56 protein-coding genes and 1 riboswitch (1 of these 57 running past the window's edge) are annotated in these 57,671 nt (G+C 41.9%); of the genes, 15 read left to right on the top strand and 41 right to left on the bottom strand.

The window, feature by feature from the left end; all coding sequences use genetic code 11:
* From ACRYKC_RS15895 to ACRYKC_RS15880, 4 genes are all read right to left on the bottom strand, one after another.
* Positions 1 to 1,010 carry the 5' portion of an acyl-CoA dehydrogenase gene (locus ACRYKC_RS15895; RefSeq protein ID WP_433808073.1) on the bottom strand. Its footprint begins 136 nt before the window's first position, so 1,010 of the gene's 1,146 nt are visible here — the first part of the coding sequence; it begins with the start codon at positions 1,008 to 1,010; its stop codon lies off the left edge, out of view.
* Between the two features lie 21 nt (positions 1,011 to 1,031).
* On the bottom strand, positions 1,032 to 1,883 hold the full coding sequence (locus ACRYKC_RS15890; RefSeq protein WP_433808071.1) for a 3-hydroxybutyryl-CoA dehydrogenase: 852 nt from the start codon (positions 1,881 to 1,883) through the stop codon (positions 1,032 to 1,034).
* A 14-nt stretch (positions 1,884 to 1,897) separates the two neighbouring features.
* Positions 1,898 to 3,085: an acetyl-CoA C-acetyltransferase gene (locus tag ACRYKC_RS15885; RefSeq protein ID WP_433808069.1), complete on the bottom strand. Its 1,188-nt coding sequence runs from the start codon at positions 3,083 to 3,085 to the stop codon at positions 1,898 to 1,900.
* Positions 3,086 to 3,312: 227 nt separating this feature from the next.
* Complete coding sequence (locus ACRYKC_RS15880; protein ID WP_433808067.1) at positions 3,313 to 5,445, bottom strand: heterodisulfide reductase-related iron-sulfur binding cluster; 2,133 nt, start codon at positions 5,443 to 5,445, stop codon at positions 3,313 to 3,315.
* Positions 5,446 to 5,645: 200 nt separating this feature from the next.
* On the opposite strand from ACRYKC_RS15880, the gene cls reads away from it, so the two are divergent.
* A complete protein-coding gene (gene cls, locus ACRYKC_RS15875; protein ID WP_433808065.1) occupies positions 5,646 to 6,833 on the top strand; it encodes a cardiolipin synthase in 1,188 nt (395 codons plus the stop codon).
* A 3-nt stretch (positions 6,834 to 6,836) separates the two neighbouring features.
* Here cls and ACRYKC_RS15870 read toward each other — a convergent pair whose 3' ends face one another.
* From ACRYKC_RS15870 to speE, 7 genes are all read right to left on the bottom strand, one after another.
* Positions 6,837 to 7,016, bottom strand: a complete 180-nt coding sequence (locus ACRYKC_RS15870) for a XapX domain-containing protein (RefSeq protein ID WP_433808063.1) — start codon at positions 7,014 to 7,016, stop codon at positions 6,837 to 6,839.
* A gap of 171 nt (positions 7,017 to 7,187) precedes the next feature.
* Complete coding sequence (gene argS / locus ACRYKC_RS15865) at positions 7,188 to 8,855, bottom strand: arginine--tRNA ligase (protein ID WP_433808061.1); 1,668 nt, start codon at positions 8,853 to 8,855, stop codon at positions 7,188 to 7,190.
* Positions 8,852 to 9,292, bottom strand: coding sequence for a YwiB family protein (locus ACRYKC_RS15860; protein WP_433808059.1), 441 nt, complete (start codon positions 9,290 to 9,292; stop codon positions 8,852 to 8,854). Before ACRYKC_RS15860 ends, argS begins: the two co-directional genes overlap by 4 nt.
* 3 nt (positions 9,293 to 9,295) lie before the next feature.
* Positions 9,296 to 9,469, bottom strand: coding sequence for a hypothetical protein (locus tag ACRYKC_RS15855; protein ID WP_433808057.1), 174 nt, complete (start codon positions 9,467 to 9,469; stop codon positions 9,296 to 9,298).
* Positions 9,470 to 9,525: 56 nt separating this feature from the next.
* The gene (locus ACRYKC_RS15850) at positions 9,526 to 9,972 is read right to left on the bottom strand and encodes a hypothetical protein (RefSeq protein ID WP_433808055.1); all 447 of its coding nucleotides are present in this window, start codon (positions 9,970 to 9,972) and stop codon (positions 9,526 to 9,528) included.
* A gap of 263 nt (positions 9,973 to 10,235) precedes the next feature.
* The gene (gene speB / locus ACRYKC_RS15845) at positions 10,236 to 11,108 is read right to left on the bottom strand and encodes an agmatinase (RefSeq protein WP_433808053.1); all 873 of its coding nucleotides are present in this window, start codon (positions 11,106 to 11,108) and stop codon (positions 10,236 to 10,238) included.
* A gap of 5 nt (positions 11,109 to 11,113) precedes the next feature.
* The gene (gene speE, locus ACRYKC_RS15840) at positions 11,114 to 11,944 is read right to left on the bottom strand and encodes a polyamine aminopropyltransferase (protein WP_433808051.1); all 831 of its coding nucleotides are present in this window, start codon (positions 11,942 to 11,944) and stop codon (positions 11,114 to 11,116) included.
* 119 nt (positions 11,945 to 12,063) lie between these two features.
* Between speE and ACRYKC_RS15835 the strand changes: the two genes are divergently transcribed.
* A complete protein-coding gene (locus ACRYKC_RS15835) occupies positions 12,064 to 14,124 on the top strand; it encodes a transglycosylase domain-containing protein (protein WP_433808049.1) in 2,061 nt (686 codons plus the stop codon).
* Positions 14,125 to 14,350: 226 nt separating this feature from the next.
* Here the strand turns inward: ACRYKC_RS15835 and ACRYKC_RS15830 are convergent, their stop codons facing one another.
* From ACRYKC_RS15830 to ACRYKC_RS15810, 5 genes are all read right to left on the bottom strand, one after another.
* Entirely contained in the window at positions 14,351 to 14,692 is a 342-nt protein-coding gene (locus ACRYKC_RS15830) for a YolD-like family protein (protein WP_433808047.1), read from the bottom strand.
* Positions 14,693 to 14,837: 145 nt separating this feature from the next.
* Positions 14,838 to 15,380, bottom strand: coding sequence for a YwhD family protein (locus ACRYKC_RS15825; protein WP_433808045.1), 543 nt, complete (start codon positions 15,378 to 15,380; stop codon positions 14,838 to 14,840).
* A 346-nt stretch (positions 15,381 to 15,726) separates the two neighbouring features.
* Complete coding sequence (locus ACRYKC_RS15820) at positions 15,727 to 17,718, bottom strand: ABC transporter permease subunit (protein WP_433808043.1); 1,992 nt, start codon at positions 17,716 to 17,718, stop codon at positions 15,727 to 15,729.
* 166 nt (positions 17,719 to 17,884) lie between these two features.
* On the bottom strand, positions 17,885 to 18,385 hold the full coding sequence (locus ACRYKC_RS15815; protein ID WP_433808041.1) for a YwgA family protein: 501 nt from the start codon (positions 18,383 to 18,385) through the stop codon (positions 17,885 to 17,887).
* Between the two features lie 13 nt (positions 18,386 to 18,398).
* Positions 18,399 to 19,694: an HD domain-containing protein gene (locus ACRYKC_RS15810; protein WP_433808039.1), complete on the bottom strand. Its 1,296-nt coding sequence runs from the start codon at positions 19,692 to 19,694 to the stop codon at positions 18,399 to 18,401.
* A 255-nt stretch (positions 19,695 to 19,949) separates the two neighbouring features.
* Between ACRYKC_RS15810 and ACRYKC_RS15805 the strand changes: the two genes are divergently transcribed.
* Positions 19,950 to 20,792 (top strand): lipoate--protein ligase family protein, encoded by an 843-nt coding sequence (locus ACRYKC_RS15805; RefSeq protein ID WP_433808037.1) that lies wholly within the window; start codon positions 19,950 to 19,952, stop codon positions 20,790 to 20,792.
* Between the two features lie 594 nt (positions 20,793 to 21,386).
* Here the strand turns inward: ACRYKC_RS15805 and pta are convergent.
* Positions 21,387 to 22,358, bottom strand: a complete 972-nt coding sequence (gene pta, locus ACRYKC_RS15800) for a phosphate acetyltransferase (RefSeq protein WP_433808035.1) — start codon at positions 22,356 to 22,358, stop codon at positions 21,387 to 21,389.
* Between the two features lie 262 nt (positions 22,359 to 22,620).
* Here pta and hemQ point away from each other — a divergent pair, with 262 nt between their 5' ends.
* From hemQ to ACRYKC_RS15780, 4 genes are all read left to right on the top strand, one after another.
* On the top strand, positions 22,621 to 23,358 hold the full coding sequence (gene hemQ / locus ACRYKC_RS15795; protein WP_433808033.1) for a hydrogen peroxide-dependent heme synthase: 738 nt from the start codon (positions 22,621 to 22,623) through the stop codon (positions 23,356 to 23,358).
* A gap of 417 nt (positions 23,359 to 23,775) precedes the next feature.
* Positions 23,776 to 24,198, top strand: a complete 423-nt coding sequence (locus ACRYKC_RS15790) for a cell wall hydrolase (RefSeq protein WP_433808031.1) — start codon at positions 23,776 to 23,778, stop codon at positions 24,196 to 24,198.
* 44 nt (positions 24,199 to 24,242) lie between these two features.
* Positions 24,243 to 24,710 carry a spore coat protein GerQ gene (gene gerQ, locus ACRYKC_RS15785; RefSeq protein WP_433808357.1) on the top strand — a complete coding sequence of 156 codons (468 nt, stop codon included), beginning with the start codon at positions 24,243 to 24,245 and terminating at the stop codon, positions 24,708 to 24,710.
* A gap of 62 nt (positions 24,711 to 24,772) precedes the next feature.
* The gene (locus ACRYKC_RS15780; RefSeq protein ID WP_085028127.1) at positions 24,773 to 25,021 is read left to right on the top strand and encodes a hypothetical protein; all 249 of its coding nucleotides are present in this window, start codon (positions 24,773 to 24,775) and stop codon (positions 25,019 to 25,021) included.
* On the opposite strand, the gene ACRYKC_RS15775 is transcribed toward ACRYKC_RS15780, so the two are convergent.
* The 3 genes from ACRYKC_RS15775 to ACRYKC_RS15765 form a co-directional block, all read right to left on the bottom strand.
* Positions 25,018 to 25,386 (bottom strand): DUF423 domain-containing protein, encoded by a 369-nt coding sequence (locus tag ACRYKC_RS15775; RefSeq protein WP_433808029.1) that lies wholly within the window; start codon positions 25,384 to 25,386, stop codon positions 25,018 to 25,020. The genes ACRYKC_RS15780 and ACRYKC_RS15775 overlap by 4 nt on opposite strands.
* 11 nt (positions 25,387 to 25,397) lie before the next feature.
* Positions 25,398 to 25,688 carry a YwdI family protein gene (locus ACRYKC_RS15770; protein WP_433808027.1) on the bottom strand — a complete coding sequence of 97 codons (291 nt, stop codon included), beginning with the start codon at positions 25,686 to 25,688 and terminating at the stop codon, positions 25,398 to 25,400.
* Between the two features lie 144 nt (positions 25,689 to 25,832).
* Positions 25,833 to 27,170, bottom strand: coding sequence for a sodium-dependent transporter (locus ACRYKC_RS15765; RefSeq protein WP_433808025.1), 1,338 nt, complete (start codon positions 27,168 to 27,170; stop codon positions 25,833 to 25,835).
* 211 nt (positions 27,171 to 27,381) lie between these two features.
* Here ACRYKC_RS15765 and ACRYKC_RS15760 point away from each other — a divergent pair, with 211 nt between their 5' ends.
* Positions 27,382 to 28,104, top strand: coding sequence for a YwaF family protein (locus ACRYKC_RS15760; RefSeq protein WP_433808023.1), 723 nt, complete (start codon positions 27,382 to 27,384; stop codon positions 28,102 to 28,104).
* A gap of 12 nt (positions 28,105 to 28,116) precedes the next feature.
* Entirely contained in the window at positions 28,117 to 28,596 is a 480-nt protein-coding gene (locus ACRYKC_RS15755) for a GNAT family N-acetyltransferase (RefSeq protein ID WP_433808021.1), read from the top strand.
* Positions 28,597 to 28,613: 17 nt separating this feature from the next.
* On the opposite strand, the gene ACRYKC_RS15750 is transcribed toward ACRYKC_RS15755, so the two are convergent.
* The 6 genes from ACRYKC_RS15750 to ACRYKC_RS15725 all read right to left on the bottom strand — a co-directional run bounded on the left by ACRYKC_RS15750 (position 28,614) and on the right by ACRYKC_RS15725 (position 34,767).
* On the bottom strand, positions 28,614 to 29,282 hold the full coding sequence (locus ACRYKC_RS15750; protein ID WP_433808019.1) for a toast rack family protein: 669 nt from the start codon (positions 29,280 to 29,282) through the stop codon (positions 28,614 to 28,616).
* 122 nt (positions 29,283 to 29,404) lie between these two features.
* Positions 29,405 to 29,983, bottom strand: a complete 579-nt coding sequence (locus ACRYKC_RS15745; protein WP_433808017.1) for a cytochrome c oxidase subunit 3 — start codon at positions 29,981 to 29,983, stop codon at positions 29,405 to 29,407.
* Entirely contained in the window at positions 29,980 to 31,890 is a 1,911-nt protein-coding gene (locus tag ACRYKC_RS15740; protein WP_433808015.1) for a cytochrome c oxidase subunit I, read from the bottom strand. The genes ACRYKC_RS15745 and ACRYKC_RS15740 overlap by 4 nt, the downstream gene beginning before the upstream one ends.
* Positions 31,891 to 31,914: 24 nt before the next feature.
* Positions 31,915 to 32,610, bottom strand: a complete 696-nt coding sequence (gene coxB, locus ACRYKC_RS15735; protein ID WP_433808013.1) for a cytochrome c oxidase subunit II — start codon at positions 32,608 to 32,610, stop codon at positions 31,915 to 31,917.
* Positions 32,611 to 32,803: 193 nt separating this feature from the next.
* A complete protein-coding gene (locus ACRYKC_RS15730; RefSeq protein ID WP_433808011.1) occupies positions 32,804 to 33,106 on the bottom strand; it encodes a phasin family protein in 303 nt (100 codons plus the stop codon).
* A complete protein-coding gene (locus ACRYKC_RS15725; protein WP_433808009.1) occupies positions 33,103 to 34,767 on the bottom strand; it encodes an ABC1 kinase family protein in 1,665 nt (554 codons plus the stop codon). The genes ACRYKC_RS15730 and ACRYKC_RS15725 overlap by 4 nt, the downstream gene beginning before the upstream one ends.
* A gap of 228 nt (positions 34,768 to 34,995) precedes the next feature.
* Here ACRYKC_RS15725 and ACRYKC_RS15720 point away from each other — a divergent pair, with 228 nt between their 5' ends.
* The 4 genes from ACRYKC_RS15720 to ACRYKC_RS15705 all read left to right on the top strand — a co-directional run bounded on the left by ACRYKC_RS15720 (position 34,996) and on the right by ACRYKC_RS15705 (position 39,307).
* On the top strand, positions 34,996 to 37,104 hold the full coding sequence (locus tag ACRYKC_RS15720; RefSeq protein WP_433808007.1) for a peptidase M6: 2,109 nt from the start codon (positions 34,996 to 34,998) through the stop codon (positions 37,102 to 37,104).
* A gap of 125 nt (positions 37,105 to 37,229) precedes the next feature.
* Positions 37,230 to 38,108: a GNAT family N-acetyltransferase gene (locus tag ACRYKC_RS15715; RefSeq protein ID WP_433808005.1), complete on the top strand. Its 879-nt coding sequence runs from the start codon at positions 37,230 to 37,232 to the stop codon at positions 38,106 to 38,108.
* A 331-nt stretch (positions 38,109 to 38,439) separates the two neighbouring features.
* Positions 38,440 to 38,583, top strand: coding sequence for a hypothetical protein (locus ACRYKC_RS15710; protein ID WP_433808003.1), 144 nt, complete (start codon positions 38,440 to 38,442; stop codon positions 38,581 to 38,583).
* Entirely contained in the window at positions 38,570 to 39,307 is a 738-nt protein-coding gene (locus tag ACRYKC_RS15705; protein WP_433808001.1) for a fructosamine kinase family protein, read from the top strand. The genes ACRYKC_RS15710 and ACRYKC_RS15705 overlap by 14 nt, the downstream gene beginning before the upstream one ends.
* Before the next feature lie 2 nt (positions 39,308 to 39,309).
* Here ACRYKC_RS15705 and ACRYKC_RS15700 read toward each other — a convergent pair whose 3' ends face one another.
* Positions 39,310 to 40,278 carry a YbgA family protein gene (locus tag ACRYKC_RS15700; RefSeq protein ID WP_433807999.1) on the bottom strand — a complete coding sequence of 323 codons (969 nt, stop codon included), beginning with the start codon at positions 40,276 to 40,278 and terminating at the stop codon, positions 39,310 to 39,312.
* Positions 40,279 to 40,480: 202 nt separating this feature from the next.
* Here ACRYKC_RS15700 and ACRYKC_RS15695 point away from each other — a divergent pair, with 202 nt between their 5' ends.
* A complete protein-coding gene (locus tag ACRYKC_RS15695) occupies positions 40,481 to 41,833 on the top strand; it encodes a YjiH family protein (RefSeq protein WP_433807997.1) in 1,353 nt (450 codons plus the stop codon).
* Between the two features lie 49 nt (positions 41,834 to 41,882).
* Here ACRYKC_RS15695 and ACRYKC_RS15690 read toward each other — a convergent pair whose 3' ends face one another.
* From ACRYKC_RS15690 to ACRYKC_RS15645, 10 genes are all read right to left on the bottom strand, one after another.
* Positions 41,883 to 42,536, bottom strand: coding sequence for a type 1 glutamine amidotransferase domain-containing protein (locus tag ACRYKC_RS15690; RefSeq protein WP_433807995.1), 654 nt, complete (start codon positions 42,534 to 42,536; stop codon positions 41,883 to 41,885).
* An 86-nt stretch (positions 42,537 to 42,622) separates the two neighbouring features.
* On the bottom strand, positions 42,623 to 43,447 hold the full coding sequence (locus tag ACRYKC_RS15685; protein WP_433807993.1) for a GNAT family N-acetyltransferase: 825 nt from the start codon (positions 43,445 to 43,447) through the stop codon (positions 42,623 to 42,625).
* Positions 43,448 to 43,844: 397 nt separating this feature from the next.
* Positions 43,845 to 44,861, bottom strand: a complete 1,017-nt coding sequence (locus ACRYKC_RS15680) for an acyltransferase family protein (RefSeq protein ID WP_433807991.1) — start codon at positions 44,859 to 44,861, stop codon at positions 43,845 to 43,847.
* A 380-nt stretch (positions 44,862 to 45,241) separates the two neighbouring features.
* A complete protein-coding gene (locus ACRYKC_RS15675) occupies positions 45,242 to 46,483 on the bottom strand; it encodes an aminopeptidase (protein WP_433807989.1) in 1,242 nt (413 codons plus the stop codon).
* A gap of 244 nt (positions 46,484 to 46,727) precedes the next feature.
* Positions 46,728 to 48,224, bottom strand: coding sequence for a cryptochrome/photolyase family protein (locus ACRYKC_RS15670; RefSeq protein ID WP_433807987.1), 1,497 nt, complete (start codon positions 48,222 to 48,224; stop codon positions 46,728 to 46,730).
* Positions 48,225 to 48,340: 116 nt separating this feature from the next.
* Positions 48,341 to 48,808 carry a 6,7-dimethyl-8-ribityllumazine synthase gene (gene ribH / locus ACRYKC_RS15665; RefSeq protein WP_433807985.1) on the bottom strand — a complete coding sequence of 156 codons (468 nt, stop codon included), beginning with the start codon at positions 48,806 to 48,808 and terminating at the stop codon, positions 48,341 to 48,343.
* A 15-nt stretch (positions 48,809 to 48,823) separates the two neighbouring features.
* Positions 48,824 to 50,017, bottom strand: coding sequence for a bifunctional 3,4-dihydroxy-2-butanone-4-phosphate synthase/GTP cyclohydrolase II (locus tag ACRYKC_RS15660; protein ID WP_433807983.1), 1,194 nt, complete (start codon positions 50,015 to 50,017; stop codon positions 48,824 to 48,826).
* Between the two features lie 16 nt (positions 50,018 to 50,033).
* Entirely contained in the window at positions 50,034 to 50,684 is a 651-nt protein-coding gene (ribE, locus tag ACRYKC_RS15655) for a riboflavin synthase (RefSeq protein WP_433807981.1), read from the bottom strand.
* 2 nt (positions 50,685 to 50,686) lie between these two features.
* Entirely contained in the window at positions 50,687 to 51,760 is a 1,074-nt protein-coding gene (ribD, locus tag ACRYKC_RS15650) for a bifunctional diaminohydroxyphosphoribosylaminopyrimidine deaminase/5-amino-6-(5-phosphoribosylamino)uracil reductase RibD (protein WP_433808355.1), read from the bottom strand.
* A gap of 152 nt (positions 51,761 to 51,912) precedes the next feature.
* Positions 51,913 to 52,064: riboswitch (FMN riboswitch) on the bottom strand.
* Positions 52,065 to 52,208: 144 nt separating this feature from the next.
* Positions 52,209 to 53,678, bottom strand: a complete 1,470-nt coding sequence (locus tag ACRYKC_RS15645; protein ID WP_433807979.1) for a flavin monoamine oxidase family protein — start codon at positions 53,676 to 53,678, stop codon at positions 52,209 to 52,211.
* Positions 53,679 to 54,058: 380 nt separating this feature from the next.
* Here ACRYKC_RS15645 and ACRYKC_RS15640 point away from each other — a divergent pair, with 380 nt between their 5' ends.
* Positions 54,059 to 55,723, top strand: coding sequence for a glycoside hydrolase family 13 protein (locus ACRYKC_RS15640; RefSeq protein ID WP_433807977.1), 1,665 nt, complete (start codon positions 54,059 to 54,061; stop codon positions 55,721 to 55,723).
* A 29-nt stretch (positions 55,724 to 55,752) separates the two neighbouring features.
* Here ACRYKC_RS15640 and ACRYKC_RS15635 read toward each other — a convergent pair whose 3' ends face one another.
* The 4 genes from ACRYKC_RS15635 to ACRYKC_RS15620 form a co-directional block, all read right to left on the bottom strand.
* Positions 55,753 to 56,205 (bottom strand): OsmC family protein, encoded by a 453-nt coding sequence (locus ACRYKC_RS15635; protein ID WP_433807975.1) that lies wholly within the window; start codon positions 56,203 to 56,205, stop codon positions 55,753 to 55,755.
* A gap of 92 nt (positions 56,206 to 56,297) precedes the next feature.
* On the bottom strand, positions 56,298 to 56,750 hold the full coding sequence (locus tag ACRYKC_RS15630) for a GNAT family N-acetyltransferase (RefSeq protein WP_433807973.1): 453 nt from the start codon (positions 56,748 to 56,750) through the stop codon (positions 56,298 to 56,300).
* Complete coding sequence (locus ACRYKC_RS15625; RefSeq protein ID WP_433807971.1) at positions 56,750 to 57,367, bottom strand: hypothetical protein; 618 nt, start codon at positions 57,365 to 57,367, stop codon at positions 56,750 to 56,752. The genes ACRYKC_RS15630 and ACRYKC_RS15625 overlap by 1 nt, the downstream gene beginning before the upstream one ends.
* Entirely contained in the window at positions 57,364 to 57,555 is a 192-nt protein-coding gene (locus ACRYKC_RS15620; RefSeq protein ID WP_433807969.1) for an SE1561 family protein, read from the bottom strand. Before ACRYKC_RS15620 ends, ACRYKC_RS15625 begins: the two co-directional genes overlap by 4 nt.
* Between the last annotated feature and the right edge of the window lie 116 nt (positions 57,556 to 57,671).

Raw genomic sequence — 57,671 nt, 5'->3', positions numbered from 1 at the left:
TGGACTGCCTCGATTGCTGTGTCCACAGCTGTTTTAGATGCCATCAGTTTAGCCATGGATACTTCTTTTCCGCATTTTACGCCTTGTTGCTGCATAGACGCCGCATTGTAAACGAGCAGTTTGGAAGCTTCTACAGCTGTTGCCATGTCAGCAAGCTTAAACGAGATACCTTGAAGCTTTGCGATCGGCTGACCGAACTGGACACGTTCTTTTGCGTAAGCTGTCGCATGTTCAAGGGCTGCTTCTGCAATGCCGAGAGATTGCGCGGCGATTCCGATCCTGCCCATGTTCAGGTTGGAGAGAGCAATTTTATAGCCCTCTCCTTCCTTCCCTAAAAGCTGAGAAACCGGTACTTCGCATTGATCAAAATTTAGGGAAACCGTGCTGGATCCATGCAAGCCCATCTTTTTCTCTGCTTTTCCGATCGAGAACCCCGGCGTATCTCTCTCCACTATGAATGCACTCAATCCTTTTCCAGTTGGAACATCAGGGTTTGTTCTAGCAAATACAATGAACGTATCTGCTTCACCGCCGTTTGTGATAAACACCTTTGAACCGTTCAGAATGTAATGGTCATCGCGTTTTTCTGCTCGGGTTTTCAAGCTGCTTGCATCAGAACCAGCGCTTGGTTCTGTCAGGGCAAAAGCACCTAAGTATTCGCCTGAAGCCAGCTTCGGAATATATTTTTGTTTCTGCTCCTCTGCTCCGAAATACAAAATCGGATTCGTGCCGACAGACGTGTGCACAGACAGGATCACGCCAAGGGTCGCACTCACTTTAGAAAGTTCATGAATGGCGATGATGTAAGAGGTATAATCCATCTCTGCTCCGCCGTATTTTTCAGGAATGGGAATTCCCATAAGACCAAGCTCTCCCATCTTTGGAAGCAGTTCTTTAGGGAAGCGGTCTTCTTTCTCCATTCGCTCTACAGCAGGAGCCACCTCTTTTTCAGCAAAGTCCCGCACCATTTTCCGCATCATTTGTTGTTCATCCGTAAACTGTAAGTGCATCGTCATTCTCCCCTTCACATGTTATTCGTAGATGTAGAATCCTCGGCCTGACTTCTTACCAAGCCAGCCGGCTTTGACGTATTTGCGCAGCAGCGGACAAGGGCGGTATTTGCTGTCCCCGAAACCTTCATGAAGCACTTCCATGATGTATAAGCATGTATCAAGTCCGATGAAATCAGCTAGAGTGAGCGGTCCCATTGGATGATTCATCCCAAGCTTCATAACCGTATCAACGTCCTCTGGGGAAGCAACTCCTTCATGCACAGTGTAGATCGCTTCATTAATCATCGGCATCAGTATTCTATTGGAAACAAATCCCGGGAAATCTTCAACTTCTACCGGTGACTTATTCAACTTTTTCGCCATATCTTCGATTGCCTGATACGTCTCATCACTTGTCTGGATGGCACGAATGATTTCAACTAGCTTCATGACAGGCACAGGGTTCATAAAATGCATGCCTATCACTTGCGAAGGGCGGTCTGTTGCAGCCGCAATCTCAGTAATTGGAAGGGACGATGTGTTTGTCGCTAGAATGGCATGGTCTGGTGTAATTTCATCCAGGTTTTTAAACACTTTTGTTTTAACGTCCATATTTTCAACGACAGCTTCAATAACAAGATCACAGTCAGACGCATCTTCCAGCTTCGTTGTTCCAGATAAATGGCCAAGCGCCGTCTGTTTCTCTTCCTCGGACATTTTTCCTTTTTCAACCGCACGATTGAGTCGTTTTTCGATTCCGTTCAATCCTTTATCCAGTGCTTCCTGTTGTAGATCGTTCAATTTAACATTAAGGCCAGATTGAGCAAAGACCTGAGCAATTCCTGCTCCCATTTGTCCTGCTCCAATAACCATCACTTGGTTGATTGTCATATATCGTCCCTCCCCTATTGTTTCGGTACTTCGATTAGAACAGCATCGCCTTGACCGCCACCTGAACAGATCGCAGCAATTCCAAGACCACCGCCACGGCGTTTCAGTTCATAAGCCAGTGTAAGTAAAATTCTCGCACCGCTTGCTCCAATCGGGTGACCAAGCGCAACTGCTCCACCATTGACGTTTACTTTTTCAGGATCAAGACCGGCAATTTTACCGCTTGCCAGTGATACGGCTGCAAATGCTTCGTTAACTTCGAACAAGTCGATTTCATCTATGGACTTTCCTGCTTTTTCTAAAAGTTTATTGATTACAAGGCCTGGTGTCTGCGGGAAGTCTTGCGCTTCTACCGCTACTTCATCGTGTGCCAGTATCGTTGCCAGTGTATCTGCTCCCAGTTCTTTCGCTTTTTCATCTGACATCAGCAGCATCGCGCAAGCACCGTCATTGACCCCTGGAGCGTTCCCCGCTGTAATCGTTCCATTCTTGTCAAAAACAGGACGTAACTTAGATAACGCTTCGATTGTAGTATTTTTTCTTGGCGCTTCGTCATGGTCTACAGACACCGGATCCCCTTTTCGCTGAGGTACTTCTACACGAACGATTTCCTCAGCCATCGTACCTTCTTCAATTGCTTTCACGGCACGCTGATGACTACGATAAGACCATTCATCCTGAGCTTCTCTTGTTAACTCGAATTCTTCTGCTGTACGGTTGCCGTAATTCCCCATGTGTACATTTTCAAAGGAACACGTCAGTCCATCGTGAACCATCATATCTTTCACAGGTGAATCTCCCATGCGTAAACCCCAGCGTGCCTTTGGCATAAAGTAAGGTGCGTTGCTCATGCTTTCCATTCCGCCGGCCACAATGACTTCTTCGTCACCAAGTCGAATAAACTGATCCGCCATTGTCACACTTCTCATTCCAGATGCACACACTTTATTGACCGTTTCTGTCTTCACATCCCACGGGATACCTGCTTCACGCGAGGCCTGACGAGACGGAAGCTGCCCTTGCCCACCTTGCAAAACTGTGCCCATGATGACTTCATTTACCTCTTCAGCATTGAAATTCGCACGCTTCAATGCTTCTTTAATTACAATGCCTCCAAGCTGAGTAGCAGTCAGCGGTGCCAAAGCTCCTCCGAATTTCCCAAAAGGTGTACGTGCTCCTGAAACGATTACTGTTTTACGCATGTTTGATTTCCTCCCTTTATTGATAACGCTTTCAAAATTGACGATTGAACGCTCGCTCAATTTCGCCCCATAAGGAAAGTGTACCTAAAATAGTGTACACTTTCCACAAAATTCATAATGTTTCACCTAATTTTTACTACCTCATCTTAAAAATCGGCAAATGAGGTTATATTTCAGCATAAATTCACTTTTATCATCAAATGACGAAAGATATCGGCAAATTAGAATTAAGCCGTTTTCTCTTCGGTTTTTTCAAAAATGGATTTAGCCAGGATTTCCGCTATATCCATAGTGCTTACCTCTTCTTCTACTTCTTTTGCCTTTGTACCGTCAGACAGCATCGTCAGACAGAACGGGCATCCGCTTGAGATCATCGTTGGTTCGACTTCAAGCGCTTGCTCTGTTCTTGCGACGTTGACGCGGTTTCCTGATTTTTCTTCCATCCACATCATTCCGCCGCCTGCTCCACAGCACATGCCGTTCGAACGATTACGTTTCATTTCAACGACTTCAACTCCCGGAATCATCTCCAGCACTTCACGAGGCGGTTGATAAACTTCGTTATAACGCCCTAAATAGCAGCTGTCGTGGTAGGTGATTTTTTCTTTGACGACACCTTCTGGTTTAAGCAGTCCTTCTTTTAACCACTTGGAGAGCATTTCCGTATGGTGATAAACTTCAGCTTCCAATCCGAAATCCGGATATTCATTTTTAAAAATGTTATAGGCATGAGGATCAATCGTAATGATCTTCTTCACGTCATGCTTATTAAATTCTTTCATATTTTTCTCAGCAAGCTCCTGGAACAAGAATTCATTTCCCATTCGACGAGCAGTGTCGCCTGAGTTCTGCTCTTTGTTACCAAGGATAGCGAACTTGATCCCTGCTTTGTTCATAAGCTTCGCAAAAGCCATTGCGATTTTCTGACTGCGGTTATCGTAGGAGCCCATTGAGCTTACCCAGAATAAGTATTCAAAGTCTTCTCCTGATTTTTTCAACTCTTTTACAGTCGGGATGTGCACATCTTCATCAAGGTTACGCCAATCCTCACGTTCTTTCTTCGATAGTCCCCAAGGGTTTCCTTGACGTTCGATATTCATCATGGCACGTTGTCCATCCGCATCCATTTTTCCTTCAGTAAGGACAAGATAACGGCGAAGGTCGATAATTTTATCCACGTGCTCATTCATAACAGGGCAGGCATCTTCACAGTTACGACATGTTGTACAAGCCCACAATTCTTCTTCTGTAATAACATCACCAATCAGACTCTTGTTCTGAACAGCATCTAAAGTGGCAGCTGCTTCATCTGAGCCTTGGGAACGAGCCATTTGAGCCAGCGTATTCCCTTCTGTACCAGAGAAAGCATATTGTGGAACCCACGGAGATTGGCCTGTAACGGCTGCTCCTTTCTCAGTCAAATGATCACGAAGCTTAATAATCAAATCCATTGGTGATAGCATTTTTCCTGAACCAGAAGCTGGACAAACATTTGTACATCGTCCGCATTCTACGCAGGCATAAAAGTCGATCATCTGCAGCTGGTTGAAATCCTCAACCTTCCCAACCCCAAAGGATACATCTTCCTCATCCGCCTCTTCATCGATTTCAAAGTCGATCGGCTTCAGTTTTCCAGGAGGATCTTCACGGCTAAGAAAAACGTTAACGGGTGCTGCAATCAAGTGAGCGTGCTTGGATTGCGGCACATACACAAGGAATGTTAACAGAATCAATAAGTGAATCCACCACATGATGAAAAATACAGTAGCAGCTGCTGCTGGAGGCAACCATGAGAAAGCGCTTGCAATTAAGGTCGCAATAGGTTCTGTCCAGGCGCCTTCATGCCCGTGCCAAATTAAGCCCATACCGTTTCCGACTAATACACTAATCATTAATCCACCAATAAATAGAAGGACAAGTCCTGCTTTAAACCCACGTTTCAATCGAACAAGCTTTTCAATATAACGGCGATAAAAGGCCCAGACAACAGCGACTAGAATGGTTAAAGTGACGAGCTCTTGGAAAAAGGTGAACCCTGGATAAAGCGGTCCCAGTGGTAAATGAGAATCTGGAGCTAGTCCTTTCCAAATGAAATCAATCGCGCCAAATTGAACAAGTAGAAAGCCATAAAACATCATGACGTGTATAGCGCCTGATTTTTTATCCTTTAGAAGTTTTTTCTGACCAAAAACATAAATCCAGATCTTCTCCATTCGACGTTTGATTTCCCCGTCAAACTCGAATTTCTTACCCATTTTGATGTAAGCGATACGTGTACGGACAACTCGTACAAACAAGTAAAGCCCGTAGATCGTTACACCAAGGAACAATATCCAGTTTGCCAGTAACAACGGATTCATTTGTTCTCCCCCTCTTTATTTTCATCGCAGCAAGCGACTCTCCCTTTTACGGCTCAGAAACATAAAAATTTTCTGAATCTTATAGCTTTACTATAAATTATGAATGAGCATTCAGTCAACATATTTTCATCTTTTTTCATGTAGTAAATTGGCGGATTCGGGAAAACTATGGTGTATAGATTCTATGGAGGTGTGCTGAAATGGTGTTTGCTGTAGTCATAATTTTACTTATTATCTTTATTTTACTTGTCCTGCTAGATTTTAAAATGGGACGAATGAACCATCAAAGGCATCCGAGGGTTCTTCCTAGCAAGAAAACAACCGGAAATTATGAACTGTTTCAAAACGGTCCTCCCTTTTATGAACGGCTGTTCCAGGATATTTCTAACGCCCAAAAACAAGTCGATATTTGCTTTTATATTATTGATAACGATTATATTAGTGAAAACTTCCTGCAAATTTTAAAAGAAAAAGCCCGGGAAGGGATCCTTGTACGACTTCTTCTGGATCGTGTTGGCGGCTATCGAGTCAATAAAAGAATGAGAAAAGAACTACAGGCCGCTGGTGTGGAATTCCAATTTGCAGAGGTGCCTGAGTTCCCATATTTCTTTTACAAATTGAACCGCAGGAACCATAGAAAAATTACCGTTATAGATGGAAATATCGGGTATGCAGGCGGATTCAACATCGGAAAAAATTACATCGGTGAAACACCGAAATTCGGAAATTGGCGAGATTATCATCTCCGTTTGACTGGCCCTGCGGTCAAAGCCTTTCACGAAATATTCCTCGATGACTGGTATCTGGCTACAGGGAATCGGTTCCCTGCCCTTGCCAACGAAGAGGAAGGACAATCGAAGCTGAAAATCGTTGCTACTGATGGTGTGGAATTAGAAAAAGAATTTGACCAGATGATCCAGTTTGCTAAAGAGGAAATATTAATCGGCACTCCTTACTTCATTCCCACACCTAAGCTAATGGCTTCACTCCATAGAGCATTGGAAAAAGAAGTCACTCTTAAGATTTTAGTTCCGATGAAAGCTGATCATCCCTTTGTTAAAGAGGCTGCTATCCCTTATCTTCACGAACTCTATAAACATGGAGCTAACATTCGCTTTTTTGATGCAGGCTTCTATCACTCTAAGCTGTTCATGATTGATAAACAGTTCGCGGATATCGGAACAGCGAACTTTGACCGGAGAAGCTTTTTTCTAAATAAAGAAGTGAATACTTTTGTGTACGAAGAAAAGTTTCTAAAAGAACTGCGGAAGGCATACCTAAAAGACTTCGATGACGCCATGCCTTTTAATGAAACATGGTTAAACAATCGTTCCTTAAGTACAAAAATAAATGAAAAGATCGCAGCACTCCTGCGACCTTTACTGTAAGTATTATTTAATTAAATCAGCAATCATCGGGCCGACCCAACCGACGACTTTGTAACCTAAATAAATGCCTACGATCCCTGCGACGCCTGCAAGGGCTGGCGGAGCGGGGATCGGCAGCTTAAATGATGCGAATAAGATTCCTACAATCAATCCTACTGAGAGTGCTAGTAAAACTTCCTTCATTACAATCGATTCTCCTTTGTCTGGATTATATGATGAAAGACGTCCTTTTTATGTGCTATCTCACTATATTCTCTACCCTCTCAGAGAAGTCATCCACACTTTTCTTTTATTTCATAGAAAAAGAACGCCCCTGCCCCGTTAGCAAAGACGCCCTTTTCATAATATATGCAATTACATTTGATCTGGTGCAGACACGCCAACCAGTCGTAGAGCATTATTTAATGTTGTACGCACAGCTTTCATCAGTGCAATACGCGCGGACGTACGAGCTTTGTTGTCTTCGTCCAGTACTTTTTCTGCATTGTAGAAGCTATGCAAGTTGGAAGCAAGGTCGAATGCGTATTGAGTGACTCGGTGCGGTGTACGTTTCTCCGCTGCATCGGCAACGACTTGTGGGAATTCACCTAGTCGCTTCAATAGGTCCTCTTCCTTCTCAGAAGTAAGTTGACTGCCGTCAAATTTCTCAGAAGACAGCCCTTTTTCCTCCGCCTGCTTCAACATGGTGCAAATACGCGCATGGGCGTATTGCACGTAATATACAGGGTTTTCGTTCGATTCTGAACGAGCTAAGTCCATGTCAAAATCCAAATGAGAATCACTGGAACGCATAGAGAAGAAGTAACGCATGGCATCGATTCCGACTTCCTCCATTAATTCTCTTAGAGTAACCGCTTTTCCGGTTCGTTTACTCATTTTTACTTTTTCGCCGTCCTGAAAGAGGTTGACCATCTGAATAATTTCGACTTCAAGGGTATCTTCTTCATATCCAAGCGCTTGAATCGCTGCTTTCATACGAGGGATATAACCATGGTGGTCTGCTCCCCAAATATTGATGAGTGTATTAAATCCACGGTCCAGCTTGTTCTTGTGATACGCGATATCTGGAGTCAAGTACGTATAAGTGCCGTCGTTCTTTATTAACACACGGTCCTTATCATCGCCGAATTTCGTCGTCTCAAACCATGTCGCGTCATCTTTTTCATAGACATACCCTTTATCTTTAAGAACATTGAGAGCACTATCGATTTTTCCACCCTCATAAAGAGATGTTTCAGAAAACCACTCATCAAATGGAACGCGGAACTCCTCAAGATCTGTTTGAATTTTATTCAATTCATATTTGAGGCCATACTCACGGAAAAATTGCAGACGCTCTGTTTCTTCAACGTCTACCCACTTCTCACCGTCTTCCTCAGCAAGCTTCTTGCCAAGTTCAATAATATCCTTGCCGTGGTAACCGTCTTCAGGCATGTCCCACTCTTTTCCTAACGCTTGCATGTAGCGAGCCTGAACGGAAAGTGCCAGGTTAGCCATCTGGTTTCCTGCATCATTAATGTAATACTCACGAGAAACATCGTAGCCCGCCGCATCTAAAACGTTGCAAAGCGAGTCACCAACGGCAGCTCCTCGGGCATGACCTAAGTGAAGCGTCCCTGTCGGGTTAGCTGAAACGAACTCGACTTGGATTTTATGACCTTGGCCGCTGTCTGTACGTCCGTAACCATCCCCATCCTTAAGAATTGTTGGAACAATTTCAGTTAAGTACTGGTTGTTCATATAGAAATTGATGAAGCCAGGTCCAGCAATTTCTATTTTCTCAATAGAGGCTTTGGAAGGATCGAACTGCTCCACAAGGTCTGTCGCAATAGCTCGAGGATTTTTCTTTGCAACACGAGCAAGTTGCATAGCCATATTTGTGGCATAATCTCCGTGCGCTTTATCCTTCGGCTGCTCCAAAACGACCTCTGGCATCTCCTCTTCGCTGGCAAGCTCAGCTGCAAGGACGGCACGAACGATTTCATCTTTCAACTTCTGCTCCATTTGTTCAACGATATTCATGATTCGCTCTCCTCCTCAAACGTCAGCGTCAAGCGATGGGCTTGAGTCACTTCGTGGTTTAGTGTCATTTGATAGCTAAGAAACAAACGACCCTCTGAAGCCTCCTCCAACGAACGAAACTCCAGCTTATCTGTATAAGTTTTCATATGAAAATCACCATACGTATGGTGATACAAATTCTCTGTTTCTACCTCTTCTTGAAACACTTGGCGCATCTCTACTCCACCGCTCCGCTTAATGCTTACATGATTCGGCTTGACCGTAATCATCGTCTTAATCGGCTCTCCTTCATCGGGATGTTCCGTAAATGTAAGCACCTGGGTTTCACCGCGAGTAAAGAACTGGCCAGGTTCACTTACTTCCATCGTCTCTCTGCGGTCATCATCTCTAATTTCCGTCATGAGCTGAACCTGGACATCTATTGCGTTACTAGGCATCTTTTATTCCGCCCCTTTTTCAAACCGAATTTCGTACACTATAACTTGTATATTATAAGAATTCATAAAGAAAAACGCAAGTGCTTCGCCGCCAATGATGTTTGAACGATTTATTGACATGTCTGATTGATTCTTAGACCAGATTAAGCGATTACCAGGTATAGGTGATTGATTCAACCAATAACTTGAGCAATTCTACCGTTTATTTGGTTGATTTCTACGCTACATCGTACTTATTCCAGAAGTTGACTTACATACTCTTCAATTTGTCCTAGATGTTCAAGGTGCCCAGTAACACTATACGCCGCATAAAGCAAAGTAATCGCAGCCACCATGATGATATACCACTGCTTGGGGATAAACTTTTGGAAAGGTCGCCGCTCTGGTATGAATCCTAGTAATAAAAACGGAAGAACTAATCCTATGACGGTGACGTCCGTGTACCATAGGGATCGTTCTTTTGACACCTCTAAATAAAAGAGTACAGCTTCCATCTGTTTATCTGAAACATCAACCGTTTCCGTCTCCTTGGAGAAGAGTCCTTCTTCAATTGTCAACGATTGTCCATCGATTGAATAGTCATACCCTGATGGATTCCAGTCTGCCCCAAAGGTAGCCACTAATAAACTAGTCATAATAAGTGTATAGGCTACTATTATTCCAATAACTTTCTTATCCAAATCTCTCACTCCTCTCTGTCTTTAATAAAATTAAAATTTTCTTGATGGTAGGTTTTTTCCTACTAAAGAAGTTATTTATTATTGTTAGGTAAAGGTCATATTTAGATCCGTTACTCCCCCTTGGGAAGCAAGCCGGTTTCCCCCTACCTTTTGTTTAATAACGGGCCACTTCCATTCATCGTTTTTGAGGAAACCCATCATATAGAAAAGCCACCATGATCACCAGTCATAGTGGCTTAAAAAGTCTTCTTTTATCCTATCACTTATTTCACGAACCCTAAAAGCATTTCGCGTACAAACTTACTTGCTGCAATCGGAGTTTTCTCAGTGGGATCATAAACAGGGGCGACTTCAACGAGATCTGCTCCAATGACGTTCACTTCACTTTGAGCCAGTTCATGTATGGCTGCAAGCAGTTCTTTTGAAGTGATCCCTCCTGCTTCCGCTGTGCCTGTCCCCGGAGCGAAAGCCGGATCGAGAACATCGATGTCAATCGTAACATATACCGGACGTCCAGCAAGCTGTGGAAGAACTTTTTTCAGGGGTTCTAACACCTCATACTTTGCCATAAACATACCGCTATCTTTGGCATACTGAAACTCTTCACGCATCCCTGAGCGAATACCGAACGAGTACACATTTCCAGGCCCGATCAATTCGCACGTCTTTCGGATCGGCGTGGAATGCGATAGCGGTTCGCCTTCGTATTCTTCACGCAGGTCTGCATGAGCATCAATATGGATAACCGCCATGTCAGGATATTTCCGGTACATCGCCTTCAAAACCGGCCATGTAACAAGATGCTCTCCACCTAAACCAAGAGGAAACTTTCCTTTTTCCAAAAGCTCATCGAGATAGCCTTCAATTATATCAATGCTGCGCTCCGGGTTGCCGAATGGCAGCATCATATCTCCTGCATCGTGGTAACGCACTTCTTCAAGATGGCGATCCAGGTAAGGGCTATATTCCTCAAGCCCGATGGACGCTTCACGGATTCGGTTTGGACCAAAGCGCGACCCGGGACGGAAGCTCACGGTCCAGTCCATGGGCATCCCGTAGATCACACAGTCAGCCTCTTCCTCTGTGGCACGACTCATGATAAAAACTTTTCCGGAGTAGGATTCATCAAAAATCATCTGACTCACTCCTCCGTCAAATCTTTCACGAACTTCGGCAAAGCAAAGCATGCTTTATGAAGCTCTTTTGTATAATATTTCGTTTCAATATCAAAGAAGCGCTCATCTGATACTTGAAGCGGATCATAGATTTTACTTCCCATCGTAAAAGTCCAAAGACCGCTTGGATACGTCGGTATGTTCGCTGTGTACACTTTTGTGATCGGAAACGTTTCTTTTACATCACCGTACACTTGTTTGATCAAATCGGCTTTAAACCATGGGTTATCGGTTTGAGCAACAAAGATGCCATCTTCCTTCAATGCTTTGGCAATTCCTTCATAAAACCCTTTAGAGAAGAGATTTACAGCAGGGCCAACCGGTTCCGTAGAATCTACCATGATGACATCATATTCACGTTCACTTTTTGCAATGTGCATGAAGCCGTCATCAACTTTTACTTCTACTCGCTTATCTTCAAGCGCACCAGCGATACTCGGCAAATAGTGCTTGGAATATTCAATGACCTTACCATCGATTTCTACAAGCGTCGCTTTTTCTACACTTGGGTGCTTCAATACTTCGCGAATGACGCCCCCATCCCCGCCTCCAACGACAAGAACTTGTTTAGGGCTTGGGTGTGTAAACAAAGGTACGTGAGCAACCATTTCATGATAGACAAATTCATCCTTCTCTGTCGTCATGACCATGTCATCAAGGACGAGCATGTTGCCCCATTCTTCTGTTTCCAGCATCTCCAAGTCTTGAAAATCTGTTTTCTCTTTATGCAAAGAGCGATTTATTTTCGCTGTAATCCCGAAATTTTCCGTTTGTTTTTCTGTAAACCATGTACCCATATTTTGTATCTCCTTTTTACATTGCGTTTGGAAAAAGTAACAAGACGTTTATTTTACTACGTATTCTCACATAATAATAGCAGTCTTTATTCTTTCTTAACAGTTGGGAGTATAAGAGAATGATATTATTTATTCGATTCACATACAAATGGCTGAAGCGTTCTATTAAGATTGCGTTTATTGGAACAGTCATCGCACTTATTGGCGCCTTAGGATTGTTGATTTTTGCGATTACTCAAGGTCCGCCATCGCTTATGACGGAGCAAAATACGCTCTATTATAGTTCAAAAGGTGAAGTCATTGGTGAAGATCACGGTGCTCAAGAGAGGTACTGGATTAACATTGAGGATATGCCGGAAACCATCAAAGAAGCAACGATCGCGATTGAGGATCGTCGTTTTTATAACCATTTCGGCTTCGACTTAAAGCGAATCGCTGGTGCAGCGCTTACCGACCTTAAACAAATGCGGATGGCCGAAGGGGCTAGTACAATTACGCAGCAATATGCCCGGAATCTGTATTTGTCCCATGATAAGACATGGAAACGAAAAATCCAGGAAGCTTTATACGCGCTTCGATTAGAAATCTTTTACAACAAAGAAGAAATTCTCGAAGGCTATTTGAACACAATCTATTATGGTCACGGGGCTTATGGAATTGAGTCAGCAAGCCGCTATTATTTTAATAAGCATGCAGAAGAACTGACACTGACAGAAGCTGCGATGTTGGCTGGCATTCCTAAGGGTCCTAGTTACTATTCACCTTTGGCGAATGAAGAAAACGCCGAATCCAGACAAAAGCAGATATTAGCGGAAATGGAGCGGAACGGATTTATCACTTCGGCAGAAAAAACAGAAGCGGTAGAAGCGAGTCTCGTTTATTCCGATCATAAGGAAACGTCTGAAAAAGAAGTTGCCCCATATTTTCAAGATCAAGTCGTCGCAGAAGCAGCGAATTTATTGGATATCGAATCGGAGCAAGTGATGACAGGCGGCTACCATATTCACACAACCCTGAATGAAGACCACCAGGAGATTTTAGAAGAACAAGTGGCGTCGCAAATGCCAAAAGAAGAAGATGTCCAGTTGGCAGCAGCTGTGATGAACAGCCACAACGGGTCGATCACAGCTCTTGTGGGTGGGCGTGATTATAAGGAGAGTCCTTATAACAGAGCCACCCAAGCAAAAAGACAAGTAGGTTCCACCATTAAACCTTTTCTTTACTACGCTGCATTAAAAGAAGGATACTCTCCGGTCACTATGATTGAGAGTAAACCCACTGACTTTGAAGTAGGAGAAAACGGAAAAGTGTACTCCCCTACGAACTTTAACGATCAATATGCAGACAAGCCAATTACCATGGCTCAAGCACTAGCCGTTTCAGATAATATTTATGCCGTATCTACACACGTCGATATAGGTACTGAAAAATTGGTCCGCACATTGAAGACATTTGGCATTCACAATAACGCGAAACCCGTCCCTTCCCTGGCTCTGGGTGCTACATCCATTTCCCTTTATGATATGGTAAGCGCATACGGGAAGATGTTGAAAGGCTCGGAATCTTTAGAAAGCCATACGATTGAGAAAATTACCGACAGACATGGAAATGTCCTTTATGAATACCAGCCCACTTATAATGAGGAAGACAAGATCGACCCGGACAGGGCTTTCACGATCACCCACATGATGACGGGGATGTTTGATTCTTCACTTGATGGGGACTATGCCTCCGTGACAGGGTCGCCAATCAAAGGCAAGCTCACTCGGATGTATGGCGGAAAATCGGGGACGACCGATTATGATAGCTGGATGATCGGCTTCAGCCCTCAATTCGTATCCGCCGTATGGATCGGTCACGATGAAGGCGGAAGGAAGCTTGAAACTTTCAATGAGAAAAGGTACGCAAAATCCATTTGGGCTGGGACGATGGAATCTATACACGAAACGTTGCCGACAGCGGCCTTCATCCCGACGCCGAACGTTAAAGGCGTATATATCGATCCGGAAACAGGCAATCGTTCTGGTCCGAATTGTCCTAAAGAGCGGCTCGTCTATATGGATAAAAAAGATATTCCTAAAGAAGTTTGCGGAGGCAATGAAGATAAAGATAAAGAAGAAATTGAAAATGAATTCCGAAATGACCCATGGTTTAAAGACGTCGTCGACTGGTTCTTTTAGAATAGTGGCTAGGGAACAGAGCTCTCTACTTAACAAGACAGCTCCACTTTATAACTAAAAAAAGACAAAGAAAACGACCGGTTCCTGCCGGTCGCTTTCTTTGTCCTAGTAATACATGTAAACCCATGTGTTACTTAATATATTATTCCCGTCGCTCGTTCGTCAAGATTACATCCATGTTTTAGCAACATTTTTCTTGAACATTTTGTGAACAAATTTCAAAAGGCTATACAATCGAGAGATCTGCAATGTCGTCTAAGGCTATGTGGACTGTCTCTTTCGTCTTCCAATTCACGCCGGTTACTTTGCGATCGAGCTTATTGATGAATTTCATCTTCAGCAGAATGTTGTCGTAATCAAACCCATTATAAACTCGCACCTTCACCGTCAAATCATCATTTAACGCCCGCTGCATCAGAAAGTCGATTTCGACTGCTTTTTGCTCATCGATGATTCCTTTTTCTACCCGTTCATCCTCCTTCCATAGCTTTTTGACCATTTCTACATGTTCAGGCAACATCAACGAGGTCCATTTGATCGTTCCCCGATCCCTATTGCGACTATCCATAGTAGCTCCACCTTCCAACGCGAACATTTGTTCTTATTTTACCATAAAAGGGCTCAGAGTAAACTGGAATTTTCCGGTGAATATCTTCCAATTCCATGAATCACCCATAAAAAAGCACTCCCTGTAAGGAAGTGCCTGTAGAAAACTATTCAACACCTAGCGCATCTTTTAATTCTTGGTTTGTATTCTTCCAAAGATCTGGTTTGAAATCACGCAAGTACTCTCCCAGGATCTTTTTCGATTTTTCATCCATATGATCGACAACGAAGCGGCCCTTCAAAGATTTATCCATATGATTGACATGTTCAGGCATCAGTTTGTATCCGCGTTTAATTGAACGGTCTACACGGATTTCGCTGCCGGCAACACCGTAGTAGGAAGGCTTTCCTTCTTGATAATCGACCGTTACCCATGCAATCCAATAAAGCAAACCATTAGCTACTTCTTCTCGATTAGGGATGAATTTAATCCTTTTCTCCACTTTACTGCGTGCATGAAGAGCTCCCATATCTACAAACGCTTCACCTTCATTCGGATCGACGATAACAGGCGTCATATTCTCGAGGCTGATCGAACCTACACCATAGCCTCCATGTCCATCGGTCGAATCATCCTTGATGATCGTAAATTGATTTTTCTTTTTATCATTTTGGTCCTGTTTATTTTTAAACTGGTCAAATTCCTTCATTGTCAGAGAATCCTCCTCTTGCCTGGCGGTTTTGTCTCATTTTAACATATTCTATCCAAGCTTTTTTAGCGATACGGCTGGTTTCCACCAATTCTTTATAAAAAGAAGGAAATCCCTCATTTATCTCGAAATATAGATAATGAAAGATCTATCTACGTACTTAAGGGGAAGTGCGGTTGCCTATTTAAATAGGATCTACAAAAAACAAAAGAATTATGACTCTACAAAATAGGCGTAAAATGCCCGGAGCTGATGTTCAGCGCCGGGCATTTTATTGATTGGGTTACTCCTCGATTTACAAAAATGTTTACCCTCCTTGCCTTCTTTCTGAATAGATGGAACACCGCTAACTCTTTTGTTTAATATGATCACTATTCATAAAGACGAAAGCTTCTTTAGATGGATTGCTTGGAGTGTACCTCTCTTTCTCTTTTTTCGTAAACAATCGCTTCCACCAATTAAACCCTTCAATAGGTACCCCTACACGCTTATGCTGAACTTCTTTGATCCCCTGAATAACTAGCTGCATAGCCAGAATCAAGATCATAAAACAGACAAGCGCAGGGATGATAAACCACCAGCGCCCTGTCATGAGTGAATCTTTCGACGAGCCGATAAGACCTGACCATTCATAAGTCGTCGATTGTGGAGGATCAGGCATCATCGGGTCGTAACTCACTTTAGTCCCTCCGAAGAATATATTAAACACACCAAGATGAATGAAAATAAGTAAGGTCTGAATAAATTGCTGTCCGAAAACAACACCCATTCTCGAACTTAAATGAGGCAGCAAATGCTTCCACAGTAAATGTAAAGAACTGCCGCCCAATACTTTAGTGCTGACTACATACTCTTCCTGCATAATCAGCTTCATCTCATTTCCAAATAGAGTAATAATCAGTGGGACCGCAAGCAGTGTTAAAATCACTCCTTGAAAAAGAACTCTTTCTGTTTCAGTTGTTGTGAAACCGCCAGGAGGCATCGTTAACACCGGAGATAAAAGTAACAAAGCGATGATCGTCATCGGCAAATAGTGCATCCCGTCCACGAATTTCTCGACACCTCTTTGTATTTTTTCAGGTAAGAAGAAAGCAAACGGAATGGCAAGCACAAATCCAATAATCATTCTTAAAAAAGCAATAGCCAAGGCAAAGAGGATGGTGTATTTAGCACCTACTATCAATTGATCAAATATACTGTATCCTAACTCATCTGTACCAAGAAAGACGTATTCAGGAGAGTGTGGCGCAGCGCTGACGAGCCGCCCTTCTTCGTTCTTGATATGAAAAAACTTATCGACAAGTGGATCTGCCGTAAGCGTGTAAATCACGCTGACAGCTAACATACCAAAAATCACTAAAAACCCAGCTGAAAATTTCACATTTTTAAAGTGGGCACCTAATTCAGAAAGAATATGCTTGCCCCACTTCCCACCGGGCTTTGCCGCAGATGATCCAATAAAACTATTCATCTTCATCTGCGTCTCTTCTGCTACTTTATTATCTTTGAAAATGAAAGACTCTGTCCCCTGATATAGGAGAAAGAATGGAGTAAACAGCATAAAGAGAATGACGGAAGTGACGATTGGCCTTGGATCTTGCTGGAAAGCTGTCGTAATTCCATTCATATTAAATATGTATTCAATAATCAATAGGCTTGACAACGATCCCCAAAGAATCACCTTAGAATGATAGAAAACACTTTTCACAATATTTCTGAGGACATGGACATTCAGAATAAAGAATTTTTCCATTCCTTTACTCTTAGCCATTTGCACATAAGACGTTGTCATTTCTTCATCTATCAGCATAAGAATAATCTTGTACATCGTGACCATAGGGAGAACGGCGATTGCAATAATAGGCAGGACATAGACTTTTTCCTGTCCAATTGAAGCAAATTGAAAAAAGAGGACATTCGTCTGTTTATATAACCAGACAATGAATAACTGTAAACAAAAAGCCAGCAGCAAGTCAGGGACAGCTTCCAGAACATTTAAAACCCGTCCTACAATCACTCTTGCCCACTTCGGTAAGAATGCTGTGCCTATTGCCAGTACAAAAGCAAGCACAAATCCTAGAATAATTCCTACAAAAAATATGGTCATGGAGTATTGATATGGCTCCCATAAATAAGGGAGTAACGGTTCAGGACTTCCCTTGAATAGATAGACCCACTCCGATGGTTGTATGATTTGATTCAGAAGCGTCTGAAACTCACTTACAAAAGCCGAAACATTGAAATACGATCGTTCACGAAACAAAGCCGGAGCAGTACTAATTACTAGAATCCCAATCAAACCGAGCAGATAATAACCTGCAAATTTTAATAGTTTCATTTTGACCCCCGTCCTACCTTCCCTCACTCAACTTCCACTCTGCTCTGCTCCTAGCTGCCCTTATTCTTTATTTTGGTACAGCTCTCTAATTTTTTTAATTATCAGACAAGGCGATGCATAAAAAAGGTATACTGATGTTCAGTATACCTTCTTACTACCTTTGAGTTTAATGAATCCCACGCAACTTTTCAATAAATTTCCATCCTTGTTGGATGTCGTCATCCGAATAATTCTGGGTACTTTTTACCGTTAGGACTTTTTCGGCGATTTCGTCTTTTGGTAAATCCTCAAAAAATAGCATTGTTGAAACCAATTCTAAGAAACGTGAGCTTTTCGCGTTCATTTCAGTGATGTGGTCATTTAAAGGAGGCAAATCCATTGTGTAATGCTCTAAGAAAGCCCGGCCGCTGTCTGTCAGCTGATACCGGTATTGATAATAATTCTTCTTCTCTTCCCTTGTCTCACTTATAAAACCTAAATTGCACATTTCCTCTACTCTGAGGGTCAGCTCTTCTGAATACGGTCCATAAAAATGAAATTGATAACGTTCTTCAAATGGAATATCACACTTCTTCAGTATGTATATCATTTTTTGCAGCTTTTTACGGCCGACAATTTCATCCGTGCTTGAGAAAAATTGCATCAGCTTCGCATGATTCTCTAACATGGAGGCTCACTCCTTATCCATACAATATTTCCATAATCCGCTTCTTCGTTTTACTTCGTTTCGACATTTCCTCAAGACGATCAAGAGGAATGTATAACTTATGGTCTGTTCGCTTTTTTCCAGAAATAGATTCAACGATCTCAGACAAACGGGAAAGTTCTTTCAATTCCTGATTCGGCTGAAGCAAGTGGATCGGTAAGCGTTCCCCTTCTTCACCTGGTCGATAAAAGTCATAAGGCAAATCAGAACTCGAATCGACCACCAGGTAATAATCCGGATCAAGTCCTGCTTTCCCAAATAATTTGTATAATTCCATCCACTCATTCATTTGAGAGTTAGGGTTGAATTCAATGTATTTGAACAGACGCCTGTTAACGAAGCGATCACATAAATCACTTAAAATGGCATCTTCTTCTTCCATCCACATTTGAAAATAATAAAGCGCTACTGCTTCATCCAATGCCAAGTACTCTTTCAAGGTCGGCTTCCCTTCAAAAAAAGAAAGAAAATGAATAGGCTTCAGCTTGAACGTGTACCCTTCTTCATACAGCACCTTCGCTCTGTGAAGGATTTTAGACAGGATGACTTCTGCACTCCGCGTCACTGGATGGAAATACACTTGCCAGTACATTTGGTAACGGCTCATAATATAATCTTCAACTGCATGCATACCGCTCTCTTTGACCACGACCTGATCTTCCATAGGACGCATCACGCGAAGAATTCGCTCCATGTCAAAATGTCCGTAACTGACTCCAGTAAAATAAGCATCCCTCTGCAAATAATCCATGCGGTCTGCATCAATTTGGCTGGAAATCAGGCTTACGACAAGCTTGTTTTTATACGTTTTATTTATGACATCCGCTACATCCTTTGCAAAGTCTGGCGCCACTTTCTTCAAGACAGCATTGACCTCAGTATCTCCGAGCAATATTGCCTGGGTAAAATCTTCATGATCCAGCTTGAAGACTTTTTCAAAAGAATGGGAAAAAGGTCCATGTCCTAAATCATGCAGCAAAGCCGCACATAAACATAACAGCCGCTCCTCAGGATCCCAGTTGTCGCGGTCCTTGAAATTCTCAATTATCCGTCGTACGATCTCGTAAACTCCGAGGGAATGGTTAAATCGACTGTGTTCCGCCCCATGAAAGGTCAAATAAGAAGTTCCCAGCTGTTTGACCCGTCTCAGCCGCTGAAATTCAGCCGTACCAATTAAGTCCCATATCACGCGGTCCCTTACGTGGACATAGCGATGAACGGGATCTTTGAATACCTTCTCTTCACTTAGTTTTTCATCACGATAGGCCATCTGCTTGTCCTTTCTTCACGACATTTTTATCTATTATATACCTTTCATAACGACAAAAAAACATCTTGACAGACAAAAAATGACAAAAACAGAATTTTACTTCTGTCCTGACGCTCCCAAGATGCTTTGTTTTTTTAAAAAGTAAAACTGTCCGTATCGAACCCTTTGAAGATTTTACATACGAGAAACGATTCATGCAAGACTTTTCTTTTGATATAATGGAGGTTGGTGATTGTACGAAAAGGAGAACTATTTATGGAAACTATACATGCCTTATTACATCCTCAAGCTTATCGTTTCATAGATCAAAGCAGTCTAGGACCTGACTTTTCCGCTCTTCAATCGTTCGCGATGGACGATGCCCTATCCATGTCTGTAGGTGAAGGGATGAGTCCGACAACCGCCAGATTGTGGGTGCATCATGACACCGTCGTCCTCGGCATCCCCGATGCGCGACTTCCTTATATATCAGAAGCCATTGACTTCCTCGACTCGGAAGGATACCAAGTCATTGTAAGAAATTCAGGAGGGCTTGGCGTCGTACTTGATGATGGTGTACTGAACTTGTCCCTTATTTTCCCAGATTCTAAGGAAGTAAACATCCATGAAGGATACGAAGCGATGGTCTCATTTGTACGCATGCTTTTCTCTGATTTAACAACCGAAATTGAAGCGTATGAAATTACACGCTCCTATTGTCCGGGTACTTATGACTTAAGTATCAGAGGTCAGAAATTCGCTGGTATTTCACAGCGTCGCGTGAAGAATGGCTCTGCTGTTCAAATTTATCTAGACGTAAGTGGTAGTGGTGCACAGCGAGCCTATCTTTTAAAACATTTTTATGAAATTGGAAGAAGAAACGAAGAGACACGCTTCCAGTATCCTGATATTGACCCAACTGTGATGGCTTCAATGAACGAGCTTCTCGGTACAGATTTAACCGTGAGTGATGTACGTGACCGTATATTGAAAAAGATTTATGACTTGTCTGGAAAGGTAGTGACAAACCCGCTTGAAGGTCAGGAGATTGAATGGTTCAACAAGCGATTTGAACAAATGATTCAGCGGAATGAAAAAGCGCTCGACCGTTTGAAATAATGGTCTCGAGCGCTTTTTCCCTTTCATATCCCGTAAAAGCTTCCTTATCCTGAAGACTTAGTTTCGAGACTTAGTGGGGCCGTTACCATATTAGGAGTAGGGATGGGCTGGCAAATGGCTCGCTTTCCTGCGGGGGAACTGGCAAGTCTCCTCGTTCGCTACGCTCTCTGTGGGGTCTCGCCTAGCTCCTTCTCCCGCGGGAGTCTCGCCATTTTCCATCCAACCCATCTATAGTGTAATAAACGGCCCCATTTAACAGGAGTAAGCACTGATTTCCTAAATTACAGAAAGATTTTCGGTACCAATAACGTTTCCGTTTCTCCCAACACCCGTAAGGAGGTCCGAGAAATCGCGAGACTCCTGTGGGATGAACATGATAGGAGACCCCGGAGAGCTTTAGCTCGAGGAGGTTCAGCACATGCCCACGGAAAGCGAGTGATTTCTCGGACCTCCAAATTCCACTTAGGGCAATGGAAACCTCACAGTACCTCGAAATCGAGTCTTTCACTATCCTGCTAGTATGTTGAATAAGCTATTCGTTCATGTGGTAAAAAAGCAAAAAATGGCCACCTCATCAGGTGGCCATATTCTATATTAAACAGATTGAGCTGCTGTAATAAGTGCAAGCTTGTACACGTCATCAGCGTTACAGCCGCGGGAAAGATCGTTTACCGGCTGATTTAGACCTTGAAGAATCGGACCGACCGCATCAAAATTACCCAGGCGCTGCGCGATCTTGTAACCAATGTTACCAGCTTCAAGACTTGGGAATATAAACGTATTCGCCTCGCCTTTTAATGGAGAATCTGGAGCCTTCTTTTCAGCAACTGAAGGAACGAATGCTGCATCAAATTGGAACTCTCCATCAATGAGAAGTTCAGAATTCTGCTCTTTTGCAAGCTTAAGAGCTTCATTAACTTTTTCTGTCTCTGGAGACTTCGCAGATCCTCGTGTTGAGAAGCTTAACATAGCCACTTTCGGATCAATATCGAATAGCTGCGCAGTTTCAGCACTTGCAAGAGCGATTTCGGCCAGATCTTGACTGTCAGGATTGATGTTAATCGCACAATCCGCAAAAACATACTTCTCTTCATCACGAACCATGATAAATACACCAGATGTTTTCTTGATGCCTGGTTTCGTTTTGATAATTTGAAGTGCGGGACGGACAGTGTCTGCCGTTGAATGAGCTGCACCGCTGACAAGACCATCAGCTTTATCCATGTATACGAGCATTGTACCAAAGTAGTTTTCATCTTGAAGAATTTCTCGAGCTTTCTCTTCTGTCGCTTTTCCTTTACGGCGTTCAACGAAAGTTGCGACCATTTCGTCATACTCTTCGTAATTTGCAGGGTCAAGAATTTCAGAAGCAGAAATATCTACTCCGATTTCAGATGCTTTCTGTTCTACTTTTTCTTTATTTCCGACTAGTACAGGTGTGATCATACCTTCTGCACCTAGTTGACTGACAGCGGTCAAGATACGTTCATCTAAACCTTCAGGGAATACGACTTTCTTGCCTTTCCCATCAATTTTAGCTTTAAGAGTTTCAAATAGGTTACTCATGATTAACCCTCCATTTTTCATTTCTGTTCTACATGATAAGACCTTTTGTGTATAAATGAAAGTAGTTCGTTCAGAATTTTTATGATGAAGCGATTTCATTTTTCACTTTACCCTATTTATATGAAAATCATGTAAAATTCCATGTAAATAAGGACAGTTTATTGAACTTCATTGCCAATTCATGAAGGACGCAGGGTAACTGTGTTATATTGAAAAAGGAAGTTTTCTAATACAACACTTACTATACAAAGGAGCGATCACCATGCCAGAATCAGTAGTTACAATGGATGGTTGGTATTGCCTGCATGACTTCCGTTCTATGGATTGGACAGCTTGGAAATATGCAAGCCCTGAAGAGCGTGAAGAAGCCATTCATGAATTCCACCAGCTAATCGAAAAATGGGAAAGCACGGAGAAAGCTAAAGAAGGCAGCCATGCTTTATATACGATTGTTGGCCAAAAAGCAGATTTCATGATGATGATCCTGCGCCCAACGATGGAAGAGCTAAACGAAATCGAAACGGCATTCAATAAGACGAAACTCGCTGAATTCACAACGCCGTCCTACTCTTATGTGTCGGTCGTTGAATTGTCCAACTACATGGGCAATACGAACGAAGACGATCCAGAAATCCAAGCTCGATTAAAACCGACGCTTCCAAAGTGGAACCACATTTGCTTCTACCCGATGGACAAGCGTCGCCAGGGAAATGACAACTGGTATGTACTTGAAAAAGATGAACGCGCGAAGCTGATGTATGCACACGGAATGACTGGACGCCAATACGCCGGGAAAATCCGTCAAATCATCACTGGATCCATCGGCTTTGATGACTGGGAATGGGGCGTAACACTATTCGCTCATGACGTACTTCAGTTTAAGAAGCTTGTTTATGAAATGCGTTTTGATGAAGTCACTTCCCGTTATGGTGACTTTGGTTCTTTCTATATCGGAAACATTCTTAAACCTGACGCTATTGAACAATTTTTACACGTATAAAAAACAATCTTTTCCTGAGAAGGGCTCTACAGATGTAGAGTCTTTTTTTTGCTTCTTCCTTCCTGATTCATTAATTGAACCGTTCATTGGATAGTTTAATTATAAAGGCTTAAGGATTGATGAAATCTACAAAACCATTTCCCCTTTATAAAAATTTCTTCATTTGTATTTTATCCGTAATGATTATCTGAGTTTGAATTTCCAGATGGTTATACAAATGGCCTTCTTATTAACCAATTTCCTAAAATGCGTCCAAATACGAACGTTGACGCCCACCTCCCTCCTGTTATCTTCTTCACGACGTCCGTGGTTCGGAACGAAGGGACTACCTGATATTTTTATTCATATCCCTGTGGTCGCCTTACATATAGTGTTAAAGAACAACCTTTCATGCCGGTAGTAAAGTGAGGTGACAGCGTGGCTGTTATTCCCTACAAAGAAGCAGATGTAAGCTTGCTGGCAAGACTAATGAGAGCAGAAGCTGAAGGGGATGGGAAGCTCGGGATGTTGATGGTTGGTAATACCGGGGTGAACCGGGTACGCGGTGATTGTATTGATTTCACAGACATTAATTCAATCAGAGATATGGTGTTTCAAAGCCCTGGCGGTTTCGAAGCTACACAAAAGGGTTATTTTTACCAACGCGCTCGCGAGAAGGATAAAAGGCTTGCAAGGAATGTAATTAATGGAAAACGTTACCACCCTGCAACGAACTCTCTATGGTTTTTCATGCCTTCAGGAGAATGTCCCGCTCAGTGGTTTGGCCAGTGGAATACCGGAAGATTCAAATCGCACTGCTTCTATTCTCCGACGCGATCTGATTGTCCTAATGTGTATTAAATTATTAAGGAGTGATTCAGTTGGCACAACAGAAGAAACCATCCATGGGAGGGCAGGGGCAGCCGATGGCCGGACAAAGCCCACCTTATTATCCGAGTAATCCTTATATGCAATTCTACCCTGGCGGTCCCCAGATGCAGGGCATGACTCCCCAAGTAGGAGGTATGCAAGTTCCGCAGATGCCTTCGGGCCAGCCCAGCGGAGGCATCAATCCACCGGGCATGCTCCCTACTGAAGAGTCATACATTGAAAATATTTTAAGACTGAATGCTGGAAAAGAAGCGACCGTTTATATGACTTTTGAGAACAATGACCAGTGGAATGCCAAAGTCTTTAAGGGGATTATTGAAGCTGCTGGTCGCGATCACATCATACTTAGCGACCCGCAGACAGGCAAGAGATACTTGCTGTTAATGATTTATCTTGATTACATTACTTTCGATGAAGAAATCAACTATAGTTATCCATTCAATGGTGTTAGCCCTGGAATGGCTCAATATCCACCAAGATAATGAATAAAAACTCGCTATTTAAATTAGCGAGTTTTTCACTATGATAAGAAAAGGGTGAACCGATGAAACATCCTAATGAGAACTACGTCAAAGCCCAGTTGGGGACCCTTCTTTTAGCTGTTTTACTTGCCATATTCGGCTTATTTCAACTGGAACACCAATGGATCATCCTCCTAATGTTTTATGTACTTGCCATCAGCTTCTTATTTGAAGCCTTGATAGAATTAAATAAGCAGCAGATGGTAAATAGTATTATCCAACTGCTGCGCGCCTTGATTATTGTATTATTTACGACCATTCTCTATTTTTAAATAAACTTGATGATGGCATAACCAAGCAAGACCCAGCCAATTAAAAAAGCTAATCCACCAACAGGCGTAATCATCGCAAAAGTCTTGATTCCTGTAGGAGCATAAATATATAGGCTCCCAGAAAATAAAAGGATACCAATAATAAAAAACCAGCCTGCGCCTGTCATTAATCCGGTCTGTACTTTACTCATTAAAAGACCTGTAACAAACAGCGCAACCGTATGGAACATTTGGTAATCAACCGCTTTCCCCCATTGCTCAAGACCTTTTTCCGATACTTTCCCTTCCAGACCATGAGCACCAAAGGCTCCTAAAGCTACGGAAAGAAACCCATTCAAAGCGGCTAAAATAAAAAATAGTTTCATGATTCATCCCCCTAAAAATCAAAAATAGATGATCCATTCGCATCATCATGATCAATTGGTTTTGATTCGGTCGTTTTTGACGGTTTATCTGCTCCCATCATTTTACGAACCTCTTCTACCGTCGGCTCTTCTACGGAACGTGTTGGCTCAGGAGCCGTATTTTCTTCTTCAAGCAATAAATCGGCTAACAGCTTCACTGAACGTACATGTTCACGTACTTTGTGTTCATCACTGTGCTGAAGCATTGCTTCTTGTATTTCACTCGCCATCTTTTTTAAGACGGTTTGATTTGTTATTGCCATTTTCGCCAAACTCCTTTATTACTAAATGGTCTCTGTCGTAGTTTAACACGTCCAGCTTGCTTCTGTCTTATGTTCATCCCATCGTTCATATTTTGCTCATAAAAAAACTCCTGGCTCTTTTGAGAGAACCAGGAGCTTCTTTATTTAAATGATCCCAATTTTGTTTAAGAAAATCATGATAATCAATATCGGTGCGACCCATTTTACAATGGAAAACCAGGCACTGCCAATTGGTGAGGACGTTAAATCGGTTGCTTCGAGTGCTTCTGATTTCTTGAAATACCACCCTACTAATAATGCCATAGATAATCCACCAAGCGGTAGGAGGATATTAGAGGCAATGTAATCCATAGAATCAAGGATATTTCTCTCTCCAATCGGAGTGACTCCTGACCAAATGCCAAAACCGAGGGATACGGCAATTCCCATTACAAACATAATCGATCCCATAACGGTACTTGTTGCAAAACGCGACCATCCGAAAACACGCATGAAGTAGGCCGTTGGAACTTCCAAGATCGATACAGACGATGAAAGAGACGCAAGTATTAAGGCAAAGAAGAAAATCAGCCCTACTATTCCGCCTAAAGGCATCTGTTCAAAAATGCTTGGAAGGGTAATAAATACTAGCGGAGGTCCAGAGCTTGGATCAATTCCGAAAGCAAATACCGCAGGGAATATGACAATCCCTGAAATTACTGCAAAAAATGTATCCATAAGTCCGATTCCGAGGGTTGCACTAGGCAGCTTGTTTTCTTTTTTCAAATAGCTTCCATAAGTAAGCATCGCTCCCATCCCTAAACTCAAGGAAAAGAAGGCCTGCCCTAACGCTGCAATGTAAATAGATGGATTGCTTAATGCCGTCCAATCAGGCGTAAACAGGAATTTCACCCCTTCTGAGGCACCGTCTAAAGATAAACTGAAGAAAGCTAATACAATTAAAATCAACGCTAACATCGGCATAAAGATTTTGTTTGCAAGCTCAATTCCTTTTTTGACACCGCTAAGCACGATGACAATCGTTAAAATCATGAAGAATGCCGTCCATGCAATAGGATGCCAAGTATGACTGATAAATTGGCCAAAAGCCCCTTCATACCCGGCTGCAGGCTGTGCAAAAAATGATCCATTTAAATAATTCCAAAAGTAAAACATCGCCCAGCCAGCTACAACTGCATAGAAGCTTAAAATTAAGAAGGCACTTGCTATTCCGAAGAACCCTGTTAAAAACCACGGAGTACCTGGTGCCAGTTTCTTAAAAGATCCGACAACATCACTTTCTGCTTTTCTTCCGATACTTACTTCTGTAAGTAGTAAGGGTACCCCGATGATCAAGACGAACAATAGGTACAGGATTAAAAAAGCTCCCCCTCCGTTATTTCCCGCAACGAAAGAGAATCTCCATATGTTTCCCAGACCAACTGCCGAACCCATAGCTGCAAGCATAAAGCCCAGCTTCGTCCCCCATTTCTCTCTAGCCATTCCTACTCAACTCCTCTCAATCTATTTATATCCCATTTACAAATATCCATCATCTTACCATAGAATGTGTACGTGTAAATACATATTCTGAAATTTCATTATATTTACAGTATAGCGAAACCAATTGATTTTTCCCACACTCCTCATTCACCTCACAAAAGTATGGTAGAATCATAGCACAGCTCATCTATATTCACTAGGAGGTGTGCACATGAAAGCATGGTTCACCCCTGGAAGTGATTATCCCTTTCAGTCTTTTGGCACAAGTCACATCTATGTGCTTATGATATTTTTTCTTGTATTTGCCTCTATTCTCCTTTTTGGCAGACAATTAAGTAAACACCATCGCGCTTTTCAAATCGTTCGTTTCAGCCTTCTTATTCTGCTAATTTGGTCAGAAGTTAGTTATCAGACTTGGACAGCAGCTAATGGATTATGGAGCTTTGCTGACCATATGCCCCTCCATTTATGCGGCATCGCCTCGCTGTTAGGTATGGTTTCTCTTCTCACTTACCATCCAAAACTGATCAAAATCAACTTTTTCATTGGGATTGTTCCCGCGTTAATCGCCTTGATTACTCCTGATTTACCTTATGATTACCAGCATTATCGCTTTTGGAAATTTTTCTTACACCATATGGCAATTCCCTGGACAAGTCTGTTTCTAGTCGTGACTACTCGTACTAAAATCTCCTGGAAGGATGCAATGGAAACCTTCGTGTATTTAGTTGGCTATGCGATTCTTATCGCCTTAATCAACCGATGGACAGGATCGAATTATTTGTACCTGGACCATCCTCCTTCTGCAGGTACGCCCCTTAGTTATATAGGAGATGGTTTTATTTATATCCTTAATTTAAGCGGAATGGCTTTATTCACTTTCTTAGCTATGTTCGGGCTTTATCATATAGGAAAAAAAATATCCAATCAATAAAGGAGAACAGCTATGCATTATGTCACATTAGAGGAAATTAGAAAAGAATATAATATCTCCCGTTTGTTTCAACAGCACTGGGGAAGTTTGGAGATGGACACTTCAAAGGGTATTTACCATATTGATCATCTGAAAGGTTTCTCCGCTATAGAAGAAGGAGAAATCAAAGGGCTTCTGACCTATGCTGTGGAGTCAGGGCACATAGAGATTATTTCTCTAGACAGTTTTGAAGAAAATAAAGGCATTGGCACGGAACTTTTGAGAGTGTTGGAAAATCATACAAAAACGCTACAGTTATCTATCCTTCAATTAATTACGACAAATGATAACTTATATGCACTTTGTTTCTATCAAAAAAGAGGCTATAGAATTAAAGGTATTGTTAGAGATGGCGTTATCGAGGCAAGAAAACGGAAGCCAAGTATACCTATGATTGCAAAGAACGGCATTCCTATTTATGATGAATTACTTTTAGAAAAGAAACTAGATTGAGTGAGAGAAGGTGCGGTTTACACGTTCTCACTCTTCACCAGCTCTTCCTCTATTACTGCAACGTCTCCCACTCCGACATTCAGCTTTATGAGAAAATGCGGCTGACCTTCTTGGTAGGACTTGGTGCAATATCGACTTGCGCCTAGAGAGACCATGCCTTTTCCCGTAAAGCTTCCAGCACCTTTATTTACTTTGAAGAGAGCAGGGAGGTCTTCGGATATTGTGATAGTCTGACTTCCTACCCCTCCATCGATTTTCACAGGCACATCTTGAGTCAATTTCATATTTGTTAAATGTAAATGTAAGTCTCCTACTCCACAGCTTACTTTCAATTTTCTTAGGCTAACCCCTGTAAGATCAATGTTGGAGCTGCCTACTCCTAAGTTGAGTTTCAGTACAAGCGGATTTATTTTCGGCAGTTGGACTCTCCAGTTGTGTTTGTCCTTTTTCCATGGATTAGAAACTTTTGTTAGTTGAGAAACCTTTAAATGGTTATGGCTGAATAATATCTTTGGCGAATTTTTATTGTACACTGCGCGAACAGAAGCCTGAGAGCTACCTTTACAACTTAGATCCACCTCTCCAATTCCAAGATCACCACTGAAAGTAAGTTGACCAGGCTCCACTTCAAATGTTTCTTCTACACAATTGCTTTCTTCATTATTGTCCATAAACCACCGATTCATTATTGAGCGAAAACTCATATTCATAGCTCCCTTTTACGTTTCTTACTTATATTATAGATAGGGAGGTTATCCATTTCGATCTACTTGAGGAGGAATCATTCTCCGTCTCTAGCAGGAAATTTCTAAAATAGATAAGGAGCATAAACAATCAAAATGATCATAACCCAAACAACGTCTACGAAGTGCCAATAATAGTTAAAAATCTTATGCTTTTCTATGAATAAGGCTTTAGGCAGCTTTTGTTGTTTAAGCTGAATCATCAGAAGAATCATCCACCCTAGCCCAAAAGCTACGTGAGAGGCATGCAGGCCGACTAGTACATAAAAGGAAGATAGAAAGTTATTCATTGTAATCGTGAACCCTTCATGGGTGTACTTATAAAACTCGTGAATTTCCAGCCCCATGAAAACCGCTCCCAACAGGAACGTGGTTATGATTCCAAGCCACACCTTTTTCAAATTCCAATGCTCTAATCCGCTTTCAGCGATAAGTAGAGTTCCGCTGCTTGAAAGTAAAAACACAGAGGTCAAAATAACTGTGCGCAATTCATAGACCTCTGAGGGATTTGCTCCAACAGAAGGTGGAGTGAAGATGACATAGGTAGCAAATAAAGTCGCAAACATGAAAGCTTCTACCACTAAATATAAGAAGAAACCTAACCGTTTATCTTGAAACAAAACGTCAGATGTCTGCTGCTTCATAACTCATCTTCCTCCTTTTGGTATATCCCTTTTCTTTCGTCTGTCACAGACCTTACGATGAAGAAGCCAAGTGCTCCCACTCCTCCAAGAATCTGCATCCAAAGCCAGCCATAAATGAAGCCGATACTCATGACCATCAGTATTCCTGCCAGCAAGACAGGTTGAATGGTTTTAACAGCAATAGGTGACGGACGCGGGTTTTCAGCTTTTGGTAATTGCTCTTTTTTAACTTTCGCATACCAGTAGGCATCCAAACGACTTACTATCGGCATCGGCTCAAATGGATGCTCAGGTGCCGGTGAATCTACAGTCCACTCTAGTGTACGCCCATCCCAAGGATCTGGTCCGACTTTATCTGTTAATTGGTGGGTTTTATAAAGGTTCCACACAACAAAAAGCATACTCGCCCCCATCAGAAAAGCTCCTATTGTACTGATGAAATTAAGAACAAATACGTTGTCCGCCCATGTATAGGAATACACACGCCGCGGCATCCCGTTCAACCCTGCAAAGTGTTGCGGCAAGAAGGTTAAATGAAAACCGATGATAAACAACCAGAAGTGCCAGCGGCCGAGCTTTTCATCCAGTACTTTTCCTGTCATTTTCGGATACCAGTAATAAATTCCCGCGAAAGCCCCTAATATTGTTCCTCCGATCATCGTGTAGTGGAAGTGAGCAACGACAAAATAGGTATCGTGATATTGATAGTCAGCCGCTGCAACAGCGAGCATGACTCCGGTTACTCCGCCGATTACAAATGTTGGGATGAATCCTAACGAAAACAACATCGGGGTGCGGATTTGTACGACCCCGTTTCTCATTGTAAAGAGCCAATTGAATACCTTAATCCCTGTCGGCACAGCAATAAGCATGGTTGTAATGGCGAAAACCGAGTTAGCCAATGGTCCAAGTCCTACCGTAAACATATGGTGAGCCCAGACCATGAACCCAAGCAGCCCAATTAATGCGATCGCGATAACCATGGACGTATAGCCATAGATCCGCTTTCTTGAAAAGGTAGAAATGACGTCCGAGAAAATACCGAAGGCTGGAAGAATAAGAATATAAACTTCCGGGTGACCGAAAATCCAAAATAAGTGCTGATAATAGATAGGAGACCCTAGTTCACCAATAAAGAAGGAAGTTCCGTAGATACGGTCAAATGTTAAAAGAAGCAAAGCGACAGTCAGGACCGGAAAAGCGATTAGAATTAAGAATGACGTAAGCAGTGTGGCCCAGGGGAAAAGCGGCATACGAGTCATTTTCATACCAGGTGCCCTTAATCGAATGATCGTCACAATCATATTGACAGCGGTAAATATGGTACCTAGCCCTGATAACTGAAGACCGAATATGTAATAGTTGTTGTTTGGCCCCGTAGTAAAAGTGTCTGTCGACAAAGGAGCATACGCCGTCCAGCCCGCGTTTGGTGCCGCGTTAAAAAAGAAGGCCATATTGAAAATAAAAGCACCTGAAACGAACAACCAAAAGCTGATCGAGTTCAAATAAGGAAAAGCTAAGTCATTCGCTCCTAATTGCAACGGTACAGCTACGTTCATTAGTCCTATAAGCAGTGGCATGGCCACAAAGAATATCATCACTGTTCCATGCGTAGTGAAAATTTCATTGTACTTTTGCGATTGGAAAACCCAAAAATCATTCTCAGGAACCGCAAGCTGTGTCCGGATAAATAGGGCATCAACTCCCCCTCGAATAAAGAATAAAACGGCAAACAAGATATACATCGTTCCGATTTTCCTATGATGAGTCGTTGTCATGTACTCCCAAATCATCGGCCATTTTTTGTTAGCGGTAAGCCACCATAATAGGAAAATCCCTACGATGACCATAACAATCCAAGAAACCACAATATCGGATGGAACTTGTCCTACGAATGGTATTTGCATGATTTCCCCTCTATTCCTTTTGTATTACTGCTCTCTAAGCCATTGTTCAAACTCAGCTTCACTAACCACCCTTGTCTCAAATCTCATCAAGGTATGTTCTGCTCCACAAAATTCTGCGCACTTTCCTTGAAATGTCCCTGTATCAGAAGGCTGGAAAGATAACCTCGTTTCTTTCCCTGGGAAAACATCGATTTTACCTGCCAAATTAGGAATCCAAAACGAATGGATGACATCCTTCGAATTCAAATGAAACTCTACTTCTCGCCCCACAGGGAGGACAAGTTCATCCACTGACGTGGTCCCGTTCTCATAGGTGAATCTCCAATTATATTGTTGACCGACGACTTCTACCACCATGCCCTCTCCTTGAGCCTCTTCCCCACTCCCTGAAACTTGTGAGGTCAAATCATATGTAGCTTTTACCGTTGGTACCGCAAGGACGGCTAACAGGACAAAAGGAAGAACCGTCCATGTTAGTTCCAGCCACTTATTTTCATTTTCGTCATCAGGGATGACATTCGAGGTTTCTTTGGTTTCACGAAACTTTCTTAAAAAATGAACAAATAAAATCATGACGATCACAAATACAAGCATCATTAAACCAAAGCTTAAATATATCAAGTCCGTTAACTTTTCGGCTGTATCACTAGCAGGGTTCAACACACGTATATTGCAACCGCTTAACAATAACAGCAAAAAAAATAAGCCAGCTTTTTTCATTGCCTCCCACTCCTACGTTGAAATTTTAACTGGTCTTCTTCCGTGTTCACCACATATATACATGCTCTATTACCTAAATCTTTACAATTAAAACACCTTATACGCGGTCTAGCAAAGAAATCGTCTATGATTGACGAATAGATACGAAAGGTGGCCATAAAAAAACCCCGCCTTCACTGAGGCAGGGATTTCATCACCTTTGCTGGTCGAGCATCTTTTCCAATCGCTGTACGCGAGCTTCCAGAATTTCGTATTCTTTTTTCGACACAAATCCAAGCCCTTTCATTCTGTCCTGCACTTTCGCTTTCGCTTGATCTGCCCAATCTATATCTACATTTTCGCCTTTGTTAATCCATGATTGCATGAGGGACTTTGCTTGCGAAGGAGAGATTTCTTTCCGGTTCACCATATCTTCTACCATCTTTTCAAATTTTTCCTTTCCACTGACGGCTGCACCAAGACCTAAATAAAAACCTTTCTTTAATAAGTCATTCATCCTTCATTCCTCCTATTGTGATGGACTCGTCTGATCATCCGGAGATGACTGACTATACAAAGCAAAAATCCAACAAAGCCAACAGCTGAAACGGTAGTTCCGATCCACGGATACGGAATGACAGGTGATAAATAGGTGAAATAGAGCATCGCAAAACCTGTCATCATCAGTATGAAAGATAAGAAAGCGTAGAAAAGGTAAAATTGATGAAACAGCTGGTTTTTTTGATGATAACTTTTCCATTCTCTTTCCTTATCGCCATCTTCTAAATACTCAACAAGAGCGCGGGGCAATGATAGCAAAGGACGAGCTGTCTCTTTTGCCACTTCCTTATAAATGGAAAAATTCGAATCCTCCCCTGACATCCATTCCTTGATCACAGGACGCCCCCATTGGATCAAGTCGATCTGTGGGTACACGGTACTGAGCACACCAACAATTATGGATGTAGCACGACCTAAGAACGCATAATCTGCCGGAAGCTGAATCGGCTGTTCTTTGACAAATTGCTGCAAATCACTAAGCATATCATTCATCATATGCGCATCCAGCTTGTCAAAGTTACCTTCCAAATACATGTCGGTCGTCTGCTTCATTAATTTCTTAACTTTTTCAGTATCTGCTTGAGGCAGAAGGAAGTCCATTTCCTGCAGAGCTTCTATAACACGATCATAGTCATCAAGAATGAACCCTTGAATCATCGTCCGAATCGAATTGGCGTCTTCATTCTTAATCTCACCAACCATACCAAAGTCGATGACGACAATGGTGCCATCTGCTTTCAACATTAAGTTTCCTGGATGAGGATCAGAATGAAACATGCCTGAATAAAGAAATTGTTCCACACACAAGTCAAACAACGTCTTCGCTATCTGTTCACGATCAATCTTATTTCTTTTAATGAAAGATAAATCCGTAATTTTCGTCCCTTCAATCCACTCCATTACCAATACTCTCTTTGTAGAGAGGTCAGAATAATAGTCCGGGATATAGACAGAAGGAAATTCTTGAAATCTCTTTTTGAAATGAAGGCCATTATCCAGCTCCATTGTAAAATCCAGCTCGTTGCTGATCACTCTCACAACTTCCCGATATAACGCTGGAAGGTCCGCTTTTTTTCCAAACTTGGTAAAACGATCGACCATCCAAAATACGATCCGTAATGCTTTAAAGTCCATACGAAAAATATCTCTCACTCTGTATCTTTGTACCTTTACGGCAACTGGTGTCCCATCTTTCAACATAGCTTTATATACTTCCCCGATAGATGCAGAAGCCACGGAATCTTCTTCGATATGGGACAAATATTCCTCTATTGGCGCATTCCAGTCCTCTTCTATCGTTTCTCTCGATTTGTAAAAAGGAACAGGCTCTACGCGATCGACTAGTCCTTCTAACTCTTTAATGAAGGAGTGAGGAAGCAAGTCTCCCCGCGAGCTTAAAAATTGTCCAAATTTGATGAGCAAGCCACCGAGAGAGACCGCTTTTTTCCGGTACTCCTCTGCCTGGCGTTCGAGCATATCTTCCCATTTATCTTTTGTGGTCTGATCCCAAATTCTGTGTCTTTTCTGGAACCAGAATATTTGCAACAAGAATTTTAGAGACATCCAAACAATGACGGTAATGCGATAAATTGATATGTATTTCCAGCGTTTACCCATGACTCACTCCCCCCTTCAATTTCATTTATTTCTTTTACCCTTCCCTGTATAAATCAATCATATAAATTTCCTTGCATGACTTTTTATTCAGGCCTAAAGACACCGCAATGTTCTTTCGAGGCACGAAAGTTTATGTAAAACAATTCTAAAATACCATTCAAAATTTTCACAATTTTCTACATAATAGGAGATGTAGGTTTTACATATTTTTTCAAGGAGGTTGTTTATTTGAAAGGTAACAAATTGACCGCTCTATTATCTGCAGGCGCACTCTCTTTATCACTTCTAGCCCCAGCCGCTGCTCAGGACGTCCACGCGAGTTCTACGTATGAGAATTGGAATGTCGAACGATACGGTGACCGAATCGACATTGATGGCAAGTTAGAAAAGCAATCCGAAAGCGAGGAGTTCCAGAAAGAGGCCAAACAAACGATCAAACAGAATGCTGATGGTGTAACCTTTGACGGTGAAGAAGACTCCCAAGCTTCCTCTACCAGTGATTCATCCTTTACTTTCGATGGAGGAACGAAGCAATTCCTAACCCGGAACCTAGCCTTTAAATCTTTCACTCAAAGGAGTATAGGTGAACATGTAGAAGTGTGGGTCGCAAATGACCTGTCCTTCCCTGAGGGTGACTCTCGTGACGCTCACCAGATCAATCAGGAGCAAGTAGACAAGCTGGCTGCTGAATTTGATTCGAATATTTACCCTGAAGCTACCGATTTCTTCGGCACTCCAGATTCTCTAGATGGAACTGACGCGCAACTTGAGGATTTAGGTATTGTTCCCGAAGGATATTATCAGGGTGAAGGAGATAATGTCATCCTTCTTATTGATAACATTGAGGACGAAAACTATAATGACCCAGAATATCCTTTCTTCGTTGCAGGGTTCTTCTGGCAGACCCTTGAGAATTATATGGATCGAAACATCGTAACCATCGACTCCCGTGACTGGGATACCCGTTTGGAAAACACTTTCTTTGGTACAACCATTCATGAATTGCAGCATTTGATTCACGCTGACAATGATGGAGATGAATCCTCCTGGGTAAACGAAGGAATGTCTACGTTCTCCGAATATTTAGGAGGCTATGGGCTTGATTCTGGATCAATCAACTTCCTGTTGGACCACCCGGAAAACTCCTTAATAAACTGGGATGAGCATGTGGATGCTCCAACGGGACCAGAAACCATTGCCGATTATGGACTCGTACAATTGTTCACACTTTATAACTACGAGCGTTTTGGAAAAGAGTTCATCCGCTATGTAGCTAAAAATGAGCTCAATAGTATCGAAAGTTATGAAAATGCTTATAAAGAGTTTGGATTTAATGTTACATTCAACGAAGTTTATCAGGACTTCTCAACCGCTATGGTAGTGGATGATGATCAATTCAAAGACGGTAAATACGGATTCCAAAACATCGATTTGCGTGATCTGCCAACGGAAGATGGAGAGCGTGGGTTTACCGTCAACTTTGAAAAAGCAAAAACGTACGAAAAAGAAGGCGTGCCTGCCTGGGGAACAGATTTTAAAGAATTCAACTTTACTCCAGACGATAAAGTTGAAACCTTAAGTTTCAATGGACAAGACTTTGCACAGAATATCTGGGAATCTGTCCAGGATCCACTAGGTTCAGCCAATGAAGTTCTATGGGGCGGAGAAGGAGATGAGTTGGATAACAACCTTATCTTCAAGGCTGACTTGACGAATGTTGAGGAAGCAACGATTAACTTCGACCATTTTGTTGATATTGAGGAAAGCTGGGATTATGGCGTCGTACAAGTTTCTACGGACGACGGTCAAACATGGACATCGCTTTCCAACGAAAATACGCGTACAGATGTCGTAGAGCAGGGTTATCCGAAGATTAAAGAAAATGTTCCTGGATTTACTGGGCACTTTGAGGACTACCAATCTGAAACCTTCGATCTTTCTGAGTACGCAGGACAAGAGGTTCACATCTCCTTCCGCTACCTGACAGACTGGGGTTACAACGATGCAGGCTGGTTCATTGATAACATTGAGGTTCCTGAAATCGGACTAAGCTTTGACGGTACGTCTAAAGAGCCATTCATGTCTAAAGCGGAACTGCTTAAAGAATACGTAAATTATGGAGTAACGTTCATTAAAGAGAAAGACAACGGTGGATATCAAGTGATTGAAGTCGATCCGTTCAATATTACTCATGAGGACGCCTTGGACTTAGAGCAAACCTTCCGTCAAGGGAAAACCTATATGACAACTTATTATGCTGCTCCTCAAGACAACTTAAATCCTATGTCTTTTGAATATGAAGTCAAATACAAACATGATGATAAGAAGAATAACTAATTGACAGAGAAGGCAGCCAATATTGTTGGCTGTCTTCTATTCAATTGACTAGCGCTTGCACCCTACTTCTCTCTTATGTCATGATTTGTTTAAAAAGAAAAGGTGATGCTATGTTTATAAATGAGTTGGAAGTCAAAGATTTACATACCGTTGCGAATTGGCTTTATCATATGAATGAACAGGATGACCATTATGTAGCGTGGCTTGCCTCTGACCCGAATGAAATCTTCGAACAGATATGGACGCTGACACAATTTAAGGAGCCCCTTGCCTATGTCGCCTGGGAAGGAGAATCCATCATCGGATTTCTCGGCATTTTGCCATTCTTTGATCAGAAGCTTTGCCGGTTATTAGGACCCTTTGCACAAAAAGACCCTGAATCGGTAATTGAACAATTGTGGGATAAGGCTTCTTTAACTGTTCAGCTTCATTTCGATGCGGTAAAAGTGGCTTGCTTTGAGAGTAATAAAGAGCTCGTAGCTTTTGCCGATCGACATGATTTCGAGCTTTATAATATCGAGAAGACACTTGCTGCTCACCGCTCTCTTTTTCAGCCATCCACTAATAAAAGTCAGTCCATCGTAGACTTACATATGGATGACATGGATCGTTTATCCTTGCTCCACCCTTCTGGAGCCTACTATACAACTGAGGAGATGGTCAGACTCTCTAAGGAAGAAGGCAATTATTTATGGGGCTTCCAAAAAAACGGTGATCTTGCCGGTTATATTTATATGGAAACCATCCTTCCAGGTCATGAAGCGGAAATATGCTTTGTTAACGTAGCAGATGGAGAGCGAGGAGCAGGAATTGGATCTACGTTGATTGAACATGCCCTTCAATATGCGTTCCATGCCCTCGATTTAGACGTAGTTACTATTTCCGTACGCACACAAAATAAAGAAGCTGAAAGGTTATATAAACAATTCGGCTTTAGAAAAATTAATACGATTTACGCCTATCAAAAGCAATTCCAAAAAGCATCTAATAGATCTTTTCATTAGACTTTGTTAAAGGAATATTGAATTTTTTAGGTTTCTAGTCCTTATCAGGAAAGGTTGATTTTTGGGTGGGATGTTTCCATTGCCATAGATGGATCCTGGAGGTCCGGGAAATGACTCGCTTTCCATGGGAGTTCGGTGAGCTTCCTCAGGCTTCCGCCCTGCGGGATCTCACCATGAACTTTATTCCCACAGGAGTCTCGCCATTTCTCTGACCTCCTGACGTTTGTTAGGAATAACGGAAACGCCCTAGAATTAAGAAATAATCGATTTCTTGACCTTCATTTTATATTGAAGATTTAGAAATAGATTTAGCAAGGAGGTTTTTCCTTTTATGGAAGAGATAATCCAACGCACGCTTCGCAAAATCCAAGACGACTCCTCCATCAAAGAGGTCAGGCAAGTCAGCGGTGGAGACATTAACCGCTCTTATTATGTAGAGACAAAGAATCATCAGTATTTTTATGAAAGGAAATGAACAAGTTCCTCCCCACTTCTTCCGGGCAGAAGCGCAAGGATTGCAATTGATAAAAGATACCAACACAGTAAAAGTACCCTCTGTCTATCATTATGACGAACCGGAAAATAGCGAAGCAGCTATGATTGCTATGGATTGGGTTAATCCAAGTCGCAGTGATGCCTCTAGAAAATTAGGGCATAACCTTGCTCATATGCATCAGCAAACCGCGCAAAAATACGGTTTTGGCTCCCCAACATTTGTTGGTAAGTTAGATCAACCTAACTCTTGGACCTCTTCTTGGGTCGACTATTACCGTACCTATCGGTTAAAAAAGCAGATGGATTATGCTAAATCCTTAAATCGCCTGCCAAAAATACGGCAGGAAAGACTCGAAAAGCTCTTAGATCGTTTGGAAGAATGGGTGCCCGCACACCCAGAGGCCTCTCTCTTGCATGGAGATTTATGGGGAGGAAACTGGATGACAGGGGAAGATCATGAACCTTATTTAATTGATCCGTCTGTTCTATATGGTGATCACGCTTTCGAAATAGCTTTCACTGAACTTTTTGGTGGATTTCCTAAGACATTCTACGAAGAGTATGAAGAACAGTTTCCCCTAGCCGACCATTACGAAGATATAAAACCTCTTTACCAGCTGTTTTACTTGCTTGTCCATTTAAATATGTTCGGCGAGAGTTACGGTTCAAGTGTAGATAGTATTTTAAAAAGATACGTAGGATAGACTCAGGAATAAGCTCTTCCCTTTCCTGAGTCTGAGATTTCCACGAGCTCAAGTGGATAAGGTTCAAAATAGGTCTGCCTCTGCAAGTAAGAATTATCAAATCTGTCTACCCATGAATGGAGCACACTCAACACAGCACTTAAAGGAACCTTTTCATCGGAATATTGTTTAAGAAGGGATTGGAACCCTTCTTTTTCTTTTGGGCTCAGCTCTTTCTTAAAATAACCGGCCATATGCTGGCAGACATTCACATGGGCACTTGGCTTTGCCGGCTTACCTAGCAGTTTGTAAAGACGTTCTTTATAATATTCGATCACTTCACTGAAGAGGTGGTTGTCATGGTTAGCAATGATCCTTCCCATTTGTTTAAGGATGCCTGGATGATAAGCCATGAATAGATATTTGTTTCTAGAATGAAAAGCTTGCAGGTTTTGCAATCTCCCCTGCTTTTTCACTTGTCTGAAAGAAGCTAATGTAAACAACTTTGTGAGAAAATGATGACGCAGCGTGAAATTCTTTAACCTTCCTTCTTCTTCAATAGCCAGCCCCCCAAATTGTTGGAGGATTTCATTAGCAAATAGGCCTGAAGTCTTACCCACAACTTGAGAGTTCTTTTCACTCTGATATACCTTCACATCATGCATTCCGCAAGTAGGCGATCGGTTCTTTAATAAAAATCCGTCCACATCCGACAATTGGCTTAAGAATCCTTTTGAAAAATTCTTCATTTCCTCAGTAAGGTCTTCTCCTGTTTTCGGTTGAATTAACTGCTTCTCTTCTCCCTCTACAATCCGTATGACATCCCTGGGCACACCTAGGCCGATCTCCACTTCAGGACAAATAGGAATGAACTCCACATAAGGACGCATTCGCTGAACGGCTTTGTCGGGAATGACAGCCCCGTTATACCTTACTTCTCCAAACTCTAAACATCGACTGACTACGACTCTTGGAACAGGAAAATCATTCACCAACAGCACTCCTTTTTCCTATCAAACAAATCTCATAGTATAGGCAGGAATTCCTTTTAATAAAGTCGAATAAACATGAGAAAGCGCAAACATTCAAATTTCCTATTGGATTTTGTTGAAAAACATACTAAAATATATAACGTTGCATATTTATTCTTAAATTTTTATAAATAAAAATAGAGAGTCAGGAGAGATGTTCTGGATGAAAGCTAGAGATTTTAAACTATCATCGCATTTAAGATTTATCATCCCATCCTTAATTGGTGTCTTTTTATTCATGTACCCGATTATAGGGGATGACGGTTCCGTTACCATCCCGATCGCCATTCTAGCTGGATGGGTAGAAACATGGCTGGCAGGTCAGCTTTCTCTGATCATGACCATCATAATTACCATCACTGCTATCGGGACAGTTTGGGTTAAATTGGCTGGCCCAGAGAGGCTGAACAACACCCCATTTTTCAAATCCTTATTTAATGTTCCTCCTGTATGGGTGGTTACACGTGTCTTAGGAATGATTTTTGCTATTATGGTCTATTTTCAAATTGGACCTGAGGCAATCACCTCGGAGAATACGGGTGGATTATTGTTAGATTCGCTTCTGCATGTACTTTTTGCCGTTTTTCTTTTTGCCGGATTATTCTTGCCTCTATTATTAAATTTCGGTTTACTGGAACTATTTGGGGTTGTCTTGACAAAAATCATGCGTCCTCTCTTCAAGCTTCCAGGGCGGTCCTCCATTGACTCCCTTGCCTCCTGGTTAGGAGACGGAACAATCGGGGTTCTATTAACGAGTAAGCAATATGAAGAAGGCTATTATACAAAACGTGAAGCAGCGGTTATTGGGACAACCTTTTCTGTTGTTTCTATCACCTTCAGTTTAGTTGTTATCACAGAAGTCGGGCTAGCAGACATGTTTATTCCCTTTTATCTAACTGTAGCACTGGCTGGCTTTGTTGCTGCTTTAATTATGCCGCGAATTCCACCTCTTTCTCGAAAAGCGAACACATACGTTACAGAAGAAGCGGATGATGATAATGAAGAAGTTCCCGGTCACCACAACGTATTCACTTATGGATACGCAAAAGCTGTAGAACAAGGCAGCAAATCGACTGGAGTAAAAGAATTTTTCAAGCAAGGTGGACAAAATATCCTCGATATGTGGATGGGTGTAGCCCCAATCGTTATGGCGCTAGGTACAATTGCGCTAGTCATTGCTGAGTTCACACCATTTTTCTCATGGTTAGGCACACCGTTCATTCCACTACTTGAGCTCATGCAAGTTCCATACGCTCAGGAAGCATCTGAAACCATTCTTGTCGGTTTTGCGGATATGTTCCTTCCAGCTCTTATCGGGGCGTCCATTGAAAGTGAAATGACGCGATTTATTATTGCTTGTCTATCTGTTACTCAATTAATTTATATGTCTGAAGTCGGCGGCCTGCTTCTAGGGTCAAAAGTTCCTGTTGACTTAAAGGATTTATTTATTATCTTCCTTGAGCGTACGATCATTACGCTGCCGATTATCACGCTTGTCGCTCACCTTATTTTTTAAGACCCGCCTATGAAAAATGCGTTAAAAACGCGAAAACCGCTAAGCCGGATTACTCGGGCTTAGCGGTTTTAAATTGCTCAATGACCGCCTGGGCTGTGCTCAAACTCGATTGAGGGTTCTGCCCTGTAACGAGATTCCGCTCAACAACGACATGATCCTTGAATGCTTCACCTGTTTCAAATACTGCCCCTTCTTCTCTAAGTCGATCTTCCAAAGAAAAAGGCACTACGGATTCAAGTCCAGTCTGCTTTTCTTCTTCGTTCGTGAAACCAGTCATTTTTCTTCCCTTCACAAAAGGCTGATCATTGTGATCTGTCACTCCTATAAATCCTGATGGACCGTGACAGACGGAACTGATCATTTTATCCTCTGTTATAAAATGTCTGAGGATCTCCTCTATCGTATCGTTATTAGGGAAGTCCACCATCGTCCCGTGTCCTCCGCAAAAGAATATCCCATCAAAATCTTCTGGGTTGATTTCTGATAAACGCGGCGTATCATGAATCGGTTCCATTACTCCATCCCAAACCCTAGGCAGTTCATTGCTGTAGCTGTTAGGATCAATTGGAATTCTTCCTCCGCTCATACTGGCGGCCGTCACCTCAAAGCCAGCTTCTTTGAACTCAGTAGCCGGCTCGACAAACTCTGAAAGCCATAGACCTGTATCGTGCTGTTCAAGCTTATCTGCATTTGTTACTATCATAAGTATTTTTTTGGTCATGCCCAATCACACTCCTATCCAATCTCCCTCCTATTATTGGCTATGACTCGAATTTTACCCATTTTTTATTAGGATCTTTCCATCCATACTTGTTCGACCAGTTTCTGCGAAGCATGCTTATGATACACTTCGTTCACCTCATAAGACTGAGGTGTATTAAAGGCCACGACTCTGTACTCTTTAAATTGATGGTTCAATGCTCTTAACATTCGTTCATAGTCACTTTTATCTTTTCTAACGGCTTGTAAATGAAATAAAGTCAGACGATCCTTGTTTCTTGATAAAAGTACATACCCTATAGGCTGTCTTCCCAGCGAAAATTGATATATTTCTCTTTCATCTATAAAATCAACCTTGTTCTGCCATGGCATTACTTGAAAGTGTTGAGATATGTTTTCCTTGCAATCCTCATACGTGACCAGTTTCAACGTTAGATCACGCTCCTGCTTAAACGTACCTTTATCTAGTTCAATGGTGTCTAGATGATCTTTTATTATGTACCCATTGTTTTTGTAAAGCTGAATCGCTGGTTTGTTAGTACAAATGGCTTCCAAACTAGCATTGGAAACCTTCTCTTTTTCATAAACACTCAGCGAAGCTTCCATTAACCTTTGCCCTACGCCAAGGTTCCGGTAATCAGGATGGACAGCGGTTCCACCGTTATAAGCGGTTTGGATTCCTTGTAGTGGCTGGATACTGTTGAGTATAATTCCAACGGGTTTTCCTTCGTCATAAGCTAAAACAGAATACTCTGGTGAAAGTCGTTTTGTGCTCATCATTTTTATAAATCCTTCTACATTCATAGTGAGGTCAACCGTGTAATCTTGGAATCCCTCATTCCAGGCTTTTATGGCATCTTTAAAGGAACAGTTCATCATTGATTTGACGTTCATTAAAGCTCCTCCTTTTTGAATCATTATATTAAATTATTTAGTTGATATTCAGTTTAAGGAGTATTTAATTCACAATACCCCAACTGGGTCAATACCTATCCTGTTACTCAAGTTAGAGGAAGATGTGTTGAGAAATCACTCGCTTTCCTTGGGCGAGACGGGAAGCTTCCTCAGGCAATAGCCTTCCGGAATCTCCCCTGGCCCGTTCTCCGCAGGAGTCTCATGATTTCTCTACACACCTTACCACTGTTTAGTTAATAGAATAGTTGTAATCCCTTTAACTAATCTTAAGTGTTGTCAGGGCAGTCATGGACTCCATACATTCTAAATTTAGATATATTTTTATAGGCAATTGTATAGAAAAAAGCGTGAGCCTTTGTGGGCTCACGCTTAATTTTTATGATTGTAAGGTTGAGTTTTTACCGGAGATTCTTTGCCACCATTTTTTCATTAACTGTGTGCGGCCTTCTATCACTGGTTGAGTCAGTGTCTGAATTGCACTGCTTGATAGCAAGTAAACGATCGCAGCCGAGACAATTGCTAAACCGACCACATCAAGGATTGTATTGACTTTGAACCAGCCAGCTTCTCTGAAAAACTGGATAAAGAAACCATGTAACAGGTAAACGTATAACGTTTTTCCACCTAAATAAGTGAATTTATATTCCTTGCTTGGTACCCATGCCAGTACACTAATGGTCATGAGGACGGCCAGGACATAGACGCCCAGACGGAATAGTCCACCCATTTCAGGGCTCCCTAGTACTTCATACGATTTTGATCCAAGCAGCCATCCTGAGCTGAATTCAGGAAAAGCAGCAATTAATCCTGCAATCACAGCCATAAATACTAGGCTTACTTCTTTCAAACGTCTTGTTCTCCATTTTTGTACCTGTTCCTTTGTCAGCCAATATCCCGCTAAGAAGAACGGAAAGAATACGAATGTCCGTGAAAGACTAAAGCTGTGTCCGATATCACTTACGTATCCAATCACAATTCCAACCTCAATGGCAATCGCAAGCCCGATAATCGGAGGAATTTTCTTGAACCAGTACAACAGGATATGCCAACAGAACAAGCTAAACAAGAACCATAAGGACCAATGAGGATAAAATGGCCCGCTTAGCCATCCATCTTTTCCGATAAAGAAAAAGTATCCCGTATAAACAAGTTGAAAGATCAGATATGGTAGAATCAATTTTTTAGCCAAGTTCAGAATGTAATCTTTATGTCCCGAACCTTTAGCAAAGAAGCCTGCTAGAAAAATAAACGCAGGCATATGAAAAGTATAAATCCATGTATAGAGGGTGTACATCGGTCTAGAGCCATCCGTGAACGGCTGAATCATATGGCCGAAGACCACTAAAAATATGAGCATTATTTTGGCGTTATCAAAAAAAGCGTCCCGCTTCATTTCTTTTCACCCTTTATCTTTTTCAATAATATAAATTGCACTTCAGTTAAATAACTTCCTCTCTCTTATTTAACATAAATATACCCTTGTTATGTACGTTTTATTGCTTTTTAAATAAACTGTAACCATTTTGTCACGTAGTGTTTCCACGTTGTAATTAGAGAATAAAAGCGCAAGTGGTTTGTGAGACCCGAGAAGATAAGCAAAACAGCTGGATGAAGGTGGTTTTTCCTTACTCAGGTCGGGTTGCTCATGTCGAGAGACGCTGGGCGCAGGAGCCATTTGTCACTGTCCAGGCAAAAATATCCCAAGTAGAGTTTTTATATTTATAGCCAAGAAGAAAAACTCCCTTATGCTTACGCATAAAGGAGTTATCTGTTTTATTCAAACTCGATCGCCCAAGACCCTTTACGGAAAATTGGTTCAAATTCTCCATCTTTTGTTTCGCCGTCAATATCAAGCTCTGCAGATCCCATCATGAAATCTTCGTGAATAAGACTATCATTCACCCCGTGCTCGTCCATTTGCTCTTTACTGAAGGAAGAGCCATCTTTAATGTTTGTTGGATAAGCTTTTCCTAATGCTAAGTGGCAGGAAGCATTTTCGTCATAAAGGGTATTGAAGAAAATGTGTCCTGATTGGGAGATCGGAGATTCATTTGGTACGAGCGCAACTTCTCCTAAACGCTTCGCCCCTTCATCTGTCTCCAGTAAATGCTTCAGTGTATCTTCACCAGCTTCTGCAGAATAGTCAACGACTTTTCCGTCTTCAAATGTGAGTGTAAAGTTCTCAATTAAATTCCCACCGTAGTTCAACGGTTTTGTACTTGAAACTTTTCCTTGGATACCGTATTTATGAGGCATAGTAAATACTTCTTCTGTCGGCATGTTCGGATTGAATTCTACGCCATCCACTGATTCCGTAGAGCCGCCGTGCCAAATGTGGTCTTCTACAAGTTCAATAGACAACTCTGTGCCAGGCGCTTTGTAATGCAGCTTTTTGTACTGTTTTTCATTCAGATATTCTCTTGCCTGTCTCAGCTTTTCATTGTGCTCCTCCCAAGCTTTGGTCGGGTCTTCCTGATCAATTCGCGTGATATGGAAGATCTGTTTCCATAATTCTTTTTGGGCCTGTTCTGTTGAAGCTTCTGGAAAAACTTTTTCCGCCCAAGCCTGTTGAGGATAAGCAATGATGCTCCAAGTCGTTTTGTCGTTCATGATGTAGTCACGATAATTCGTCAATGCTTCCGCACTCGCTTTGTTTGCTTTCGCCACTCGTTCAGAGTCGACATCTTTTAATAGATCGGGGTTCGGTCCATACACAGAAAGAAGACCATAACCATCAGCTACCATTTCTTCAAGCCCCTCCGCTTTCCACTTCGGAAAACTCTCGAGTACTTTCATAGGTGCATTTTTCATTTTCAAATAGGTGAGCACTTCGTCTCCCCATTCCACATGAACATTTTTTGCCCCTTTTCCATAGGCTTTTGCTGAAATAATACGAACAAGGTCCGCCGCATCAATCGGAGCATTGATGATCAAACCTTGCCCTCTTTGTAAATTCACGCCTTTTTGAAGTGCTAAATCTGCATACTTTTCTAATTGTTTTTGATGCGTAGTCAATTGCAACCCTCCAAAACTAGTTAGTCCAACATTATTATTTCACAAATTTCACAGCATTCCTAGTTATAACCAACGAGCATTCATTCTCATCGATATTAGGCATTATTTTTTGCTAATCTTTCCTTTTAAGTCTGAGGATGAAAATGATCGGGGAGGAAAGAAAAAATTCACAAGAGAGACTTGAGATTTGAATGAGTATCCTAAACTTCATACTAAAAAGTAAGCAGGGGCTAACTACCGCAGCTTACTTTTCTTCTTTAAACATCTCGATGGCGCGCTCGCGCATTGTTTTATGATTCACTATAGGTTCAGGATAATCTTTGCCAATGGTACAGCCTACATTCTCCTGTTCTTCCTCAGGCATTTTACTCGGATCATGAATGTATTTTTTCTGTACATCTTCAAGCTCCGGAACCCACTCTTTTATAAAACGTCCATGAGGGTCGAATCGTTCTGACTGTCTTGTAGGGTTAAATACGCGGAAGTAAGGAACCGGGTCTGTTCCTGTTGAAGCTGCCCATTGCCATCCGCCAATATTAGAAGCAGGATCATAGTCCACTAACCTTTCAGCGAAGTAGCGCTCCCCTTTTCTCCAATCCATTAGCAAATCTTTTGTTAGAAAAGAGGCAACGGCCATTCTAAGACGATTGTGCATCCAGCCGCTTTCGTTTAACTGCCTCATCGCCGCATCAATAAGCGGAAACCCTGTCTGCCCTTGTTTCCATCGGTCAAATATATCTTCGTCGTTGTTCCACTGCAAGCCTTTATATTTCTCGACCATTTCTTCGTCTGAAGCGTTCGGGTAGAAATGATAGATCATATTGTAAAAATCACGCCAGGCAAGTTCAGAAATATAAGTTTCTACGCCTTCTGTATTTTTTCTGAAGTCAACTTGCTCATGGATTTGATGATAAACAGTTCGAATGGAAATCGCGCCCGTTCGTAAAAATCTCGACATTTGGCTCGTTCCATCGATTGCAGGAAAGTCTCTTTCCTTATGATAATCGTAAATCGCGGCATCTAAAAACTGGTTCAGCCGGTCATCGGCATCCTGCTCCCCTACACCTTCAAACGTCTGATTCGTCTTTGAAATTAAGGACTCATAGGCTTTGGTACCAAAAGCAGACGTCTCCTTGATCGCGGTCTTTCTTAGTAAATCATGATCAACTTTTTGAACGGCCGGCTTCTGAAGTGACTTCCAACTCTTATAATAGGGAGTAAAAACCTTATAATAGCCCCCGTCTTTCTTTGTGACTTCATCCGCTCCATGAAGGTGGTGATCTATAAAGGTGTAAGTCTTGATGTCTTGTTTTTTGAGAAATTCAAGAACTTCTTGGTCGCGTTGCCAACCGAATCCTGTCTCGTCTATATTGAAGTATATAGAATCGATTTTAATGGTTTCTATCAATTGTTGAAAAGCTTCCTTCAATTCACCTTCAAGAAAATGTATCGGAGCTCCAAGTTTCTTCGCATCATTCACGAGGGACTCCAAGGTCTGAAAGAAGTAATCATGACGGACGGTGAATGCTTTGTTTAGCGCAGGGTGAATGTGGAACATTAAAAGGATTTGATCGTCTTCTTCTGTATGTTCTAACGCTTGCGCAAGCGCTGTGTGATCGTTCAGTCGTAAATCACGGCGGAACCATACTGCTCGTGTCGCCATACCATCACCTTCCTCTATCTCCATCATTCCTTTTTGCCACAGGACATAAACCATTGCAGCCCATCTGAATAAGTACATGGATAAAACTGTCACCTCAGGTCATCCAGAATCTGGATGACCTGAGGTGACAGTTTTTTGAAATGGACATAAAAAACCTGCCGAAGGGGAGGATCCCCTTCGGCAGGTGCTTTGTTTTATTCGAAGTTCTTCATTAATGTGGCCATTTCAATGGCTCCCGTTGCAGCTTCCCAGCCTTTGTTCCCTGCTTTTGTTCCCGCGCGTTCAATTGCTTGTTCAATAGTATCTGTGGTAATAACTCCAAAGATCACAGGAATACCGCTTTGCATGGAAGCTTGTGATACGCCTTTAGCTGCTTCATTGCAGACATAATCGAAGTGTGGAGTTGATCCACGGATAACTGCTCCCAACGTAATGACCGCATCATACTTCCCACTGTTCGCCATTTTTGCAGCTACAAGCGGAATTTCGAAAGCGCCTGGTACATAAGCGACCTCAATGTCTTTTTGGTCGACACCGTGGCGTTTGAGCGCATCCAAAGCTCCTCCGTGAAGCTTGCTTGTAATAAAATCGTTGAACCTGCCGACGACAATTCCTACTTTTAATCCTGTTCCGACCAGATTACCTTCATATGTTTTTACCATTTTTCTGTCCCCTTTCTAGTAGTGGAATAAATGTCCCATTTTAGATTGCTTCGTTCTTAGATATTGTTCATTTTCTTTACGTGATTTCATCTGGATAGGTACTCGCTCAACAACTTCTAAGTCGTAACCGCCAAGTCCGGAAATTTTCTTTGGGTTGTTAGTGAGCAATTTCAGCTTAGAAATCCCTAAATCTCTTAATATTTGAGCCCCAACGCCGTAATCACGGAGATCTGGTCCAAATCCGAGTTTTGCATTCGCTTCGACTGTGTCCAGCCCTTCTTCTTGAAGTTTATAGGCACGGAGTTTGTTTACTAATCCAATTCCACGGCCTTCCTGGCGCATATAAAGCAATACTCCGCTTCCATGTTCAGAAATCTGTCTCAAAGCATTATGAAGCTGTGGGCCACAGTCACAGCGGTAGGAACCGAACACATCACCTGTCAGACACTCCGAATGTACACGGACTAACGTTGGTTCATCAGGGTTAATCTCCCCTTTAACAAGAGCCACATGATCTTTAAAGTCGATGTCATTTGTAAATGCGATTGCGCGGAAGTCTCCATACTCCGTCGGCATTTTCACCTCTACATCCCGCTTTACGTGATTCTCATTTTTATGGCGATATTGAATAAGATCGGCAATGGTAATCATCGGAATGTCAAATTCATCTGCCATTTTCCTTAGGTCTGGTACTCTTGCCATCGTTCCATCGTCTTTAATGATTTCACAAATGACTCCAGCTGGTCGTGCCCCTGATAATCTAGCTAAATCAACAGATGCCTCTGTATGACCAGCCCGGCGCAACACTCCGCCTTCTTTAGCAACCAGTGGGAAAATATGACCTGGTTTATTAAAATCACTAGCCGTTGACTCAGGGTTCAACATTTCCCGAATTGTAAGCGCACGTTCATCCGCTGATATCCCCGTTGTTGTATCCTTATGATCAACGCTAACAGTAAAAGCAGTTTTATTTGGATCTGTGTTATCATCGACCATCGGCAACAACTCTAAATCATGAGCGACCTGATCTGTAATTGGGGCACAGACAAGTCCTCTTCCGTACTTAATCATAAAGTTGATCATCTCAGTGCTTGCATATTCCGCAATACCGACAAGATCTCCTTCATTTTCACGATCTTCATCATCACATACAATAACTAATTTACCTTGTTTCAAACGTTCAATCGCTTTTTCAATTGAATCAAACATCTCGTCTCACCTTCTTTTATGCAAAACCGTTATCAGCTAGCATTTGCTTTGTAATCGCTGATTGAGGTTTGTCAGATTGTTTTCCACTTAAGAAATGGGCGACATATTTTCCAATCATATCGCACTCGATATTAACTGAGTCACCTGGTTCTTTTTCACCAAGCACCGTATGTTCCATCGTGTGTGGAATCAAGGATATAGTTACACGCTGGTCCTCTACTCCAAATACGGTTAAGGATGTTCCATCAACGGCAATGGAACCTTTATAAACAAAATAATGAATAAGTTCTTCTGGCAGTTCAATCTCATAATAAACGGCATTCGATTCGGGTCTTTTTGACACAATCTTTCCAGTTCCATCGATGTGACCGGATACTAGGTGACCTCCAAATCGACCGCCAGCAGCCATTGCCCGTTCTAAATTCACAGGGCTCCCTTGCTTTAAGCTCTGGAGATTCGTTGCACGATACGTTTCAGGCATAACATCAAAAGCAACTGTGCTTTCTGTGAAAGCTGTCACAGTCAAACATACACCGTTAATGGAAATACTGTCCCCAAGATGCACATCTGTCAAAATATCTTTTGCAGTAATTTGTATTTCTAATGATTCCGTTTTGCTTTTAACGGACTTCAGCTTGCCTATCTCTTCAATAATACCTGTAAACAAGGTTACTCCTCCCTTTTTACAGAGATGATCTTTATATCATCCCCGACTTGTTCAGTGGATAGAATTTCAAAGGCTTCCACCTGTTTAAGCTGTTTGACACCCTCTCCTCCCACAGGAGTTAAAGCGTCTTTTCCTCCAATGAGTTTTGGTGCAATATATGTCACGATTTCATTAACTTTGCCTGCACGTACAAAAGCATCCGCAATGGTACCCCCGCCCTCTACGAGAACAGAAGTCACTTTTTGTTCACCAAGATATGAAACAAGCTCTTCTACGCGAATCTTCTCTTCATTTAATGCGAAAATTTTCACATGCGGATACGGCTTGAAAATATCGATCTCCGCTTGAGAGACATCTTTTCCAGTAAAAATCCAAGTCGGGGCTTCTTGATTTTGTATCAATTGAGCTGAAGGTGGGATTCGTAATTTTGTATCAAGCACAATCCTGATTGGGTGAGACCCCCGGCCCTCTATCCTTGTAGTCAACTTAGGATTATCAACGAGAACTGTGTTAATCCCGACCAAAATGGCATCTGATTGATGACGATAGCAATGCCCGTCTCTCCTGGCTTCTTCACCGGTGATCCATTGGCTTTCTCCTGTAGAAGTAGCGATTTTCCCATCAAGGCTCATGGCAGACTTCAAACGAATATAAGGTTCTTTTGTCTGAATGAAATGAAAAAAAGATCGGTTCAGGTCATCTGCTTCTTCTTTCATGACGTTTGTTCGCACTTCAATTCCCGCTTGCTCCATCATTTCAATGCCGCGTCCTGAAACTTTTGGGTTTGGGTCATTGGAAGCAATAACTACTCGGCGAATTCCTGCATCAATGATTGCTTTTGCACACGGAGGTGTACTTCCGTAATGACTGCAAGGTTCTAGTGTGACAAAAATTTCTGCGTCTTCCGCTTTTGCTCCAGCCATTTGCAGTGCGTGGACTTCTGCATGATACTCTCCTGCTTTCACATGAACCCCCAGTCCGACCACTTGGTTGTCTTTAACCACAACTGCAGCTACGGACGGATTAGGACTCGTTTGTCCCACAGTTTCTTTCGCCATTTGAATTGCCATCGACATGTATCGCTTATCACGGTCCAACCACTTCACCTCCTTATATAAAAAATAACCCTGAAGAAGGCATACTTCTCCAGGGTCCTATATAAACGCAAAAATTTGTATAACGAATAAAGGGTACACGTGTAACAAAATGTACCTTATTTTACGTTCTCCACATCCTTCTCCCATCCAGACTTTCACTGTCGGCTTTGGACTATGCACCAAATCAGGGGGAATGGTGCTTCACACTCACTCCCCGTCGCGGGCTCGGAACAAACTGTTCATTACCGCCGGCTGGGATTTTCACCCGACCCCGAAGGATTCTATATTCAGTTGTATTACTATAAATATATATGAAATGCGCTAAACACGCAATTCATTTGGTTTCGATAAAACAATTTCCGAAAACAGAAAAGGTATAAAGACCCTGACACTTAAATAAAGGAAAATGAATGAAACAACCTAACATTCAGTTTCTTTCATTAATTTCCCATGCAGTTCGTATTCCTGACTCTATTGCTCCTTCTATCCATCCATGAAAGGAAGATGTGTGTTCACCTGAAAAGTGAAGTCTTCCTTCAGGCTGGCGTATGGTCTCGGTAAACTTTTCACCCTGTCCCGGGAGGAAAAGTGTAAAGGCCCCAGCCGAATACTGATTTAGACTCCAATTAAATGAATAGGCCTGCATAAATTCTTTATATACGATATTCCCGTATATTTTAGCCAAGTCTTCGAGTAATTGACGGACCATTTCTTCGTGTGGAACACTAGCCCAAAGAATGGCATCTTGCCCCCAGCTATAACTTGCTAATAGAACCGCAGGTCCACTAGAACCTATTCCATGACTTGGGATATAGGAGAATCTTGAAGGTAAATCGGTAATGGCATTTCCTACTCCTGCCTTCTCCCAAAATCGACACCTAAATTCCACTCCAATTTTGACAGCTGGAAGGTTGATAATTTCTCTAATGACTTGCCATTTTTCAAAGGAAATTGAATGGTAAGGATACACATCTATAAATTGAAAGACAGGGAAAGGGATACTCACAATGGCATAATCCCCTTCATAATGGTGACATCCGCCAGCGACAGGGTCTCTTGCTTGTATTCTTACCCCACCTTTATCCTGATAAATTCTATCCACTTTCCGATTTAATTGTATATCTTGATTTAATTCTTTCGTGAATGACAAAGGTAACTGATCGTTACCACCATCAATCTCGAAAAAACTCACTGATTTACTAAAAATAGGAAAAATAATATCGGTCAAGATGTCCATAAATGAAAACTCCGGAAAACCTTCAAGTCCAAGCATAACCCCTATACTCCTTATTGCAGCTTGCGACAGGGGTCTACCAATGGGATTAAATTCAAGGAACTCCCCCATTGAATAATTGGAGTATTCTTTTATTAGCCTCTCTTGCTCTTCAGGAGAACTAGTTGAATAAAGCTCCAGAAATGGCTGAGTAGCTTCAAGAAAGAGCTCTGTGGCTGTCTTACCTTTTTCATCTTCATTAACAGGGAAGTTTAGAATATCTGGGCTTTCCTCATATGATTTTCTCGTTGTTAGAACATGATTGACAAAGATTAAATCAACAGGTGAAGAATTGATAAAAGGGTTTAGAGGCAATTGAAAACGTCGTATATATTCTAAGACCAGTTTATGATTATCAGGGATTCTCATTGCCCCTACATCTAGATAATTACCTAGCGTAAAAGGGTGCCGAACTGTATAAACTCTACCACCTATACGATCATTGCCTTCTAAGACAGTCACTTGATGACCTGCTTCCTTTAATAAAGATGCTGAAACAAGGCCGGCCATCCCCGCCCCAATGATCAATACTTTCTTAGGAAGTAGCTTTTTTGGCAGACCATTTCTTATAATAGTAAGCATTTGATCTGGGTAACTTAAATTTTTATTTCCATGCCCTCTCATCTTACCGCCCCCTTCTAAAACATTTATATGTTAAAGAAGTAATCGAAAGCATTCAGGTGAGCATCATTCTCCTTCACTCTTTAGATATTTGTATCTGCCAATCCTCTTTCCTATGTGAATAGTATTGTCAAAAGGGTAAAAATCAGCTACTATGTAAATATTCAAGGAAACCGCTTGCACACTTATCCATCTAATCTAGCATCATATATTAGATGGATATTATTAGAAGTATAATTAAATAACTGTTATTAAATGCGCAATCGATTGCATTATTTGTTTGTTAATTCTGATTATTCATTCTTATCATGTACAATGGGAGTAACGTTAACACCGTGGCAGGGATAAAAGCTCACATCATAACTAGGAAAAGAGGGGTTCATGTGAAACGAGTATGGTGGAAAGAAGCAGTAGGATATCAAGTCTATCCACGAAGTTTCCAAGATTCAAACGGGGATGGCATCGGAGATCTTCAAGGGATGATCGACCGGTTGGATTATATTAAGGAATTAGGTGCGGACTTCATCTGGATTTGTCCTATGTACAAGTCACCGAAAGACGACAACGGCTATGACATTTCAGATTACAAAGACATTCTCGAAGAATTTGGCACGATGCAAGATTTCGACCGTCTATTAAAAGAAGTTCACAAGCGTGACATGAAATTAATTATCGATTTAGTCCTTAACCATACAAGTGATGAACACCCATGGTTCATCGAGTCAAGAAAATCAAAGGACAATCCAAAACGGGATTGGTATATTTGGCGCGACGCAAAAGATGGTAAAGAGCCAAACAACTGGGAGAGTATCTTCGAAGGTTCCGCATGGGAGTATGATGAAAAAACAGATCAATATTACCTCCATGTTTTCTCAACTAAGCAGCCTGACTTGAACTGGGAGAATGAGGAAGTCCGTAATGAACTTTATGAAACCGTCAATTGGTGGCTGAAAAAAGGAATTGATGGTTTTCGAATCGACGCGATCAGCCACATTAAAAAGCGCCCAGGATTCCCTGATATGCCGAACCCCGACAAAGAAGACTATGTATCTTCCTTTGATATGCATATGAACCAGGAAGGCATCCACACATTCTTACAAGAATTCAAAGAAAAGACGTATGCCAACTACAAAGTCATGACAGTTGGTGAGGCTAATGGTGTCAGTGCAGACGAAGCAGACTTATGGGTTGGAGAAAATGGTAAGATGGATATGATTTTTCAGTTCGAGCATTTAGATCTTTGGGATAAGGATGCTGAACAACAGCTCGATATTGTAGCATTGAAAGAAACACTGACCCGCTGGCAGAAAGCACTGGAAACAGATGGATGGAATGCTCTGTTCGTAGAGAATCATGATAAAGCACGTGTCGTATCCACCTGGGGTAATGATGAGGAGTACTGGCGGGAAAGCGCGACTTCTCTAGGAACAATGTACTTCTTTATGCAAGGAACGCCATACATCTATCAAGGACAGGAGATTGGAATGACGAACGTTGCCTTTCCATCAATAGAAGACTATGATGATGTAGCAGCTAAGAACTTATATAAGAAGAAGAAGGCCCAAGGAGTTGAGCACAACGAAATCATGGAAATCCTGTGGGCGACATCCAGAGACAACAGCCGTACACCTATGCAATGGACCAGTGACACCAATGCCGGCTTCACAAGCGGTACGCCTTGGATGAAAATCAATCCTAATTATAAGGAGATCAATGTAGAGGACCAGCTCCATCAATCGAATTCTATCTTGAATCACTATAAGAAAATGATTGAGCTGAAGAAGGAACACGATCTCTTTACTTACGGCATTTATGATTTACTTCTAAAGGATGATCCGCAAATTTATGCTTATACTCGGACATTAGCTGGCCAGATGGCACTAGTCATTACAAACTTAACCGATAAAAAAGCTGAGTTCGAATCCATCCACAAGCTTTCCAGTGGTGATTTGATTTTAGAAAACTATGAAACTGAAAATCATGAAGATATTACACGCTTCACACTAAAGCCATTCGAAGCAAGAGTATATTTACTAAAAAACAAATAAAAGAGCGCGGCCTCATAGCCGCGCCTTTTTTATCTCTCTGCAATTTTCGTATCTGCTTCTAATTCCAACTCCACGTTTCCTTGGATGGCTTTCGAAATCATGCAGCTCTTTTCTGCTTTTTCTACAAGTTGCTTCAGTTTTCTAAGATCTTTTTCACTCGCCTCGCTCTTAAGAGAAACCTGTGGTTTGTGAATGATTTTTTTATAGGTGAAAACACCATCTGTCACGTCGACAATGCCTTCTGAATCCATATCCATCGATTCAAGTGGCAAACCTGCCCGCTCTATCATTGCTGCTAAACTGATGATATAGCAGGTGGCGGCAGCTCCAAGCAGCATCTCATCAGGATTTGTACCGATATCCGGTCCATCCATTTCTTTCGGTATGGAAATCTTCGTTTTTAATTTATCTGACTCGATATAACCAACTTCATTGCGGCCACCAGGCCAGTCGGCTTTTAGATGGAAATGATGTAAGACCATTCTAACCAACCTCCTTTTCTATCATCTATTTTAAGAATTTCTTATTTAAAATTGAAGTCTTCTGTTTGTGAGCGTTTAAGTTTTATCTTTATTCAAGGCTTCTTCATTTTCACGAATTCATATTCACTACCATTTGTTTTTTGTAAAAATGTATAAAGCTCACGAAAACCAGCCCGTAGATAGACCTCTATTGCTCTTTTGTTGAACACAGCGACTGACAGTGTGAAATGATCAGCTCTGTAGTGTCGCTTAGCAAATTTAATACCTTCATCCAAAAAGGTCCCCCCATATCCTTTCCCCGTCAAGTCTGGCCGAAGACCAAGTCCAATATCAACCGTGAGACGATCTATAGGAGTAAGAGTGAAAAAACCGATCAATTCTCCATTCCCATACACGCTATAGGTATGATGACTTCTTTTTTCATAATGGATGAATTCCTCATAGTCCTCTTCGTCTGCTGTCATATCATAAAAGCTATAAGGCTCTGGGTATTTCCAAGATGCAATAATTTCTGCATCCTTTTGAGGCATTGGACTCAACTCCATTATCCCGCCTCCTTCCTTCTAGTAAGCAAAATATAAACGATGAGGCCAATGACCGGGACCATCCCCATCCACAACCAGGATCGTCTATTGGAATTTTTCCATTGATCCCAACCAATTACAAACATACTTAATGCCGTCAAAACTATAAAATCAATAGTCATGACGTGAACAAACTGAGAGGTTGTAAAGGCGTCTGCATATATCGAAAAATTGCCACTCACAATTCCATGAATGATAAGGCTGAAAGAGCCAAGTAAAAGAACAAGGTGAAGAAGGGTTGATTGTAAGAATAGCAGCAGCCACATAGGTGTACGGTTAGATCGCTCATTTCGAGTTGCAGATAAGAAAAAGTAGGGCATTAAAGCAAACGCTCCAAGCATGAAAGAACCTATTACAAATGGCCAGGCAGGAAGACGGCTTTTATCATGCTTTAAAATGAGAATAGCAAAAGCCAAAGGGTAAATTCCGAGTAAACTAAATACAGCGAGCAATAAAGGATCGGGATTATCCATTGCGATCAGCTGCTGCAAGTGACCTTCATTACCTGACGGAGCTCCTGTCCATGTATAAAGAACAAAAGCTGCCCATATAAACGCCAGAATGACTCTTCTGGTCATTCCGAATCCCAGTCTTTTTTAAAGCGCTCCATCTTTATTTGAAGTTGTTGGATCATATCCAGTACTCTATTGAAATCGTCAATATCCACCTCGTCTGCGTCCATGGTTGATACCACCTGGTTAAGCATTTTGACCCGGTTTTTTATGTAATGAAATTGATCGGACGGATGCTTTGCAGCTTTCCCCATCGTCTTCCCCTCCCTTTCCTTTTTTCTTCATTTTACCCTTTTAATTCTGACAAGGAAACTTTTAACAGGCATTAATTTTTTTCAAATTAGTCCAATACCCATCCTCCCCCACTAAA

Source organism: Halobacillus sp. A1-3 (assembly GCF_050971765.1).
Taxonomy (GTDB): Bacteria; Bacillota; Bacilli; order Bacillales; family Halobacillaceae; genus Halobacillus; species Halobacillus mangrovi_B.
The sequence above is the reverse complement of the archived record's forward strand: the minus strand, read 5'-3'. Positions and strand labels throughout refer to the sequence as shown.

What these genes read in the sequence shown, in the direction of transcription:
- pta (WP_433808035.1), bottom strand. Translation starts at nt 22,358, where the DNA reads ATGAGTAACCTATTTGAAACTCTTAAAGCTAAAATTGATGGGAAAGGC.
- ACRYKC_RS15680 (WP_433807991.1), bottom strand. Translation starts at nt 44,861, where the DNA reads ATGAAGCGGGACGCTTTTTTTGATAACGCCAAAATAATGCTCATATTT.
- ACRYKC_RS15805 (WP_433808037.1), top strand. Translation starts at nt 19,950, where the DNA reads ATGGAAACTATACATGCCTTATTACATCCTCAAGCTTATCGTTTCATA.
- gerQ (WP_433808357.1), top strand. Translation starts at nt 24,243, where the DNA reads ATGGGAGGGCAGGGGCAGCCGATGGCCGGACAAAGCCCACCTTATTAT.
- ACRYKC_RS15645 (WP_433807979.1), bottom strand. Translation starts at nt 53,678, where the DNA reads ATGAGAGGGCATGGAAATAAAAATTTAAGTTACCCAGATCAAATGCTT.
- ACRYKC_RS15625 (WP_433807971.1), bottom strand. Translation starts at nt 57,367, where the DNA reads ATGACCAGAAGAGTCATTCTGGCGTTTATATGGGCAGCTTTTGTTCTT.
- ACRYKC_RS15880 (WP_433808067.1), bottom strand. Translation starts at nt 5,445, where the DNA reads ATGAATCCGTTGTTACTGGCAAACTGGATATTGTTCCTTGGTGTAACG.
- coxB (WP_433808013.1), bottom strand. Translation starts at nt 32,610, where the DNA reads ATGAAAAAAGCTGGCTTATTTTTTTTGCTGTTATTGTTAAGCGGTTGC.
- ACRYKC_RS15815 (WP_433808041.1), bottom strand. Translation starts at nt 18,385, where the DNA reads ATGTTAGAGAATCATGCGAAGCTGATGCAATTTTTCTCAAGCACGGAT.
- cls (WP_433808065.1), top strand. Translation starts at nt 5,646, where the DNA reads ATGGTGTTTGCTGTAGTCATAATTTTACTTATTATCTTTATTTTACTT.
- ACRYKC_RS15660 (WP_433807983.1), bottom strand. Translation starts at nt 50,017, where the DNA reads ATGTTTGATTCAATTGAAAAAGCGATTGAACGTTTGAAACAAGGTAAA.
- ACRYKC_RS15825 (WP_433808045.1), bottom strand. Translation starts at nt 15,380, where the DNA reads ATGAAGGAATTTGACCAGTTTAAAAATAAACAGGACCAAAATGATAAA.
- speB (WP_433808053.1), bottom strand. Translation starts at nt 11,108, where the DNA reads ATGATTTTTGATGAATCCTACTCCGGAAAAGTTTTTATCATGAGTCGT.
- ACRYKC_RS15755 (WP_433808021.1), top strand. Translation starts at nt 28,117, where the DNA reads ATGCATTATGTCACATTAGAGGAAATTAGAAAAGAATATAATATCTCC.
- ribH (WP_433807985.1), bottom strand. Translation starts at nt 48,808, where the DNA reads ATGGTAAAAACATATGAAGGTAATCTGGTCGGAACAGGATTAAAAGTA.
- hemQ (WP_433808033.1), top strand. Translation starts at nt 22,621, where the DNA reads ATGCCAGAATCAGTAGTTACAATGGATGGTTGGTATTGCCTGCATGAC.
- ACRYKC_RS15740 (WP_433808015.1), bottom strand. Translation starts at nt 31,890, where the DNA reads ATGCAAATACCATTCGTAGGACAAGTTCCATCCGATATTGTGGTTTCT.
- ACRYKC_RS15885 (WP_433808069.1), bottom strand. Translation starts at nt 3,085, where the DNA reads ATGCGTAAAACAGTAATCGTTTCAGGAGCACGTACACCTTTTGGGAAA.
- ACRYKC_RS15725 (WP_433808009.1), bottom strand. Translation starts at nt 34,767, where the DNA reads ATGGGTAAACGCTGGAAATACATATCAATTTATCGCATTACCGTCATT.
- ACRYKC_RS15670 (WP_433807987.1), bottom strand. Translation starts at nt 48,224, where the DNA reads ATGTACTTATTCAGATGGGCTGCAATGGTTTATGTCCTGTGGCAAAAA.
- ACRYKC_RS15770 (WP_433808027.1), bottom strand. Translation starts at nt 25,688, where the DNA reads ATGGCAATAACAAATCAAACCGTCTTAAAAAAGATGGCGAGTGAAATA.
- ACRYKC_RS15730 (WP_433808011.1), bottom strand. Translation starts at nt 33,106, where the DNA reads ATGAATGACTTATTAAAGAAAGGTTTTTATTTAGGTCTTGGTGCAGCC.
- ACRYKC_RS15835 (WP_433808049.1), top strand. Translation starts at nt 12,064, where the DNA reads ATGATATTATTTATTCGATTCACATACAAATGGCTGAAGCGTTCTATT.
- ACRYKC_RS15775 (WP_433808029.1), bottom strand. Translation starts at nt 25,386, where the DNA reads ATGAAACTATTTTTTATTTTAGCCGCTTTGAATGGGTTTCTTTCCGTA.
- ACRYKC_RS15630 (WP_433807973.1), bottom strand. Translation starts at nt 56,750, where the DNA reads ATGGAGTTGAGTCCAATGCCTCAAAAGGATGCAGAAATTATTGCATCT.
- ACRYKC_RS15760 (WP_433808023.1), top strand. Translation starts at nt 27,382, where the DNA reads ATGAAAGCATGGTTCACCCCTGGAAGTGATTATCCCTTTCAGTCTTTT.
- ACRYKC_RS15780 (WP_085028127.1), top strand. Translation starts at nt 24,773, where the DNA reads ATGAAACATCCTAATGAGAACTACGTCAAAGCCCAGTTGGGGACCCTT.
- ACRYKC_RS15705 (WP_433808001.1), top strand. Translation starts at nt 38,570, where the DNA reads ATGAAAGGAAATGAACAAGTTCCTCCCCACTTCTTCCGGGCAGAAGCG.
- ACRYKC_RS15860 (WP_433808059.1), bottom strand. Translation starts at nt 9,292, where the DNA reads ATGCCTAGTAACGCAATAGATGTCCAGGTTCAGCTCATGACGGAAATT.
- ACRYKC_RS15870 (WP_433808063.1), bottom strand. Translation starts at nt 7,016, where the DNA reads ATGAAGGAAGTTTTACTAGCACTCTCAGTAGGATTGATTGTAGGAATC.
- ACRYKC_RS15695 (WP_433807997.1), top strand. Translation starts at nt 40,481, where the DNA reads ATGAAAGCTAGAGATTTTAAACTATCATCGCATTTAAGATTTATCATC.
- speE (WP_433808051.1), bottom strand. Translation starts at nt 11,944, where the DNA reads ATGGGTACATGGTTTACAGAAAAACAAACGGAAAATTTCGGGATTACA.
- ACRYKC_RS15635 (WP_433807975.1), bottom strand. Translation starts at nt 56,205, where the DNA reads ATGGTCTTACATCATTTCCATCTAAAAGCCGACTGGCCTGGTGGCCGC.
- argS (WP_433808061.1), bottom strand. Translation starts at nt 8,855, where the DNA reads ATGAATATCGTTGAACAAATGGAGCAGAAGTTGAAAGATGAAATCGTT.
- ribD (WP_433808355.1), bottom strand. Translation starts at nt 51,760, where the DNA reads ATGTCGATGGCAATTCAAATGGCGAAAGAAACTGTGGGACAAACGAGT.
- ACRYKC_RS15690 (WP_433807995.1), bottom strand. Translation starts at nt 42,536, where the DNA reads ATGATAGTAACAAATGCAGATAAGCTTGAACAGCACGATACAGGTCTA.
- ACRYKC_RS15620 (WP_433807969.1), bottom strand. Translation starts at nt 57,555, where the DNA reads ATGGGGAAAGCTGCAAAGCATCCGTCCGATCAATTTCATTACATAAAA.
- ACRYKC_RS15890 (WP_433808071.1), bottom strand. Translation starts at nt 1,883, where the DNA reads ATGACAATCAACCAAGTGATGGTTATTGGAGCAGGACAAATGGGAGCA.
- ACRYKC_RS15820 (WP_433808043.1), bottom strand. Translation starts at nt 17,718, where the DNA reads ATGAAACTATTAAAATTTGCAGGTTATTATCTGCTCGGTTTGATTGGG.
- ACRYKC_RS15745 (WP_433808017.1), bottom strand. Translation starts at nt 29,983, where the DNA reads ATGAAGCAGCAGACATCTGACGTTTTGTTTCAAGATAAACGGTTAGGT.
- ACRYKC_RS15765 (WP_433808025.1), bottom strand. Translation starts at nt 27,170, where the DNA reads ATGGCTAGAGAGAAATGGGGGACGAAGCTGGGCTTTATGCTTGCAGCT.
- ACRYKC_RS15750 (WP_433808019.1), bottom strand. Translation starts at nt 29,282, where the DNA reads ATGAATCGGTGGTTTATGGACAATAATGAAGAAAGCAATTGTGTAGAA.
- ACRYKC_RS15830 (WP_433808047.1), bottom strand. Translation starts at nt 14,692, where the DNA reads ATGGATAGTCGCAATAGGGATCGGGGAACGATCAAATGGACCTCGTTG.
- ACRYKC_RS15810 (WP_433808039.1), bottom strand. Translation starts at nt 19,694, where the DNA reads ATGGCCTATCGTGATGAAAAACTAAGTGAAGAGAAGGTATTCAAAGAT.
- ACRYKC_RS15710 (WP_433808003.1), top strand. Translation starts at nt 38,440, where the DNA reads ATGGAAGAGATAATCCAACGCACGCTTCGCAAAATCCAAGACGACTCC.
- ACRYKC_RS15685 (WP_433807993.1), bottom strand. Translation starts at nt 43,447, where the DNA reads ATGAACGTCAAATCAATGATGAACTGTTCCTTTAAAGATGCCATAAAA.